Origin of the sequence: Brevibacterium sp. 239c (assembly GCF_900169365.1) — a bacterium.
Classification (GTDB): domain Bacteria; phylum Actinomycetota; class Actinomycetes; order Actinomycetales; family Brevibacteriaceae; genus Brevibacterium.
The window spans coordinates 57,672-115,342 of record NZ_FXZH01000005.1 but is presented as its reverse complement, the minus strand read 5'-3'; the positions used below and the strand labels follow the sequence as shown (position 1 = coordinate 115,342).

Below are 57,671 nucleotides of genomic sequence, written 5' to 3'. Positions count from 1 at the left end.
TGCCCTCTTCGAGGAGTTCCGCTCCCGCCGCAAAAAGCCGGACGCCACACAGTGGGGACTGTTCATCGCCATGCACCCGAGCAGCTATACACCCGAGTGACCATGAGCGATAGCTATCATGACGCGCGCTGCGAGCCGGGGAAGGCTGGACTGAGGACACGACGTATTCCACCGCCTCGGCCGTGAGTTCGTCTTCATTGCACGTAGGGTCTGACGTGGATATTCGCCAGTTTCCACCCCTCTTATGGCGCGCCGAACCCTGCGGATTTACTGGGCAGGAGCGCATAATCGCCCTAAGATAAGAAGCATGGCGACCAGAACGACTTCCCCCGCTTCTGGTAAAGGAAAAGGCACAGCGCGCAAAGCTGCTGGTCGGACCGGGCAAGCGGGGACAAAGGAAGACCCCGGGACAAACGTTGTCACCGGTGCGTGGAGGGGAGTGGCCCACATGGCCGGAAACCGTGCGCGAAAGATCCTCAGCGACGAACCGAGTGACCAGTCACCAACGAAGAGAGACGGCACAGCCTTCTTCCTCATCGGTCTCTCAATCATCATCGCGGCCTTCGAATGGTGGAACATCCCCGGCGCGATCAGCGACGTCGTCCGCAATATCGTCGAGGGCACCTTCGGCAGAGTGGCACTGGCGCTGCCAGTGATCTTCACCTGCTACGCGATTCGACTGTTCCTGCGCGGAGACGATAACCGGGGCAATAACAGGATCCTCATCGGAATCATCCTCCTGCTCCTCTCTTCCTCGGGTCTGGCCCATATTGCCGCAGGCAATCCGACGTTGACCAACTCCCCAGAAGCCATGGCCAACGGGGGAGGGGCGCTCGGCTTCGTCATCTCCTCACCACTGGTCACCGCCACCACCAGTTATGTGGCGGTCCCTCTGCTCATCCTGCTCGGGCTCTTCTCCCTGCTGGTCATCACCGCGACACCGGTGCGTTCGATTCCCAAACGCCTGATGGATCTCTACCTGCGTCTGACTGGGGGAGCACGACCCAATTCCGAAAAGCAGGACGGGCAGGAATCGACCGACCTCGTCGCCGACAACGCGCGCACCTCCACCCTCAAACCCGTCATGGGCAGCAAACGTCGGACCAAGAAAAAGAAGACCGACCTGCCCGAGGGCGGACATCCCGACGATGACACGACGACCAAGGCCTACGACAAGGCCTATATCCACGAAAACGATGTCAGCGAAGAAGAAGCTGACACCACGGTCATCGAACGGCCGCAGTTCAAACCCGGTGAACGTCGACCGACGAAGGCCGAGCGCGAAACTGCCGCACTGAAGAAGACCATCGGCATGGACGACGATGCCGCCTCGGTGACGAAGAAGGCTACCCCAGGTGACACCTCGGCGCCGGTGCCGGTGACCAACAACCCTGCACCGCCAGCCACGGAACAGCTGCCCGAACGAGTCGAGCAGCTGACTCTGGCCGGGGACGTCACCTACACCCTGCCTGCCTCCGACAATCTTCTGCCCGGCCCACCGGCAAAGGAGCGCTCCGAGGCCAACGACCGCGTCGTCGAAGCCCTGCGCGACGTACTCGAACAGTTCAAGATCGACGCACAGGTCACCGGCTTCTCACGTGGCCCCACGGTCACCCGGTACGAGGTGGAGCTGGGATCAGGCACCAAGGTCGAGAAGGTCACAGCGCTGTCCAAGAACATCGCCTACGCGGTGGCCAGCGCCGATGTCCGCATCCTCTCGCCGATCCCCGGCAAGAAGGCGATCGGCATCGAGATCCCCAACTCCGACCGTGAGAACGTGTCCCTCGGCGATGTGCTGCGATCGAAGGCCGCCCGCAAGACCGAGAACTCACTGGTCATGGGCGTGGGCAAGGATGTCGAAGGCGGATTCGTCGTTGCCGACCTCTCGAAGATGCCCCACCTGCTCGTCGCCGGTGCCACCGGTGCAGGTAAGTCGAGCTTCGTGAACTCCATGATCACCTCGATCATGATGCGTGCGACCCCCGACGAGGTGCGCATGATCCTCGTCGACCCGAAGCGCGTAGAGCTCACGATCTATGAGGGTATTCCACACCTCATCACACCGATCATCACGAACCCCAAGAAGGCCGCCGAGGCGCTCGAATGGGTTGTACGCGAAATGGACGCCCGCTACGACGACCTCGCGAACTTCGGGTTCAAACACATCAACGAATTCAACAAGGCCGTCCGGGAGGGCCGCGTCCAGGTTCCGGCCGGAAGCGAAAGGGTCCTGCAGCCCTACCCCTACCTGCTGGTCGTCGTCGACGAGCTCGCCGACCTGATGATGGTCGCGCCGCGCGACGTGGAGGCCTCGATCCAGCGCATCACCCAGCTGGCACGTGCGGCAGGCATCCACCTGGTGCTCGCCACCCAGCGACCCAGCGTCGATGTTGTCACCGGTCTGATCAAGGCCAACGTACCTTCACGGCTGGCCTTCGCCACCTCATCGCTGGCTGACTCCCGAGTCGTGCTCGATCAGCCCGGTGCGGAGAAGCTCATCGGACAGGGTGACGCACTGTTCCTGCCCATGGGTGCTGCCAAGCCGATGCGCGTCCAGGGCGCTTGGGTCAACGAGTCCGAGATCGAAAAGGTCGTCGAACACGTCAAGGGCGAACTCAAGCCGAACTACCGTGAAGATGTCGCGGTGGAGAAGCCGACGAAACAGATCGATGAGGAGATCGGCGACGATCTCGAACTGCTGCTCCAGGCGGCCGAACAGGTTGTGACCACACAGTTCGGTTCGACCTCGATGCTGCAGCGCAAACTGCGCGTCGGCTTCGCCAAGGCCGGGCGACTCATGGACCTCATGGAATCACGTGGCATCGTCGGACCCTCCGAAGGTTCGAAGGCACGTGACGTGTTGGTCCGTCCCGAGGATCTGCCAGGCACACTGGCGATCATCAAGGGCGAGACCCCACCCGACGAGGACCCGAACCCGGCATCAGGCGGTGGCGGCGGCTCGGACGACGACGGCTCGGGCTACGGCGCGGGTCACAGCACGCAGGGTGCGAGCGGAGCGTCGGCCGCCGCAGACTACGACGAGGAGTTCGACGACTTCGGAGATTCAGGAACGAACACTTCGGGGAGGTCAGCAGGTTCTGGTGCCAACGACCGTTACTCGGCGGGAGTCGGGCATGCCGACGATCTGCATATCGGCGACGTCGACCCCGAGACCGGCTTGGAAGTCGTTGAGACCAGCGGAGAGGACGCCTGGTCACTGACCGGTCGCTGACTCCCACCGCAAAGCAGAACTGAGAACGGCGTGGAGCCGACCGCTGAAACGAGCGGTCGGCTCCACGCCATTCACATGTCATTCCGATAGGGTTGCTCTGTGAATGATCGACCAGAGAACAGCGCCCCGGGACCCGCACCGGCAGAGCCCAGCCCGTGGAATGTTCCCAATGCCCTGACCGTGCTGCGGATCCTGCTCGTCCCCGTCTTCCTCGTCCTTCTCTTGGTCGATGGCGGCCAGGACATGACCATGCGGTGGTGGGCGCTGGCCGTCTTCCTGCTGGCGATGGCCACGGATAAGCTCGACGGAGATCTGGCCCGCAAATACAACCTGATCACGAACTTCGGCAAGATCGCCGACCCGATCGCTGACAAGTCCCTTATGGCGGCGGCACTCATCGGCCTCGCTGTGATCACGGAGATCCCTTGGTGGGTTCCCGTCATCATCCTCATCCGTGAACTGGGCATCACCGTGCTGCGCTTCTTCATGATCCGCATCGCCGTCATGCCCGCGTCCAGAGGCGGCAAGATCAAGACGGTGCTGCAGACCGTCGCCATCGGGCTGTTCCTGCTGCTGCGCCCTGTGGCGCAGATCGTTCCCGAAGGCGTGACCTTCGCACTGTTGATCCTGGCCTGGCTGACCCTGGTCGCGGCCATCATCGTCACTGTTGTGACAGGAATCGACTACTGTGTCCAGGCGGCAAAACTGGCCAAGGACTCACGTGGAGGAGGCGAGACTGCTGCCGGCGGTCCCTCGGCTGACCGTCCGTCCGGGGATGGTCCTTCCTCGGCCAATCCAACCGGTCCGGACCCGAAGTGAGCCTGTGAACGAGACAGAACTCTTCGCCCGAAGCCAGCATCTCATCACCACCTGCAAACAGGTGGGACTTTCGATCGCCGGAGCAGAATCGCTGACCGGTGGTCGCTTCGTGGCCACACTCGTCGACATTCCTGGTGCCTCTGCAGTCGTCCGCGGCGGACTCATCACCTATGCCACCGACCTGAAATCGCGCCTGGCCGGAGTCGATGCCAAGCAGCTTGAGGAGACCGGCCCCGTCGACGAAGTCGTCGCAGCTCAGATGGCGGCCGGCGCAGCCAGGGAATGCGTCGCCGACATCGGGGTGGCCTGCACGGGAGTCGCCGGACCCGAACCACAGGACGACAAGCCGGTCGGTCTTGTCTACACCGCCATCGCCTTCGCCGGAAAGGCGCAGGTCAGCGAGCACCATTTCTTTGGGGACCGGGACGCGATCCGCAGTCAGACGGTGGCGGCCATGGTGGCAGACCTCGACGACTTCGCCACACAGATGGCGTTCGGACCCGAAGCCGATGACGCGAACCAATCATGATTCCGGCGCCGTGGAATAAGTACAGCCTCGGCGCAGTTAACGAAGCAATGGCAATTGGACGAACACGCACCGGTACCTTCGAATGGACTGGCAAAACCATCAGGTCACACACCCAGGTTGGCGCTCGGCAACGACCGGGTTGTAAAGTTGAGTACACCATCAAGACTGTTCGCGGAGACAAGAGGAGGGACGCGCAATGCTACTGAGAGTTGAAATCGGTGACGCACTGCGCTCCGTCCGTCGGCGCCAGGGGCGGACCCTGCGCGATGTCTCTACGGGGGCCAGCGTTTCGCTGGGCTACCTCAGCGAAATCGAACGCGGACAGAAGGAAGCCTCCTCTGAGCTCCTCTCCGCGATCTGTGAAGCCCTCGACCTGCCGTTGTCGGCTCTGCTGTCATCGGTCTCCGACCGTTTCGCACTGGAGGAGGGCGTCGAAATCCCCGACACCATTCCACAGGAACTCTCCGACAAGATCCTCGGTCGCCCCGGTGGATACACCGTGCCACGACTGGCAGCCAAGCCGTAATGCGGCACACCCTCTACTGGGTTCTGATGAATGAGGAATTCGGCGAAGCTCGAGCCGCATCACTGCATACAGACCTCGCCCTGAGCAGCCTGGGCTCTCGCACCGCCGAAGAGGCATTCAGTGCAGGCGTCGAACCCCGGGACATCTGGACTGCAGTCTGTGACGCCTCGGGCGTACCTGAATCTCGTCGACTGGGCAAAGAGAAGCCACGTTCACGTCCGTTCTAGGATCTGACTGTCCAGCGCCATCCTTCCCACGGCTGCTCCTCGCTTCTGTTCATCTCAACGCTGCTTCGTGCTGACTGGCAAGGCACGCAGTCTCACCGGTACGGCAGTCAAACCGACGGGCACGGCGAAATCACTCGATCCAACCAGCATCGATCTTCAGGTCGGGGAGCGGCGGACGGTGCAAAAAAGCGCGACACGCACCGACATATAGAACACTTGTTCCCATGTCGGTTATGCTGGTAATGATTCACGGGACCTGTGACCATGAGTGGCCGATTATCCACGGGGGAATTCGTTCCTCTGTTGTTATGTCAGTGCCACCTTCTAGCCTTGGTCTCAACGGATAACGAAACTTTTAGGAGAGACCATGGCTCGTACACCGAAGAACCTGCAGATCCCTACCGGCGGCGATAAGTCGAAGGCGCTCGACGCCGCGCTGGGACAGATCGACCGCAACTACGGCAAGGGCGCGATCATGCGTCTGGGCGAAGGGGTTCGTGAACCCATCGCCTGCATCCCCACCGGTTCCATCGCACTCGACATCGCTCTGGGCATCGGCGGTCTGCCCCGCGGCCGCGTCGTCGAGATCTACGGCCCGGAATCCTCGGGTAAGACAACAGTGGCCCTGCACGCTGTCGCCAATGCTCAGAAGACGGGCGGAATCGCAGCATTCATCGATGCTGAGCACGCCCTAGATCCGGAATACGCGAAGAAGCTCGGCGTCGACACCGACCAGCTCCTCGTGTCCCAGCCGGACACCGGTGAGCAGGCACTCGAGATCGCCGATATGCTCATCCGCTCCGGAGCGCTCGACGTCATCGTCATCGACTCCGTCGCGGCCCTCGTGCCGAAGGCCGAGATCGAAGGCGAGATGGGCGACAGCCATGTGGGCCTCCAGGCGCGACTGATGTCGCAGGCACTGCGTAAGATCGCGGGCGCCCTGTCTCAGTCGAAGACCACCGCGATCTTCATCAACCAGCTGCGTGAGAAGGTCGGCGTCTTCTTCGGTTCACCGGAGACCACCTCTGGTGGTAAGGCACTGAAGTTCTACGCCTCCGTGCGCATCGACGTGCGACGCATCGAGACTTTGAAGGAAGGCCAGGACGCGGTCGGCAACCGCACCCGCGCCAAGATCGTCAAGAACAAGATCGCACCGCCGTTCAAGCAGGCCGAGTTCGACATCATCTATGGCCAGGGCATCTCCCGTGAGGGCAGCCTCATCGATATGGGCGTCGATAACGGCATCATCCGCAAATCCGGATCATGGTTCACCTACGACGGTGACCAGCTGGGCCAGGGCAAGGAAAACGTGCGCAACTTCCTGCGCGACAACCCAGGACTGGCCGAGGAGATCGAACTCAAGATCAAACACAAGATGGGTCTGATCAAGGTCGACGAGCCTGAAGCTGAGGCAGGAGCCGACAAGGCCGAGGGCAGCGCAGCAGAGAGCTCGAAATCGGATGACGTCGAAGTTTCCTGATCCGATCGATCGCGACAGCGATCTCGCCGAGTCACGTCCCCACGGGGGCGACTCGGCGAGATCAGATGCGCCGAGCGCGAAGCTGACGCAGCTGCGCGAAGCCATCACCGAGATCGACCAACGCCACGCCGAAGGGGAGCCCGAGTACTTCGCGGACACTGTCTCGGCGTCGGAGTCTCCGATGGGTGTGGGTGCTGCACCATCTGAGGACGTTCCCTCATTCGCCGACGCGCTGTCATTCGATGACGACGATGAGCCGCTGGACTTCGACGCCTCCTATGCGAAGGCGAAGAAGACGGCCATGAACATGCTGGCCATGCGCGATCACGCCAGCGGCGAACTGCGGGACAAACTGCTCAAGCGCGATTTCCTGCCCGAAGCAGTCGACGAACTCATTGCCAAACTGCAGAAGTCACGACTCCTCAACGACGAAGAGTTCGCACACCGTTACGTCCGAGCTCACAGGGAACGTCGAAAACTGTCCCGCACCGCGCTCAAACGAGAACTGAACAAAAAGGGCCTGCCCGCAGAGATCGTTTCCGACGCCGTCGAGGATGTGGACGGGGAAGACGACCTCGCCCGCCAGGTCGCCGAGAAGAAGGCCGCATCGACACGCGGACTCGACTACGAGGTCCGTGAGCGGCGAATCCTGGGCATGCTCGCACGACGCGGATTCGCATCCTCAATCTGTATCAAGGTGACACGCGAAGTCCTCGCCGAAGACTGAGCTTCGCCGATGACAGACAACAGTTAGAATAGTTTCGCCATGACTGAACTGATTGATGCACCCACCTCCACCGAGAAATCACCGCGCAGCTACGAGGTGAAGACCTACGGCTGCCAGATGAATGTCCACGATTCCGAACGGCTGTCCGGACTTCTCGATGATGCGGGCTATGTTCCCGCAGACACCGATGACCAAGCCGACGTCATCGTCTTCAACACCTGCGCGGTCCGCGAGAACGCGGACAACCGTCTCTACGGAAACCTCGGTCAGTTGGCGCACATCAAGGAACGCAACCCTGATTTCCAGATCGCAGTCGGCGGCTGCATGGCACAGAAGGATCGGGACACGATCGTCAAGAAGGCCCCCTGGGTCGACGTCGTCTTCGGCACCCACAATATGGGATCGCTGCCGGCACTGCTCGAACGAGCACGTCACAACCAGGAAGCCCAAGTCGAGATCCTCGAGAGCCTCGACGTCTTTCCATCCACTCTGCCCAGCCGCCGCGAATCACAGCATTCCGGGTGGGTCTCGATTTCGGTCGGATGCAACAATTCCTGCACTTTCTGCATCGTTCCCAGCCTGCGCGGCAAGGAGAAGGACCGCAGACCCGGCGACATCTTGGCTGAGGTCGAAGCGCTCGTGGCCGACGGCGTCGTCGAAGTCACGCTTCTGGGCCAGAACGTGAACTCCTATGGTGCCGAATTCAGGGACAAGGGAGCATTCGCGAAACTGCTGCGCGCCGTGGGCAAGGTCGAGGGCATCGAACGTGTGCGCTTCACCAGCCCGCATCCTGCCTCATTCTCCGATGACGTCATCGAGGCCATGGCAGAGACGCCGACCGTCATGCCGCAGCTGCACATGCCGCTGCAGTCCGGCTCCGACTCGATTCTGAAATCCATGCGCCGGTCCTACCGCACCAGCAGGTTCATGCGCATCCTCGACTCCGTGCGCGAGAAGATCCCGCATGCAGCGATCACCACCGACATCATCGTCGGATTCCCAGGGGAGACCGAAGAAGACTTCCTCGGCACCATGGACATCGTCCGTCGTGCCCGCTTCTCACAGGCCTTCACCTTCCAGTACTCGATACGACCCGGCACTCCCGCCGCCACGATGGACGATCAGGTCCCCAAGCACATCGTGCAGGAACGCTTCGAGCGACTGACTGCGCTCCAGGACGAGATCTCCTGGGAGGAGAACAAGGTACAGGTCGGCCGCGAGATCGAAGTGCTCGTCACGACCAGACCACACGATGACTCACCACGACTCACCGGCCGCGCGGCAGACAACCGACTCGTCCACGTGGGGATCCCTGACGGAATCGATATGCCGCGTCCCGGCGACTTCGTCACCGCCACCGTGACCGAAGCCAAACCATTCTTCCTCTTGGCCGACTCCGGCTTCGCGGTACGTCCCTCCCGAGCAGGCGATGCCTATGACCGGGCACAGGCGGACAGCTGTGGAGCCCCAGCGCCGGGACAGACAAGTGCCGGATCCACGAATCTGGGGATGCCGACCATCCGCACCCGCGGCTGAGATGCCCGAATTTGTGATCATCCCGGCCGCACCGATCCTCTTAGACGGTGTGGACCTGGCAGAATCCGCGCAGATCGGACCTTTGCGAACTGTCATCGAATCCATTCTGCAGACCAAGACGAAGTGGGCGCTTCCGGTGCGCGAGCTGCCTCCCGTAGCCGGCCTCGGCGGGCTGGGCATCGATCGTGGCATTGATACCCGAACGAATGAGCTGCTCGAAGGCGAGGACTGGGTTGGGACCGTGTCCGCGCTCAATCCTGCCGAGCGTGCCGCCAGTGAATCCGCGCATCCGGCCATAGCAGTGGCGCTCCTCCACGCTCATTCCTGTGGTGTTCGAATCGGCACGCTGGGCAGCACAGATGACCTGATGATTCCCATCGACCTGTCCGTCGCTGCGTCCGAAAACGCTCCACTGGCACCAGTGCCCGGCGCAGCGGAGGCAGACGCCCGTGTCGTACATGCACTCACAGCCGGTGATGTCGACGCAGTAGTCGCAGCGACGTCGGCGGGTGCCGACGTGCACGCCGACCTCGACCTCCTCGACGCTGCAACCGCACACATGCTTCTTCGCGAAGGAACCGACTATTCGTTCAGCACGGTCTTCGACGAGAACGTCCACGAGGTCCGTTCGTTGTGCGGGACCGGAACGTATTGAGATGAGCCACCCTTGAGCACGGCCGAAGAGCCCATCATCACCATCGCCGGGGCCACAGCCACAGGAAAATCGGACCTGGCACTCAACCTGGCTGAACACCTCAACGGGGAGATCATCAATACGGATTCCATGCAGTTCTACCGAGGCATGGACATCGGCACCGCCAAACTGCCCGTCAATGAGCGCCGAGGAATCACCCACCACCTCATCGACATCCTCGACGTGCGTGAAGAAGCGAACGTACGGACCTTTCAAAGGCAGGCGCGTGAGGCCATCGCAGACATCCGCACCCGGGGGAGACGACCCATCCTCGTCGGCGGATCGGGACTGTACGTGCGAGCCGCGACCGACCGCATGGAATTCCCCGGCACCGACCCCGAGGTGCGGGCACGAATCGAATCCGAAGTCGACGCCGACCGGTGGGGCAGGCACCGGCACCTGCAGGAAGTCGACCCCGCCGCCGCGGAGAAAATCACACCAAACGACTCCCGACGCATCGTGCGTGCCCTCGAAGTCATCGAGCTGACCGGACGCCCCTTCAGCGCTCAGCTGCCCGACTACCAGGCCATCGAACCGACCCTCCACCTAGGGCTGAGCGTGGAGCGGGCCACCCTGCACGAACGAATCGCTGCCCGGGTGAAAATCATGTGGGAACAAGGGTGGGTCGACGAAGTCCGCAGTCTCCTCGAGCGTGGTCTGGCCGAAGGCAGAACCGCATCGCGGGCCATCGGGTATGCACAGATCCAGCAGCACCTGAGCGGCGAACTCGACCAAGACACAGCCCAAGAGCAGACGACCATCAGAACCCGGCAATTCGCACGCAGACAGGACACCTGGTTCCGCAGGGATCCGCGCACCGTCTGGATCGACGCGACCGCCGGCGACCATGAGGCCAATGCTGCCCTCGCCCTCGAGACTATCGCAGGCACAACAGACCCCGAGAGCTGAAGTCCATTCTCTAGAACTGAAAGCCGACTGTGCCAAGTGCGGATCGCTCACCGATAGGATAAGTTCATGAGTTCCTCCCAGTCACCATTCGCCGATATCGCAGGCACCGACTTCATCAAGGGCCATGGCACGCAGAACGACTTCGTCCTCTTAGCCGACGACGACAGTTCCCTTGAGATGCATCCTGAAACGATCGCGCTCCTGGCCGATCGTCGCTCGGGCCTGGGCAGCGACGGTGTCATCCGCATCGTCCGCTCGGCAAGCAGCGGGATCCCCGGCGCTCTCGAGCAGGCCGAGGCCGGAGCCGAATGGTTCATGGACTACTACAACCACGACGGCAGCCTCTCCGAAATGTGCGGCAACGGCGTCCGCGTCTTCGCCCACGTGCTGGTGACCACTGGTCGCGTCCCAGCCGATGCCAGAGAGATCCTCGTCGGCACACGAGACGGCATCAAGACCGTCCGCACGGTCCTCAACCCTGCACTGGGCAAGCAGACCGGTGACGAGACAGCGGCCGCGGCAGGACCGAGGCTTCCCGGCTCCGCGAGCGATGCCTGGTACATGATCGACATGGGCGAATGGTCTCTGGATGACAGTGACCACGTTCTCGTAACGACCTCGGGCATCGAAGTTCCCCGCCCCGGCATGCGCGTCGAGACCGGCAACCCTCACACGGTGGTCGCACTCGCCGAGCTGGCTGAACTCGACAGCGCAGAACTGCGCGACGCACCGATCCTCGACCCGGTTCCACCTCAAGGATCGAACGTCGAATACATCGTTATGGAACCAGCACGCAGCGACGTGGCCGGGGGAGAAGGTGCCCTGCGCATGAGGGTATTCGAACGCGGTGTCGGAGAGACCCGGTCCTGCGGTACGGGAGCGTGCGCCGCAGCCATTGCCGCCCACCACTGGGCAGGACCTGCCTCTCCACTGCAGTGGCGTGTGGATGTTCCCGGCGGTCAGCTGCGCATCGGCATCACTGTGAACGAAGACGGCACCCGCGGCAACGTCACCCTCTCCGGACCGGCTGTTCTGGTCGCCAGCGGCACAATCAGCTGACTTTCGCCGGCAGCTGACCTGAGCCAGATGTTGACCTCAACCAGATGTTGACCTCAGCAAGCCTGCGGCTTGTTCGGTTTGCGGTTCGATCAGTCGCGGGTGACGGTGAGGACCCGGAAACCCTTCGACGACCCGGTGCGCACGACACTGAAGCCTTGTCCCAGAGTTTCGATGAGCCACTTCTGCAGAGAATCCGCACCGAGGTTCTTCGACACGACGAGATCGGCGCGTCCGCCGGGAGCCAAGCGTGGCAGCCAAGTGGTCAGCAGCCCGTGCAGAGCCTCCTTGCCAACCCTGATCGGCGGATTCGAACGGATCGCACTGAACTGCATGTCCGACGGGATCTCATCAGCGGTGACGGGACGAATCGAACTCAGGCCATGACGCTGCGCATTCTTGCGCGTGGCATCAAGGGACCGGGAATTGACGTCGAGCGCCCACACACGAACATCTACCTCGGCGTCCTTGGCACTGAGCGCTGCGTCCAAGGAGATGGGACCCCAACCGCACCCCAGATCGAGGATCTCGCCGGGCTCCGGTGTCGGGAGATGGCGTATCAGAACCGCTGTTCCCAGATCCAAACGCGTGGGGGAGAACGTCCCCGAAACCGTCTCGACCGTGACCTCGCGGCCCGCGAGATCAAGGGTCAGCTCGCGTGTTTTGGCTTCGCTGCTGGGCGATTCGGTGAAATAGTGCTCAGACACCGTTACAGTCTAGACGGCTGTGGGAGAATTGATGGACACCTCTCTGTTCTGAGAGGAAACTCTCCGCACGGCAGCAGTGCCGCGAAGAGTGGAAACGAACAAAGGAATGAATGACGTCCACTGACAAAGAGCGTCGGGACGCGATGCTCGACCGCGTTCTCGCACGAGGTGCCCAAGCCTTGGGTGCCAACGAATCAAACGTCGATGACGCCTCGCAGTTCGATCTGGCTGAGAGGGCGGCACTCAAACGGGTCGCCGGCCTGTCCACCGAACTCGAAGACATCACCGAGGTCGAATACCGCCAGGTCCGCCTGGAGAAGGTCGTCCTCGCCGGACTGTGGAACACCACGCAGGCTGACGCCGAGAACTCGATCAGGGAGCTCGCGGCACTCGCAGAGACCGCTGGATCCGAGGTGCTCGACGCCATCATCCAACGCCGCGAGACCCCGGACCCTGGAACCTACCTCGGCAAGGGCAAAGCCGCCGAGCTGGCCGAGATCGTTGCCTCCGAAGGTGCCGACACCGTGATCATCGACTCCGAACTCGCACCCAGCCAACGCCGCGGACTCGAAGACGTCATCAAGGTCAAGGTCATCGACCGCGTTGCCCTCATCCTCGACATCTTCGCCCAGCATGCTAAGTCCCGCGAGGGCAAGGCCCAGGTCGAACTGGCTCAGCTCGAATACCTGCTCCCACGCCTACGCGGCTGGGGCGAGTCACTGTCGCGTCAGGCGGGTGGCCAGGTTGCCGGCGGTGCTGGAATCGGTTCCCGCGGTCCCGGTGAGACGAAGATCGAACTCGACCGCCGTCGAATCAGGGCCAGAATGTCGAAGCTGCGCCGACAGATCGAAGGGATGGCACCCTCACGGTTGACGAAGCGAAAGAACCGCGCACGCAACCACATCCCGTCGGTGGCGATCGTCGGCTACACCAACGCCGGCAAGTCCTCCCTGCTCAACCAGCTCACCGACGCCGAGGTGATGGTGCAGAATGCGCTCTTCGCCACCCTGGATCCGACTGTGCGACAGTCCCGGACCGCGGAGGGCATCACTTTCACCTACACGGACACTGTCGGCTTCGTCCGAAACCTTCCACACCAGTTGGTCGAAGCATTTCGGTCGACATTGGAAGAGGCCTCCGACTCGGATCTGATCCTTCACATCGTCGATGCCTCGCACCCGGATCCGCATGGACAGATCCATGCCGTCCGGGATGTACTCAAAGACGTCGAGACCGGAGATATCCCCGAACTCCTGGTCTTCAACAAGGCCGACCTTGCCGATGAAGCAGTGGTGACCGGACTCCACGCGGAGTACCCGGATGCCTGCTTCGTCTCCGCTGTGACCAAGGAGGGAATCGCCGAGCTCGTCGAAAGAATCGAGGCGATGCTGCCCTCGCCGAATATTGACGTCACAGTGCTCATCCCCTATGAGCGCGGCGACCTCGTGTCGAAGATCTATGCACTGGGCACGGTCGAACACGAAGAACACGGTGCCGAGGGAACCGCCATGCAGGCGAAGGTTCCGGCAGACCTGGCAGCGGAGCTCGCAGACTTCCGACGTCCGGACCTGGTCATCGGCAAGTGAGTAAGGTCGAAGATCTGCTCGAGTCCGCCGTAGGTGCCATCGGCGGCTCGCCCAGACACGGTCAGACGGAGATGGCCGAAGCGGTTGCCTCGTCGGTAGACAAGGGCATCCACCTTCTGGTTCAGGCCGGAACCGGCACAGGAAAGTCGTTGGCGTACCTGGTTCCTGCGGCCGAGTACTCCAGTCGAACAGGCAAGCGCGTCATCGTGTCCACGGCCACCTTGGCTCTGCAGACACAGATCATCCACCGTGACCTGCCGCGCCTGTTCAAGTCGGTGAAGAAGACTCTCGACCCGCTGCCACGCGCGGCCCTGCTCAAAGGCCGACGCAACTATGTGTGCAAGCACAAGCTCTCCGGCGGGTATCCCGATGAGGGCGAAGGGATGCTCTTCGACCTCGGTGCCGATGCGGAGGCCGGTCGCAAGGCCAACGACCGGTCGGGTCTGGGTGAGGAGATTCAGCGGATCCGTACGTGGGAGAAGACCACTGACAGCGGGGATCGCGATGATCTTCTGCCTGGTGTCAGCGACAGGGCGTGGTCAGAGGTATCAGTCAACGCTTTCGACTGCCTCGGCTCGAACTGTCCCCTGTACACGGAATGCTTCGCGGAGCTGGCCCGCAACAATGCCGCCGAGGCTGACATCGTCGTGACCAACCATGCCCTGTTGGCCATCGACGCCTTCGGTGAGAACACGGTGCTGCCCGAACATGATGTCATCATCATCGACGAGGCCCACGAATTGAAGGACCGGGTCACCAACGCACTGTCCGGTCAGATCAACACCAGCATGCTCGCGGCCGCCACTAGTTCCGTGCGCAAGCACACGATCGTGCAGGACGGTGTCGTCGCGCTGCTCGACTCGGCCGCCGCAGCACTCGAACGTGCCCAGAGCGGAGTCGCCGAGGGCCTGATCATGAATATGAGCGAGGCACTGTCCCTCGCGTTGGCCCAGATTCGTGACTCCACGCGACAGATCATCAATGACATCGGCGGCAAAACCGAAGAGTCCGACGCCGGTCGGCAGATGGCCAAGGCCCGGTGCCAGGAGATCTTCGAACTCGCCGAGCGCTTCTGTGCACCGGGCAAGAACGATGTCGTGTGGTTGTCGAGAAGCACCTTCCGGGAACGGGAGACCACGAACCTCGTCGTCGCGCCGCTCAGCGTTGCCGGGACCATGAGGTCAGGGATCTTCGAGGAATCGACGGTGGTGGCCACCTCGGCGACTCTGTCACTGGGTGGTAACTTCGACGCGGTCGCAGCGTCATTGGGACTCTTCGGCCCCGATGCACCCAAATGGGACAGCCTCGATGTCGGATCACCCTTCGACTACGGCAAGCAGAGCATCCTCTATGTCGCAGCCCACCTTCCGCGTCCGGGCCGCAGCGGCCTGAGCGAACAGGCTCTGGACGAGTTGGAGGAACTGGTCACCGCGTCCCAGGGCGGTGCACTGGGACTCTTCTCCTCACGCGCGGCCGCGAATGCCGCAGCCGAACACCTGCGGGCGAAATTGGGCTTCCCGATCCTGCTCCAAGGTGATGACGGGCTGCCGTCGCTGGTCTCTCAATTCACCGCAGATGACCAAGCCTGCCTCTTCGGCACCATGTCGCTGTGGCAGGGAGTGGACGTGCCGGGCCGGACCAATCGTCTCGTCATCATCGACCGGCTTCCGTTCCCACGCCCCGATGACCCGCTGATGCAGGCCAGGTCGAGAGATGCCGATGATCGGGGAGTCAACGGGTTCATGGCCGTCAGCGCCACTCATGCCGCACTGCGCCTGGCACAGGGCGCGGGCCGCCTCATTCGGTCGACATCGGACAGGGGAGTCGTGGCTGTCCTCGACTCACGCCTGCGCTCGGCCCGCTACGGCGGCTACTTGGTGAACTCGATGCCATCGATGTGGCCGACGACCGATTCGGCACTCGTGAAGAGCAGCCTGGGACGTCTGGCCGCCACCGAGAAATGACCGGAGACTGAAACGCACTGTGCCCCCGACCGATATCGGTCGGGGGCACAGCTAGTGGAGCCTGAGCGGTTGTCAGACCGACGAGGGCAGAGGCCTGGCCGGCTGTGTCAAAGGCGGCGAATGACCGTTACGACGAGACCCATGATCTGGGCATAGGTGCCATCGATGGGTTCGTAGTCCTTGTTCTGGGGGAGCAGCCACTGGTGGCCTGCCTTGCGCTTGAGGGTCTTCACCGTTGCTTCACCGTCGAGCAACGCAGCCACGATCTGACCGTTGTCAGCTGTGTGCTGTTTGCGCACGACCACCCAGTCGTCGTGGCAGATGGCGGCTTCGATCATCGAATCACCGACAACCTTGAGCAGGAACATGTCACCTGAACCGACGACCTGAGTCGGCAGAGAGAAGACGTCGTCGACTTCCTGCTCGGCCAGGATCGGACCACCGGCGGCAATGCGACCCACCACTGGAACCTGGACGGTATTGTTGGCCAGCTCTTCGTACTTAGCGCGCTCTGCCTCTTCCTCTTCGAAGGGATTGACCACTTCGATGGCACGCGGGCGCTTCGGGTCTCGGCGGACATAGCCGAGGCGTTCGAGCTGCGAGAGTTGGTGGGCCACGCTGGAGAGTGAGGCGAGTCCGGCGGCTTTGCCGATCTCGCGCATGCTCGGTGGATAGCCGTTGGTGACGACTGCACGTTCGATGGTCTCGAGGACCAGGCGCTGGCGTGGGGTCAGACGGAAGTCGCCCTCGCCGGTGGAGCCTTCCGGAATCGAGACGTCTTCGTCATCGTGGCGGGCGGCCGCGATTTCGCTGGCGACGTCCTCATTACGAGGACGGCCTCTTCCTCGTTTGTTCTGAACCATTGCTCGTTCCCCTTCGTTCTATTCTCGCTGGCCTCACCGCTTGATCCTCACGTCGAGAATTCTCGTGTCAGTGCCGCCTGAGATGGTTCTTTCAGATCAATCAACAACGCTGGTTCCCTCTCATTGTCGCATAAATGTTCGAGTTGGACTGGACATATGTTCGATTGGCATGTTGAATAGAACAGACGTTCTACCTATTACGGGTGGAATCGTACGAAGGAAAGAGGTTAAGCGATGTCTGCACAGAACCAGGAACTGCGTTTCACCACTCGTGGACGCCAGGCGATGCGCCTGCTTCGGACCATGGTGTGCGCTCTCGTCATCGTCGGCGGAGCATTCTTCGTCGCCACGCAGTCGTTCTCGGCCGCGGCCGGAGCAGAAGCCGAGAGCACCGACATCGGCATCGACGCCGACGCGGTCGTCGTCGGCGAAGGTGAGTCGCTGTGGGCTGTGGCTGTAGATCTCGGGCTCGACCGAGACACTCGCGATGTGGTGTCTGACATCGTCGACATCAACCATCTGGCCACGCCTGTGGTGCACCCGGGTCAGACCCTGGATGTGCCCCAACGCTAGACTGATGCGGTGGGAAATAACGAGTCTTTGCCAGTACGTTCGGACCTAGTCGGCCTCAAGCCCTACGGGGCTCCGCACCTTGATGTTCCGGTGCAGCTGAACGTCAACGAGAACGCCTATCCGATCCCGGACGTCGTCGTCGAGAGCATGCGCTCGGCGGTCGACGGGCACTTCGCTGGACTCAACCGCTACCCTGACCGAGAGTTCGAGGAACTGCGCGAACATCTGGTGACCTACCTGCACGGAGTCAATGACCGATCCGGTCACACGGTTGGCCTCAGCCCCAATATGATCTGGGCGGCCAACGGATCGAACGAGGTCCTCTCCCATATCGTGCAAGCATTCGGGGGGCCGGGTCGCACGGTCCTCGGATTCACTCCCAGCTACTCCATGCACCCGCTGATCACCACCGGCACCGGTGCCAGCTGGCAGTCGTCAGCACGCAACGATGATTTCACCCTTGATGCTGAAACCGTCGGCGCCGAAGTTGCGGCAACCGATCCCGACATCGTCTTCCTGTGCACACCGAACAACCCGACAGGAACTTCGATCGGACTCGACGTCATCGAAGCCGCCTACGACAACTGTTCGGGCATCGTCATCGTCGATGAGGCCTACGCCGAATTCTCCAGGCCTGCACGAGCTTCGGCGATGACCCTCCTGGCCGGGCGTCCCCGTTTGGTCGTGTCCCGGACGATGAGCAAGGCATTCGCCTGCGCAGGCCTGCGCCTGGGCTACGCCATCGCAGCCCCGGAGCTCATCGACGTCCTGCGCCTGGTGCGCCTGCCGTACCACCTCTCGGAGATCACCCAGGTTCTCGCCTGCACTGCGCTGGAACATGCTGATCTTCTCCTGGAGAACGTCGACCGACTCATCGACTCGCGCGATCGAATCTCGGACCACCTGAGCAACGTCGGATTCACCGTCTACCCCAGTGATTCGAACTTCGTCCTGTTCGGCAGCATCTCCTCACCGCATGAACTGTGGCAGAAGCTGCTGGATCGAGGAATACTGATCCGCGACATCGGCATCACCAACCATGCTCGCGTCAATGCAGGCACCGAGGAAGAGACCGACGCTTTCCTCACAGCGGTCGACGAGATCCTGGCCGAGCACCCCGGCATTCTGCTGACAACGGGCTGAGACGCATTCCATGGCATGCGCACACTGAGGCACACCACATCACTTAAATCAGAGGACAATGGTCCTCAGGCGGCACCCACCCTTCCTACGAAAGGCCCTTCATGAGGCAGGCACAACGATCCCGTACGACCTCGGAATCTGCGGTCACCGTATCCATCGACCTCGACGGAACCGGCCAGTCCGATATCTCGACCAGTGTTCCCTTCTTCGACCACATGCTCACGGCGCTGTCGAAGCACTCTCTCATCGACATGGAGATCAAGGCCGAGGGCGATACACATATCGACGTTCACCACACGGTCGAGGACACTTCCATCGTGCTGGGTCAAGCGATGAGTGAGGCGTTGGGCGACAAGACCGGCATCCGTCGCTACGGGCTTGCCGCTGTGCCACTCGACGAGGCGCTGGCTCGCTGCGTCGTCGACGTGGCCGGTCGCCCCTACTTCGTGCACGAAGGTGAGCCGGAAGGCCAGCAGTACCACCTCATCGGCGGTCACTTTACGGGATCGATGACCTCACACTCTCTGGAGTCGATTGCATTCCATGCCGGTCTCACCGTGCACCTCGACCTGCTGCGCGGCCGCGACCCGCACCACATTGCCGAAGCTGAATTCAAAGCCTTCGCCCGCGCCCTGCGTGAGGCTATCGAACCCGATGAACGCAATAACTCGGTACCCAGCACGAAGGGAGTCCTGTGAGCACCACCGTCATCGTGACTCCTTTCGGAGTCGCTGAGCAGCTGGCTGCTGCCTGCGTGCTGTCGAACATCAAGGGAACCATCGTCCCCATCGGCGACTTCACCGGAATCGTCTTGGCCGATACTGATGTTCAGGCAGGCAACGAGGCGGCCGCGGCGATCTCGAAACTCTCCGGCAAACATGAGGTCCTGCTGTTGGCCCGCAGCGAGGAACAGATCGACGCCGGACACTTCCGGCACGGAGCCCGCGAATCGGATGTGCCGGCCGGCCTGGCCCTGAAGAACCTTCCGGACGTTCTCGAGCAGCTCCTGCTCGAGATCGTGTCTGCCGACGAAGTTGAAGGCAGCATTCCCACCTCCTCCATGACTAAACTGCAGGCCAGCGCCGCCACAATGTCTCCAGGCCGGGCGGCCGTGGCTCGGACCGCGCTGCTGTGGATCGTCGTGGCGGTCCTCGCCGGGCTCATCACCGCTTTCGGAATCACCATCGGTCTGAGCGGAAACACCATGGCCTGGGTCGTCGCCGTCTTTGGTGCGATCGTCCTCGGATTCTCGCTGTGGCGCATCTACAGAGTCCTGACCAGGGGCGCCAAGCAATGAGCACGGTCGCTGTCTTAGACTATGGCGCAGGCAACGTGCGTTCGGCCGTGCGCGCTGTCGCCGCTGCTGGTGCAGAGGTCGTGCTGACTGCCGACCGCGCTCTCATCGATGCCGCAGACGGTCTGCTCGTCCCCGGGGTCGGTGCCTATTCGGCCGTGATGGCCGGGCTGAAGCGAGTCGGCGGGGTTGACCTGATCCGCTCCTGGCACGAAAGTCGCCGTCCTCTGCTGGGCATCTGCGTCGGTCTCCAGGTCTTCTTCGCCGGCGGAGAAGAACACGGGGAGAAGACGGAGGGTGTTGGTCTCTGGCCCGGCGCAGTGACAGCACTCGATGCCCCCATCGTGCCGCACATGGGGTGGTCACAGGTCAGCGCACCGACGAACTCAGTGATGTTCGACGGCGTTGCCGAAGAGCGTTTCTACTTCGTCCATTCCTATGCTGCGACCGAAGCGCCGGCGAACACACTGGTGACCACGGCCACTCACGGTGGCAACTTCATCGCGGCAGTCGAGGACGGAACCACCTGGGCCGCCCAGTTCCACCCCGAGAAGTCATCCGATGCGGGAGCGCGTCTGCTGCGTAACTGGGTCGGCTCCTTCCCGAAGACCGGTCGCGCACGCCACTAGCATTGCCCCTACACGTCAGCTCCAGTTCCTCCAGTCATACCCGTTCCAGTTCGTCCAACTCAGTCTCCACAGCCTCTAGAGAAAGGTCACAATGACTCAAACCCCCAACAAGCTCGTCCTCCTGCCCGCCGTAGACGTCGCCGATGGCAAAGCCGTCCGTCTCGTCCAGGGTGAAGCCGGAACCGAAACGGATTACGGCTCACCCATCGACGCGGCTCATGACTTCGAAAGTCGGGGAGCCGAGTGGATCCACCTCGTCGACCTCGACGCTGCATTCGGGCGGGGATCGAACTCGGATCTGCTCAACCAGGTCGTCAAAGCCGTCGGCATCAAGGTCGAACTCTCCGGAGGCATCCGCGACACCGAGAGCCTCGAACGAGCACTCGACACGGGTGCAGAGCGAGTGAACATCGGGACTGCGGCGTTGGAGAACCCGGAATGGACCGCCGACATGATCTCGCGCTTCGGTGATCAGGTCGCCATCGGGCTCGACGTCCGTGGCACCACCCTCGCCGCCCGCGGTTGGACCCAGGACGGGGGAGACCTCTACGAAGTTCTCTCGACCCTGGAGAAGGCCGGCTGCGCCCGCTACGTCGTCACCGACGTCCGTAAGGACGGCACTCTGCAGGGACCCAACGTGGAACTGCTGAAGTCGATGGCAGAGAAGACCGACAAGCCGATCGTGGCCTCTGGCGGGGTCTCCAGCCTCGACGACCTGCGCAACCTGCGCGAACTGGTCCCCTTCGGTGTGGACTCGGCCATCGTGGGCAAGGCCCTGTACGCTGGAAAGTTCACTCTGGAAGAAGCACTCGAAGTCGCTGGAGGCTGAAGCAGTGATTTCGGACTCGGCTGATCGCTCCGACTCTGCCGGCCAATCCTGGTCCGGCCGTGATCTGCGGCCGAACCCGTTCTCGGGCGATTCCGGAGAAGCCGATGCCGGCCTTCTGGAAGCCCTGCATCAGGTGGGCAGGGATCCGCTGGATCCGCAGCTGCACAGCAACGTACTCTCCGTGCTGTCGGAGGCACGGCTGTATGCGCCGATCGTACCCATGGCACTCGACCAAGAGGTCGGCGAAAACGGGCTGATGGTCGACAACTCTTCGGAGATGGCCATGGTCCGGCTGCAGGCCGATGACGGCCGGGAGTGCACACCCGGGTTCTGCTCAATCCCGCCATTGACGGCATGGCATTCGGACGCTCGGCCCGTCCCGATCGAAGCGGAGAGACTCGTCCTCGGCGCGATCGAGGCCGATTCGCAGCTCGTCGTCCTCGACCCTGGAGCGCCGACCTCGTTCCTGCTGCGTCGACCCGCGATGTTCGCATTCGTCCACGGACAGGGTTGGACGCCATCCTGGGCCGACGCCGAGGTGGGACGACGTCTCGCGGCCATCGCCGAGTCCTTCTCCTGGCTGACTCGTCTGTCACTGAGCCCGGGGAGCAGGCAGGTCAATGTCGGGGGACCTGAACTGGGCATCACCCTCGGCGTGGAGTCCGAGGTTTCGGAATCCGAGTTGCAGCACTTCCAGGAAACGATCGCAGCGGATGAGGAATTGGTGCAAAAGATCGACTCACTGGCCATTCGTCTGCATCTACTGAGCTAAACAGTGCTGAGCTAGACAGCGCCGAGCCAGCTAGACAGTACTGAGCTAGCTAGACAACAGCGTGCCGGGCATGTCCGAGCTCACTGCAGCATGGCGATGACGCCGTCCTGCCAGCGGGTTGTGCCGACTTGTTCCGCGAGTTCTCCTGTCTCGATGATGTTTGGCTGATACCAGATGGGTGAAAGCTGGTGGAGTTCGAACATGGAGCGTTCGACTAGGCCCGCGACTCGTGTCGTCCAGCGGGGCAGAGCAATCGGTTTGCGCGCTGTCGTGCCCAGGTAGCTGTATGTGAACTCGGTTATGTCGGCCAGGGTCGGATTCGATGCAGGTGCTAGGAGCATCCGATGGCTGCCTGCGGTGTCGGCCTCCACTGACCTGGCCGCGCTGATCATTGCGGCGCCGAGATCGGCAATCACCGTGATGCCATGCGGCACATCGGTACGGGCCGGCACGATTGCCCTGTGGCCCTGACTGATTCTGTCCGAAATGCACATTTTGACCACAGAGGAGGCTGGCTGAGCGGTTTCTCCGATCAGGTCACCGGCGATGACGCTAGCTGTGCGGGCTCCATGTGCGGATCGAGCTTCCATCAGCTGCTGTCTGATCCGGCCCTTCTCTTCCACCGGTGCAAACGGAGAGGACTCCGTCACCGGAGTGGTGAGGCCGGCGAAGGCGTAGACAGATTCGGGGAAGATAACCGGAATGCTCAGCTTCGCGCCGACATCCATGATGGTCTTTTCCAGCTGCGGTAGAACCTGCGCCCACACTCGACTGTCATAGGGAGCATGGACACAGGCGAAGATGATATCTGTACCCGCAGCGGCCTCGAGCAGCTGAGCAGGATCGGCTGCGTCTGCGCGCACACGAGCGATCTCGGCGTGAGGAGGATCGGCATGCGGAAGAGAGGCAGACTCAGGAGGTCTCAGAGCGGCAGTCGTGATTCCATCAGCTGCTGATGCCGAGGCCGGTGCGGTATCCACATTGCCTGCTGCAACCTCAGCCGTGGCAGGAGATGGGGCCGAACGGGTTGCGACCGACGTGTGAACGCCCGCTGCCGAAAGTTGGGACGCGACTTCTCTGCCGATCTGTCCGTAGCCGATGACGAGTGCTGATTTCATGATGGTGTTCCTTCGAATCGTCGAAATGTAGTGATGGTCTGAAGTCGCAAGAACCGTCGAGACTCCGATTGACGAGAGCACTGCTCTCTGAAAACAGGCTAGGCCGATGGTGATCGTAATTCAAGAGCAATGCTCACTATTGTTATCTTTGCTCTCTCGTTCTAGGCTTGTGGCATGACGAACTCGACTCCGCGCCAGCGGGCCCGGCTGGAGACTGAAGCGCAGATCACCCGGATCGGGAACCGCATGCTCGATGCCGATGGGCTCGAGGGAGTGTCGCTGCGGGCGATCGCCCGGGAGCTTGGAATCGTCTCAAGCGCCATCTATCGCTACGTGAAGAACCGCGACGAGCTGCTGACCATACTCATCCGCGATGCGTTCACTTCGATCGCGAACGAGGTGGACGACGCCCTCGAACACGACAAGTCAGTCCTCACCGTCGGCGTGACGATGCTGGCGTGGTCGCGAACACACCCCAATCGGTGGGCGCTCATCTACGGCACGCCCATCCCGGATTACCAGGCGCCGCGGGATGAGACCGTGGTGCCGGGGACGAGGATCATGGTGTCGCTGACAAATCTGCTCGCAGAGCCTTCCGTGCAGACCTCGCGTTCTCAGTTGCCTCCGGCTCACACTTTGGACGCGCTGCGTGAAGGACTGCAAGAACTGGGTCTGGAACCCGATGATCGGGTGATCATGGCCTCTGTGACCGTCTGGTCAGCGATCGTCGGTCTCATCAATGCTCTGCGCTTTGGGCAGTTCGGTCCAGGGGTCGAGTCAGTCGAAGACGAGCTGATGCAGGGGCTCGTGTCGGCGCTCGGGCACTGACACAGCGCAAGGAGTGGGGTGAAGTGAACTAGTTCACCCGTCGAGGAGTCCGCGGATGTCCTCAACCGTGATCTTCGAGGAGAAGCCCTCACCCTCATTGACCAGGGAGTCGAAGAGCTGGGCCTTCCTCTCCTGCAATGCCAGCACCTTCTCCTCAATGGTATTCTCAGCGACCATCCGATAGACCATGACGTTCTTCGTCTGTCCGATCCGGTGTGCGCGGTCAACTGCTTGGGCCTCGACCGCAGGGTTCCACCAGGGGTCGAGGAGGAAGACATAGTCGGCCTCCGTCAGTGTCAGCCCGAATCCGCCGGCCTTGAGGCTGATCAGGAAGACAGGAGAGTCTCCGGTCCTGAAGTCCTCGATGACTGCTCCGCGGTTGCGAGTGGAACCGTCGAGGTAGCAGTAGTTGATACTGCGATGTTCAAGCTGTTCGCCGACTCGAGACAGGAACGAGGTGAATTGGCTGAAGATGATGGTGCGGTGGCCCTCGGCGACGATGTCATCGAGGTGAGAGAAGAGCGCACTGAGTTTGCTCGAGCCGACCGATTCATACTTCTCATCGATGAGATATGGATCGATGGCCAGCATCCGCAGAAGAGTCAGCGACCGGAAGATCGCGAAGCGGTTGCGATCTATATCGTTGATGAGACCGAGAAGTTTCTTCCTCTCCTTCTGCAGGACCGTGTTGTAAAGGTCCCGGTGCTTGGAACTGAGCTCGATGCTGAGGATCTGTTCCTGCTTCGGCGGCAGGTCGGCAGCGACTAGTTCTTTGTTCCGCCGCTTCATGAACGGTCGGATCCGCCGTCGCAGCAGCGCCATCCCCTCCGGGGCCTCGCCCGATTCGATGGGGGCGACGATCTCGCGACGGAACTTCTCGATGCCCGGCAGTAGTCCGGGAGAGGTGATCGAGTACAGCGACCATAGGTCGGTCAGCGAGTTCTCCATCGGTGTGCCGGTGATGGCCAGACGGAACCGGGCCTGTATCGCCTTGGCCGCGGTGTGGACCTTGGCTGTCCTGTTCTTCACGAACTGTGCCTCGTCGAGGACGAATGTGTCCCACACGATCGACCTGAAGGCCTGCGCGTCGAGACGCAGAATCGCATATGAGGTGATGACGAGGTCAGCACCCTCGATCTCTTCGGTCAACGCGGTCTTGCGCTTCTTCTCTGTGGCAGAGATTGTGGCGACTCGCAGATCTGGGGCGAATTTCTCGGCCTCTGCTCGCCAGGTCGACATCACCGAGGTGGGCGCGACGACGAGGATAGGGGCGGAGTTCTCAGTCGTATTCTTGATGTGAGTGAACAGACTCAGCGCCTGCAGTGTCTTGCCCAGCCCCATGTCGTCGGCCAAGATACCGCCGAGTCCGCTGGACCACAGAGCCACCAGCCAGCTGAAGCCTTCCTGTTGATAGGGCCGCAGTGTGGCTTCGATCCCGTCGGGCACGTCGTGTGCAGGAATCTCGCCGAGGTGACTGAGCGCTTCGACTGAGCGTCTCCACGTGGCCGCGGCAGTGGATTCATCGACGAATTCGTCGAACTCGGCCCAGAGATCCATGTGATAGCGAGAGAGCCGGGGTGAGTCCGGTTCCCAGTCCGCAATGAGATCTGAGTCAGCGAGCATGCGACGAAACTTGTCGAAGAACGGGGTGTCGAGGGAAAAATAGGCGCCATTGGGCAGGACTAGCAACTCAGCCCCTTGGGCCAGTGCGACGAACAGGTCGGAAAAGCGAACCTGCTGTCCGGCGATGGTGATGTTGAAGCGGATGTCGAACCAGTCGCTGTCCTCAGCCTCGTCGGTCGACATCGCAATCAGCGGTGCATCAGCGACTTCCCGGTAGTCCGGACGGTCACCGAACTCATGCACCACGAGATGGTCGACGGCAGTCAGGGCTGGCAGCAGCTTGTCGACGAAGACCGCCGTGTGCAGGCTATCGAGGTTCACCGTATCGGCGCGCCTCACCTCGGTGGGCAGAGTCAGCGGCATCGCGGTTGCCCCCACAGTGGAGCTCAATTGAGTGAGCACTCCGTCTTCGTGCTCGAGGCTGCGATTGCGATCTGCCAGCGGCCCACGGCGGACCGGGAAGGTCTGCTCGGGGTGGTGATAGTGCCACTCCCACCTCAGGTGTGCGCCCTGGTCGGCATAGGTGATGGTGAGTGCCAGGTCGGGAGGCACGAGCACGGGCAGGGTCACCGAATCATCTGAGGAGACGACTGTGGTGGCGTAGGCGAGTTTGGGATAGAAGTCGGTGAAGAAGTCGTGCATCTGGTCATGAGAGATGGTGATCGGTTCCCAACGACGCAACATCTCAACCACCTGGTGGTCGGTGACTTTCTCTGCTGGAGCCAGGGTGAGGGACAGCCCGGCGTCGGTGGAGATTCCGTAGAAGCCATGATCATCGACCGGGCCGCTGAATCCCTGGGCGAACGACTCGTCATCAATGCTGATCAGGGACCGCACCTCGAGTCCCTTTGAGCTCGCTTGCACATCGCATCGGGTGGTGCCTTCCTCGCCTTGGCGAACCGAGAGTCTGCGACTGGTGCCGACAAGCTCGATGCCCAGTGACTTGGCCTGGTCGAAGAGATGCCACAGCAGGGGTGAGGTGAACCAGTCGAGGACCACCGAGTCGTCGTTGGTGATGAGGTGATGAGATGTGAGGGCAGACAGACCGTAGAGCTGAGCGAACCAGACCGCCTGCCCGCGTGCATATGCGCGGGTGGTGGCGTTGTTGACGATGTTGGACCAGGACACGTTGCCCTTGATCCAATTTCTGCGTGCGCCTTCCATCAGTGGTCTCAGCGTTACGACGAGGTCGGTGGAGCCGGTGAATTTCGTTCGTGTGATCGGGTGGGTTTCGAAGTTACCGAACCGTGTGCGTCGCAGTTCGGCGATCTCGAAGCCGAGGGCCAGTCGCGTCGGTGCGCCGCCGGCCAGGGTGCCCCCGGGGCCCGAGGCACTCACCGACTCATCGACTCGGTCGGAGGAGAAGCCGGACAGGATCGACTTCCAGTCCGACCCTGCGCTTGTGCGTGAGGACGTTTTGCTGCCAGCCGTCTTCCAGGCAGGGGGTTCCGGGGAGCGGCGCTGGTCAGGGTCGTGCAGCGCCGTTGACCCGAAGGGCGCCACCTGCCGAATCGATGCCGCCATCAGTGCGGCCACCACATGCTTGCAGTCTCCGCCCACAGGGCAGGTGCAGCGTGAAGAGAGCACGGTGAACGATTTGGCAGTGGGACTCTGCCGCTCCAGCCGCACGGTGCTGGTGTAATCGTGGGCGGCAGAACCCGACACATCGGCACGCAGAGTCAAGGCTTCCGGATCCCAGCTGACCTGTCCGACCATCCCTTTGTTGGCGTAGCTGCGCCCGCGCTCGTAGAACGTGGTGCCGAAGTAGTCCTGCAACTCCTTGGCACTCACAAACGGCAGTTCAGCGGGGGACATGCACCGATGATCTCATTCGGCACTGACACAGCAGAAGCGGCCCCCGACCAGTGGTCGAGAGCCGCAGCGGATGTGGAGAGCTATGGTGCGCGAGCAGGTTGCCGGCACCCATAGTGAGGCCTGTCAGCGGACGGGGCCGGTGAACTTCTCGCCGGGGCCCTGTCCGGGCTCATCCTGAATGGTCGAGGCTTCGCGGAATGCCAGCTGCAGGCTGCGCAGACCATCGCGCAGGGGGCGAGCGTGATGGTCGCCGATGACTGTGGCGGCTCCGGTGACCAGGCCGGCCAGAGCGGTGATGAGCTTGCGCGCCTCGTCGAGGTCCTGCAACTCTGCTGCCGGAACATCGGGGGAGTCCTCGGCCAGGCCGCATTTCACGGCGGCGGCGGACATCAGGTGCACAGCTGCGGATGTGACGACCTCGACGGCTGGTACTTCGGCGATGTCACGAGTGACATCGGCAACCGCCTCGGCGGGTACAGAATTTTCAGAACTCATGGGACTAGCTTGACATATGAATGACCCGACAATTGCATGTTCGACCTCGATGTGCGAAGAGTCATGAAGCGTAGTACACTGAATCGTGGTGCGAAGCGGGGTCTGACTCCCACCTTGATCGTGTGAAACGATCGGGTCCAATGTTCTGATGATCGACAGCCCGGGTGCAAGCTCGAGGCAGACGGTTTCAGATCGAGGTGTATTCACTTGATGTGTAGCGGTGATCCAATCCGTTGCTCTGATGTGTGTGTGCAGGCTCCCTTGGCATGTGGTCAATGGGAGCCTTTTCTATTGCCACGACATCATTTGAGCTAAAAAGGAGTGAACACATCAGCGAGACGCGCATCAATGACCGGATTCGGGTTCCCGAGGTCCGGTTGGTCGGACCCAACGGTGAACAGGTCGGTATCGTTGCCATTCGCAAGGCACTCGACCTCGCTCGCGAGGCAGATCTCGACTTGGTCGAGGTCGCACCGCAGGCGAAGCCTCCCGTAGCCAAACTCATGGACTATGGGAAATTCAAATACGAATCTGCTCAGAAGGCCAGAGAAGCCCGCAAGAATCAGGCGAACACTGCGCTGAAAGAGATCCGCTTCCGTCTCAAGATCGATGAACACGACTACGAGACGAAGAAGGGGCATGTGACCCGCTTCCTCGATGGTGGCGACAAGGTCAAGGTCATGATCATGTTCCGCGGTCGTGAACAGTCTCGCCCCGAAATGGGCATCAAGCTGCTCAACCGCCTGGCCGAAGATGTGTCCGAACTCGGCACCGTCGAATCCTCACCACGGGTCGACGGACGCAACATGGTGATGGTCATTGCCCCACATAAGTCCAAATCCGACGCCAAGGCCGAGGCCCGCAAGGCATCTTCAGATGCCAAGGGCAACGTCGCCGAGGTGAAATCCCGACGCGATCGCGTCGCTGCAGAGAAGCACGCAGCGCCCGACGCGTGAGAAGTAAGTACCGATTCGCTGGAGCCTGAACGGTTTCAGCGTGTGAAGTAGTTGTCGGTGGTCGCCACCAGCAACGAAATGCAAAGGAGAACGGCTCGATGCCGAAGCAGAAGACGAACAGCAGCGCCAAGAAGCGCATGCGTGTGACGGGTACTGGCAAGATCATGCGTGAAGGCGTGAACAACCAGCACAAGTTCGAGGGCAAGTCCTCGGCCCGTAAGCGTCGCGTTGCCGAGGACCAGGTCCTCACCGGCGGAGATCGCGCCAAAGCCCGCAAGCTTCTGGGCAAGCTCAAGGGCAGGTGAGACCCTCTCGGGTCTCTATCCCGGGCAGCCACGCACGTGGCTCCCACAGCTTGAACCAGACTCCGGCCCCGCCGGTTGAACCAATTTTGAAGGAGTAACACGTGGCACGTGTTAAGAGAGCGGTCAACGCTCACAAGAAGCGCCGGGTCATCCTTGACCGGGCAAGCGGCTACCGTGGACAGCGCTCGCGCCTGTACCGCAAGGCCAAGGAACAGGTCATCCACTCGCTGGTCTACAGCTACCGTGACCGTCGCGCCCGCAAGGGTGACTTCCGTCGCCTGTGGATCCAGCGCATCAACGCTGGTGCTCGCGCCAACGGCATGACCTACAACCGCTTCATCCAGGGCCTCAAGGCCGCTGGCGTCGAGGTTGACCGTCGTATGCTCGCCGAGCTCGCAGTCAACGATTCGGCCACTTTCGCGGCCCTGATCAAGGTTGCCAAGGAAGCTCTTCCGGCTGACGTCAACGCAGCGAAGACCGCTGCGGCCTGAGCTGCCGGTCCTCAGACTCTCAACGGCTCCGAACTGACTTAGTTCGGGGCCGTTGAATTTGTCTCAGCACTTACAGAACTCCTTAGCGCATCCAGAACTCCCAGATTGCGAGTCTACGAACTCCATGAATCTTCCAGACGTTATCTCCTCTACACAGTCGAAGCGGATCAAGAACGCCGTCAAGCTGCTCAAGCGCCACGGCCGCAAGAGCGCTGGCCAGTTCCTCGTCGAAGGGCCGCAGGCCGTGCGTGAGGCTCTGGATCGACACGTCGCGCAGGGTCTTGATGCGCACAATCCTGGTGTTCCGGAATGGATGGGTTCGACTATCGATCCCAAGGGTGGAGTCGTCGACCTCTTCATCACCGAGCAGGCCGCCGAGGTTCATCCCGAATTCGTCGAGACCGTCAAGGGCGCACAGATCGACTGGAACATCGTGACCCCCGAGGTGCTCGCCGAACTGGCCACGACCGTGAACTCACAAGGTGTCGTCGCCGTGTGCGAGGCAATCGATGTCGAGCTGGCCTCGGTCATCACCAAGGAATCCGAGCTCATCGTCGTCCTCTCGCAGGTACGCGATCCCGGTAACGCCGGCACAGTCATCCGCCTCGCCGATGCAGCCGGTGCCGATGCCGTGGTGCTCACCTCATCGAGTGTCGACATCTACAACGACAAGACGGTTCGCTCCACCGCTGGGTCACTGTTCCACGTCCCCGTGGTCACAGGAGTTGGCCTCGCCGAGGTGACCGAACTCGCCCGTGCCCGTGGACTTCAGGTCCTCGCCGCAGACGCCAACGAAGACGCTCATGACCTCCACCACCCCTGGGACAAAGGGCTCGACCTGACCGCTCGCACCACATGGGTCTTCGGCAACGAAGCGTGGGGGATGGGCGAGAAGGACTTGGAACTCTGCGACTCCTCTGTGGCGGTCCCCATTTACGGCAAGGCCGAGAGCCTCAACCTCGCGACCGCTGCAGGCGTCTGCATCTACGAGAGTGCTCGCAACCAGCGGATGTGAGGGGCTGGGGCAGGCGCTGGTTTTCCAAAAGCGCAAGGGTACTTCATGACCGACTCAAATCTAGTCCTCGCCGAAAAGCTCGCGTCGATGACCTCCACTGCGGGTGATCTTGAGATCCGTGGACAGATAATGACTGTCCCGATTCGTGATCTCGATGGTACCTTAGCTGTTTTGGACTATGACGTCCGTGGACTCGCAGCCAGGGTTGAGGAGCTCAAGGCTGACGCGATCGTGGCAGTGGGTAACGATCGTGGAGGACAACATGCAGCTCTCGCTCTGATCGCCAACAGCATTACGGAAGATCACCCAGGCTGGGATTCTTCTATCGATGAGGATACAGGTGTCTATGACACGATCGGCGAATTTGAACCGACGGTGATCGACATTGAAAATTTCGCAGTAAGCAACCAAGAGCGTTATCCCTAAGGCGTCCCTCTGAGGCAGCGCCGACCCTAAACATGTGACCGTGAATCGCTACGGTGAAGTCATGATGACAGAAGCTACACGGGCACCGAAAATCAAAGACTGACCAACCACGAGCCCAGCCACCTGGGCGTAAACGCTATTGGGCTGCCTCTGCGATCCGAATGGCGATCTCATCGACGTTGGCACTCGTGATCGGGGAAATAGAAATACGTAGCCACGGTAGACGATCACCATTGGTAAATTGTTTGCCGGACTGGACTGCAATACCTGATGCTTTGAGATAACCCCTTGCGAACTCTTCGTCACGTACGTTGACAACTATCTCGAGTCCGGCTGCTTCAGGAGTCGACACTCCGCGCGCACGTAGTGCCCGAGTGAGCATCGCGGATTTTTGCCGGTATTTCTCTGCCGCCTCGTGGACCAGAGCCTGTGTCGCGCTGTCGTCGAGCATCCAGGCAAGCGCTTCTTGCAGAATACGGCTCGTCCAACCGGCGCCAAATGCATAGTACGAATGCACCTTCGAGATTAGATCTTCTGGTCCTTCCATGACCGCGGTACGCAAGTCTGGACCGTGCGATTTCGAATAGCTACGAATATAGAGATGTTTGTCAGGCATGAGCTCGGACAGTGAGAATATCGGTTCGTCGAAAAGGGCATTCTGTTCATCAGTCTCAATAACAAGGATGGAAGACTCTTTGAGCAATTCAGCCAGGTCGCGCGCGCGTCTGGCACTCATGCTACTCCCCAGCGGGACGTGGATCCCAGGCTGTAGTACAAGAGCGACTGGGCGTAACGCGATCGCTTCGGCAAGCGATGCAGGGGTCACTCCTTCATTGTCCCTTTCCAGGAACTTCATACGCGCCCCAGATACCTCGACAATGTCAAGACTGCGAGGCGTCGTGACCTGGTCAACTATAACCCAATCGCCAGGGTTTACAAAGGTATGAATCGCGAGCCTGAGGCCGTCGTAGCCACCGTCAGTCGCTTGAAGCTCTTGTGGCTTGAAGGGCCAGGATCTGCGAGCCGCAGACTCGAGAGCGGGCACGATACGATCTCGTTGGTAGTCGTTGAATTTCCACTGGCCGCTATTCAGCAGTGCTGCTCGAATATCAGGTAGAAGCGTGATGTCCGGAACTGAAAAGCCGAGGTCGAACTTAAACGGCTGCCCATAGTGATCGTCTTCCTTGTATCGGATTGGAAACGGTGTGGGCGGAGGTCCAAGTACGCGAACTCCTCCGCGCCCCATGCCTTCGATCAAGCCGTATCGCTTTAGCTCGGCCCAGGCAGATGACACTGTGCTTGGGCTAACTCCCAAGAGCTTGGCCAGAGGGCGGACACCTGGCAGTAGCGCATTCTCCGGAATCTCGCCTTTGCGAATGAGTATCCCAATATCGGCGGCGATTGTGCTCGCGCTCACGCCCGAGAGGTGATGGGCCACCCATTTGGAGCTGACCTGATGATCGATGTCCATGAATGTACAGTAACAAAACATGATTGTAATCACAATGGACTGTACATAGTATCGGCAGGACAGATCAGGTTAGAGACGCACAGAGAGGTGACGATGACAACGATTCGATTGGCTCTTCGAGATTGGGACTGGTTGACACCACTCATGCTCGGTGAGGTCATGACCGAAGAGCTCGGCGATCGTAATCTCGAGTTCCACATCGATAGAGTTCCTGCTCTATTAGATGATTGGCAAAAGCGCGGATATGACGCCGCAGAAGTATCGCTGAGTAAGACTTCGAGGGCATTTGACCGTGGTAGGTCGGGCTTCGTCGCGGTGCCACTGCTCATGATGCAGGGGTTTCGGCAACGATGCATTATCGTTCGAAAAGATTCGGGATATCACAACGCGGGAGACCTGGTCGGTAAGAATATTGGATTGACGGGTTGGGCGGACTCGGGAAATACATGGACGCGGGCTGCGCTACAAGACGACGGTTTGTCGGTCGATGATGCTTACTGGTTCGTCGGACGACTCACCGACCAGCACCCGGAGGCTGATCGTCTTGACGGCTTCGGTATAGAAGGCAAGATCGTTGCGATATGCGGCAAACCGATGATTGACCGTCTATTTGATGGCGAACTGGATGCCGTCTTGACCCCCTTCATGCCGCCGGGGTTCTACGCGAGAGAATCTTCCTTTCGCCATCTATATACGGATGTTCGACAGACAGAACTCGAATGGTCACATCAACACGGTTATGTGCCTGGTCATCATGTATTGGGTTTTGACTCCGAGGTGCCTGAAGACTTGCGGGAAGTTGTGGTGCGCGCGCTCAACACCTCTCAGTCCGTGTGGCGGAGTAAACGAGAGAAATACGCTGAGACTTCAGCCTGGCTGGCTGTTGATCTGGCGAACGAGAGCTCGCTACCTAATGGATGGGACGCGCCCTATTCGCCGTCTCAAACGAAGATGTTTAAAGAATTTTTCGCGCAAATGCAGCGTCAGCATCTGACTCAGAGTGAGATTGCATATTCTTCCATTTTTAAAACTGTATGAAAGGGAAACGATATGAAGGTTCGAGCCAGTCAATTCGCGGTGTCAAAAGACCCTGACGGGAATCTCGCATTCATCACCGAGGAGGTGGATTCCGCCCGTAATGATGGAGTGCGGCTCTTAGTCTTGCCCGAAGGCATAATTTCCAGGGACCCACATGATGATGATGCGGCAGTTCTCGGGGCTCAACCAATTGACGGCCCGTTTGTGAGTAGCCTAATCAGGCTGAGCCTCAAAGGTGTGGCAATCGCAGGGACGTTTCATCTTCGGGAGGATTCTCGTGTGCTCAATGTCGCGCTCGTGATCGATGGTGGCCAGATTATTCACCGTTATGACAAGATCCATCTCTACGACGCATTCAACTCCAAAGAATCTGACAGAGTGACGCCTGGAACAGAGGTTCCTGAGCCATTCGACGTCGACGGGATCCGCTTTGGCATCATCACTTGCTACGACGTGAGATTCCCAGAGATCGCACGCGATCTTGCGCTCAAAGGTGCGCAAGCCATTCTAGTTCCAGCTGCGTGGGTACGCGGACCGCTCAAAGAGGACCATTGGCGTTCAATGCTCGTTGCCAGGGCATTGGAGAACACCGTTTACGTCGTCGGCTGCGGAGAATCAAATGAACGCAATATTGGTATGAGTATGACGATTGATCCGCTAGGTACGGTATTGAGCGGAGTCAGCGGAGTGGTCGGACGAGCCGACCTTGATCTTGAACCTGGTCGCCTAGTCAGTGTGCGGGCCTCATTGCCAGTACTCGAGAACATGAAATACCGAGCACCGGTGCTCGCAGAGTAGAACGGAACAACCATGTCAGTTTCAGGAATTTGGAATAACGCAAAATACGTCGGCGCAGCTGCAGCTCTTACCTGCTTGGTAATGTCCGGTTGTTCGGCCGAAGACCCAGACACAGCCTCCAAAGCGAAAAGCAGTCACGCTTCTTCGGGAGAGATCCCCAAAGTAGAACAAAATGATGAGCTACGTAACCGTTTACCTGAGAAGATTCTCGATGCGGATGAGGTCGTCTCAGTGAATAGCGGATCTTTTCCCCCATATATTGTTGTTGGCTCTGTTGAGGGGGATATCTCTGGCGCAACAGCTGATCTTGAAAAAGCACTGGAGCAGTTATGGGGCATTGGGATTACCGAAAATACTGTAGATGGACTTTCATCGGAATTAACTGGTATATCGGCTGGCCGCTATGACATGGCATTTGGGCCTGTGGGCGACTTCAAGGAGCGTCAGAACAAGAACGATTTCATCGATTATGTTCAGGAGTTCGTAGTCTTTGCAGTGCAAAAAGGTAACCCCAAAAAGATTGAAGATGTGGCTTCGACCTGTGGCCTGAAAATTGCGGTGCAGGCTGGCGGATCAGCAGAGAAGGTCATTAAAGATCAGTCGAAGGAATGCGAGAGTGACGGAGACAAAGCGATCGAAGTGATGTCGTTCAAAGATCAGCCCCAGTCAATCCTTTCCGTTCAGTCCGGACGATCGGATGCTTTCTTCAGTTCGAGGGCGCCTTTGACATACTTCGTTGAGGAATCTGATGGCAAGCTCGAACTCGCTGGTACGGAAAGTAAGAATGGATTCGACACCTTGTATCAGGGTGCGGTGGTCCCAAAAGACTCGGAGATGGGGCCAGTTCTCGAGGACAGTCTGAACGAGCTCTTCGAAAACGGTACCTATGAAGCGATCATGAAGAAGTGGAAGCTTGGTGCGAACGCAATCGACAAGCCCGGAAAGAACCTGGCGGTGAACTGAATTGCGCCAGATGAACACGCCCGGTTTGCTGGGGATCGACGTTAACGATGCAAAGCGCAGGACGCAGTGGGGCCAGTGGGCAGCCAGGCTTGTTGTCATTTTTATCGGCATAGTGATTGCCAATTTTTTGGTGACGAACCCGAACTTCGAATGGGACGTCGTCTGGGACTGGTTCCGGGCGCCTTCGGTAGCTCGTGGACTATGGACCACAGTTTGGCTGGCAGCAGTATCGATGGTGATCGGTGTTGTTCTTGGCGTCTTGCTTGCGGTGGCCAAAATGTCCACGAACAAGCTACTCAGCGGTGCTGCAGGGATCTATATCTGGCTGTTTCGCGGCACTCCTGTGCTTGTGCAGCTCATACTTTGGTTTAACTTAGCGGCTCTATTGCCTGTGCTCTCGTTTGGCGTTCCGTTTGGTGGTCCCAAGCTGATCGAGATGTCGACCAACTCGTTGATTACGCCACTGTCCGCTGCGATCCTTGGCCTCGCGCTCAACGAAGCTGCTTACATGGCCGAGATCGTGCGAGGCGGGTTGCTGTCAGTTGACCCCGGGCAGCGAGAGGCCGCAAATGCCTTTGGTATGACCTATGGCCAAACACTGAGTCGAGTGGTTCTTCCGCAGGCAATGCGAGCGATTATCCCTCCCACCGGCAACCAGTTGATCAGCATGGTTAAAGCGACTTCACAAGTCTCGGTTATTGCGATGTCCGATATTCTATACACGGTGCAGTCGGTATATAACAGGACGTTTGAAACTATTCCACTGCTGATTGTCGCTGTTATCTGGTACCTCATAATCACTTCGATTCTTAACGTGATCCAGGAATTTATTGAGGATTATTACGCGCGAGGCCAACGTGTCGAAAGCGGACTGCCGGGAACCGTTCGCAAAATCGTCCGTTGGGCCCGCAAAAATCGACAGACGAAGACTTCCAAACCAGTAGCGAATACGAAGGGGGCTAGTACAGATGTCTGATCCTGTAGTGCTGGGGAGAGGCGTTGAGAAGAGCTTTGGCGATAACCATGTGCTCCGCGGCATCGACCTAACAGTCGAACGGGGTGAAGTGGTGGTGATTCTCGGGCCGTCCGGATCCGGGAAGTCCACCCTCCTGAGGTGTATTAACCATCTCGAGGACATGGACGGAGGCTCGATTTCTGTCAACGGAGTGCAGGTCGGATACGAGACTCGGAACGGAAGCCTTTATCATGCATCCTCTAGGGTTACTGCGATCCAACGACGTACCATCGGCATGGTCTTCCAGCAGTTCAATCTATACCAACATATGACGGTCTTGGAGAACATCATCGAGGCGCCGATTACATTGCACGGGGTGCCGAAATCGCAAGCGATCGCAAGAGGAGAAGCGTTACTGCGTCAGGTCGGTTTGGAAGGTAGAGGTGTTCATTACCCTTCCAACCTTTCCGGTGGACAGCAACAACGGGTAGCGATCGCTCGCGCACTGGCCATCGAGCCGGAGCTGCTCCTCTTTGACGAGCCTACGAGTGCACTCGATCCCGAGCTCGTAGGAGAAGTGCTCGGCACAATGCGCAAGTTGGCTGATGCGGGCTACACCATGATCGTGGTTACTCATGAGATCTCTTTTGCGCGACAGGCTGCTGACCGGGTCATGTTTATGTCGGAAGGAAAAGTTGTGGAAGAGGGCTCTGCTGCCGAGTTGATTGATCGACCCCAACACCCACGTACTAAAGCCTTTCTCCAACGGTTTCTTTGAGCTCAATGATGAACATCATTGTCTGCTTACTTAAGCTGGGGAAGCGGCAGCCGATAGTGGGCATACTCGCTGTGGCTTTGATAGGAGAAAGGCTTTAACGTGTGTGGTGCCGGGCAGCCGTTTAGCTGCGCATCGTGTCTGTTGCCGACGCAGACTATTGCAAGTTGTCTTTGGAATGCGGTGGGCAGACAAGTCACTGTCAAGCATCCGAGAAAGGGCTCAAAGTCGCAAATATGCCATTAGTCGATGACGCGTTGATTCTGGGATCGATGTGGTTTGTCAGGAGCCACCTGTCTTCATGACTGGTGTTCCCTCTCGGGGATTCTCCGGGCACGGTACAGAAGTTGGAATAACAGAGGAGTTCGACAAGCGTTCCTCGGCCAGTCTGCCACCCGATACGGTGAACCTATGACGACTGAAGCTCCGCGCGCACCGAAGATCAAACTGGGACAACTGGCTCCGGGCTACCTCGGCGATATCGGTCCCGAAGAGTTTCTTGAGGGCATGGAATTCAATGATCTCGACCTCGCCGAGGTGGATTCCACCCAGGCCACATACCTGGACTGTTCCCTGGCCCGTGTGAATTTCGGTGCCGCCGAGTCGCCGGTGGACCTGACAGGAGCCCGTTTCTCCGGCAGCAAGATCGAGGACTGTCGAGCCGATACTTTGACGATGCCGCGGGGGAGTCTCATCCACACCGAGATCTCGGGTACACGAATCGGTGCGGGAGTTGTTCACGACAACGTCTGGGAGAAGGTCGTCGTTAGCAACTGTCGGATCTCTTATCTCAACCTGCGCGTAGCCAAACTCATCGACGTCGAATTCCGTGATTGTGTCATCGACGAGATCGATCTTGACCGGGCCAAGGCCAACCGTGTGTCCTTCCCTGGCTCGACTGTCGGGGTTCTGCAGTGCGAAGGTGCGGCCCTGGGCAATGTAGATCTGCGAGGACTGCAGCCGCACAAGATCTCCGGAGTCCACTCGCTACGCGGAGCCACGATCGATGAGATGCAGATGATGCTCTTCGCCGAACTCTTCGCCAGCGAACTCGGCATCAGGGTCGAGTGAGGAAAGCCTGTGTTCTATCCGCCGATGGCCGGCTACTTGATCGTGGCAGCAGTCAGCATGTTTCTCGTCGTTGCTCAACGCAGACAGTTGATCGGCAGGAATTCTGTGATCGGCATTCGGACACGGCACACGCTGGCATCCGATGCCGCATGGGATGCTGGGCACGAAGCGGGCGTGCCCTACCTCTACGCCATGGTCGTCATCAGTATCGGCCATGCCGTGGCACTGCTATGCGTCGAACTCTCCGCTGCCACGAGGGCAGGCAACGTACTGTCCCTGCTCGGCTGGGTGCTCATCCTCGTCTGCGCCGCCCTCGCGGTCAAAGCTGCGAATGAGGCAGCGAGATCAACTGGCCCCTGACGCCTGGCAGACCGTGCGCCTGCACGATCACGTGCGGACTCGTCTCAGGCGCGCATGGTTCTACTGGTTATCCAGCTCCGCAGCCGCGTGCTCACCCAGCTCGTCGATCAGGACGCGTTTGTTCTCCGAATAGTCCACCGGCGCGACAACTACGTGGACACCGCCGGCGCTGAGCGCGGACTCAAGCACATCGTGCATCTGGCTGACATCGTTCAGGCGGTGCCCGGTGGCCCCGTAGGATTCGGCGTACTTGACGAAGTCCGGGTTTCCGAACGTCAGACCGTAGTCTTCCATTCCGTCGACGGCCTGCTTCCAGCGGATCATGCCGTAGGCATAGTCTTCGAGGATGAGCACGACGAGGTCGAGACCCAGGCGCACCGCGGTCTCCATCTCCTGGCTGTTCATCATGAACCCGCCATCGCCGACCACGGCCATGACACGACGCTCTGGATGGGTCAATTTGGCTCCGATCGCGGAGGGGAGACCGGCGCCCATAGTTGCCAATGCGTTGTCGAGCAGCAACGTGTTTGCCCGGGTCGTGCGGTAGTTGCGGGCGAACCAGATTTTGTACATGCCGTTGTCGAGGGTGACGATGCCGTCGACGGGCATGACCTTCCTGACCTCGGCGACAATGCGCTGAGGGATGAACCGCTCGTCTGTTGAGCCTTCCTTGAGGTTCTCGAGAATGCCCTCGCGCAAGGGCAGCAGTGCGCCGGCCTTCGGGACATGACCGACCAGCTCCACCGCGAGGCGTTTAAGAGAAGGTCCGAGGTCGCCGACGACCTCGACCTGGGGGAAATAGACCTGTTCGACGACGGCAGGTCGGTAGCCGACATGCACAACGGTCGGACCGTTCTCGTCCATGGTGAACGGAGGCTTCTCTGTGGTGTCGTGTCCGATGGTGACGATGACGTCGGCCTTGTCGACCGCGTCGTGGACATAGTCGCCACTGGTCAGAGCCGCGGTCCCCATATACAGCTCAGAAGAACCCGAGACCGAGCCCTTGCCCATCTGCGTGGTGAAGTAGGGGATGCGCACCCGGTGAACGAACTGCGAGAGCAAGTCGGTGCAGTCCGCCCGTGAGGCATCTTCGCCGAGCATGAGCAGCGGCCGCTTCGCCTCCCGGATCACCTTCGCTGCGGCTTCGATGGAATGTTCGTTGGCCACGGCCCGACCATTGGTGTGAGGCTCCACCAGGTCGAAGGAGTCAACAGGCATGGCCGCGATGTCTTCGGGCAGTTCCAGGTGGACCGGGCCAGGTCGCTCGGCCTTGGCAGTTCGGAACGCCTCACTGATCATCGTCGGGATTCGCCTCGCCGAGGTGATCTGCTGACTCGATTTCGTCAGCGGAGCCATCGTGGAGACCAGGTTGACGATCTGGAATCGGGCCTGCTCTGCGGTGCGGATGCCCTTCTGTCCGGTGATCATGATCATGGGCATCCCGCCGAGGTGGGCGTAGGCGGCACCGGTGGTGAGATTGAGAGCGCCTGGGCCCAACGTCGTCAGACACACTCCGGGTTTGCCGGTCAGGCGCCCATAGGTCGCTGCCATGAAGGCGGCAGCCTGCTCGTGGCGGGTGAGGACGAATTCGATGGAGGACTGGCGCAGAGAATCGATGAAGTCGATATTCTCCTCACCGGGGATGCCGAATATACGTTCGACTCCCTCGTTCTCCAGGGCCTTCACCATGACATCGGAAGCTCGCTGAGTCGTCATTCTTCGACACTACATCTTCTGGCCGCAGGTCTCGATGAACCAGGTCACAGAGATCCCCAGTGGTGATCCCCAGTGGCGACCGGGCCATTGCCCCAGGCGCCGCTGGGACATAATCCGCCACGCGTGACCAGGCGTGGCGGCACAGACGATAGACTTGTCCGCGGTAGACGAACAGGACCTACGCAGGCACGTAAAGGACATTGATGACTGACCAGCTCGACCCTCTGGACGAGTCGGCCGTGAAGGCGGCCGTTGACGCGGCACTCAGCGCATTCGCGGACGCACGCACACTTGACGAACTCAAGGCCGCGAAGATCGACTTTACCGGCGACAAAGCCCCGCTGGCGCTGGCCAACCGGGCGATCGGGTCGCTGGACAAGGCCGACAAGGCCGCAGCTGGAAAGATCGTCGGCAAGTCCCGAGGACAGGTCAAGAAGGCCCTCGACGCCCGTCAGGCCGAGCTCGAAGCCGAGCGCGACGCAGCCGTTCTCATCGAAGAGTCCATCGACGTCACCCTGCCCACGGATCGGGCCCGCCTCGGTGCCCGTCATCCCCTGTCCCTGATTCAGGAGCAGGCTTCCGACTACTTCATCGGCCTCGGCTGGGAAGTCGCCGAAGGCCCCGAAATCGAATCCGAGTGGCTGAACTTCGATTCCCTCAACTTCGGACCCGACCATCCTGCTCGCCAGATGCAGGACACCTTCTTCGTCGACCCTCCTGAGGCCGGCCTCGTCCTGCGCACCCACACGTCCCCGGTTCAGTCCCGCTCACTCCTGCAGCGCGGTGTCCCGCTCTACATCGTGTGCCCGGGCAAGACCTTCCGCACCGACGAACTCGATGCCACTCACACCCCGGTCTTCCACCAGATCGAGGGCATCGCCATCGACAAGGGCCTGACCATGGCCAACCTGCAGGGCACCCTCGACGGATTCGCCCGCGAGATGTTCGGCCCGGAGTCGAAGACCCGCCTGCGCCCCAGCTTCTTCCCGTTCACCGAACCGAGCGCGGAAATGGACTTCTGGTTCCCCAACAAGGTCGGCGGGCCGGGCTGGATCGAATGGGGCGGCTGCGGCATGGTCCACCCCAATGTGCTCAAGGCCGCGGGCATCGACCCCGAGGTCTACCAGGGCTTCGCCTTCGGCATGGGCATCGAGCGCACCCTGATGCTGCGCGAAGGAATCAACGATATGCATGACATGGTCGAGGGCGATGTGCGCTTCTCGGCTCGTTTCGGAATGAAGGCTTGATATGCGCGTCCCACTGAACTGGCTGGCCGACTACGTCGATCTCCCGGCCGATACGGATCCCCATGTTCTCGCGGCGGAGTTCGCAGCGATCGGACTCGAGGAAGAGGACTTCTTCGGCCCCGAGATCACCGGCCCCCTCGTCGTCGGTCGCGTCCTTGAACTTGTTAAGGAAGAGCATTCGAACGGCAAGACGGTCAACTGGTGTCGGGTCGATGTCGGCCCTGAGCACAATGAAGATGCCGATGATCCGAAGGACCCGCAGCCGGGAGACGAAGGTCCTAGCCGCGGCATCATCTGCGGCGCCCACAACTTCGTCGTCGGTGACCTCATCGTCGCCTGCCTGCCCGGAGCCGTCCTGCCCGGTGATTTCCAGATCGCTGCGCGAAAGACCTACGGACACAAGTCCGATGGCATGATCTGCTCGGCCAAGGAACTCGGCCTGGGCGAGGACCACGACGGCATCATCGTGCTGAAGAACCTCGGCCTCAGTGGCGAACCCGGCGACGACGCGATCGCGCTCCTGGGACTCGACCAGGTCACCCTCGACGTCAACGTCACCCCTGACCGCGGTTACCAGCTGTCGATGCGCGGCATCGCCCGCGAGTACGCACAGATGAAGGGCCAGTCCTTCACCGACATCGGCAGCCCCACCGTCGCCGAGGTCAACGCCCCCACCGATGATGGCTTCCCTGTCGTCATCGAGGACTCCAAGCCCATCGACGGCAACGTCGGCTGCGACCAGTTCACCGCCCTGCAGGTCACCGGGCTCGACCCGGCAGCGACAACCCCGTTCTGGATGCAGCGCCGACTCATCGCCGCAGGCATGCGCCCCATCAGCCTCACCGTTGATGTCACGAACTACGTCATGCTCGAACTCGGTCAGCCCCTGCACGCCTATGACACGGCGCTGCTGGGCGAGGAGATCGTCGTGCGCCGTGCGCAGGCGGGGGAGAAGTTCACGACCCTTGATGACGTCGAACGTACCCTGGATGCCGAGGACCTCCTCATCACCGACCGCGGTGGACAGGGTTCAGACAGCACCGGCGGCAAGATCATCGGTCTCGCCGGAGTTATGGGCGGAGCCGCGGTCGAGGTCAACGACGAGACGACTGATGTGGTCATCGAGTCCGCTCACTTCGATCCGATCTCGATCGCCAGGACCGCACGGAGGCACAAGCTGTCCTCCGAGGCCTCGCGTCGCTTCGAACGTGGAGTCGACCCGAGACTCGGACCTGTGGCTGCACGTCGCTGCGCTGACCTCCTCGTCGAACTCGCCGGCGGCACACTCAGCCCGGCGACGACACAGGTCGGGCAGGCTCCCGAACCCACCGTCATCGAGCTTCCGGTCAAGCGCGTCGACTCCCTCGTCGGCGTCGACTACACCACCGCCGAGGTGACCGGGCTGCTCGAAGGCATCGGTGCAGTCATCGAGGTCATCGGCAAGGATCGTCTGGCCGTGACCGTGCCCTCCTGGCGTTCGGACATCACCGCAGACGTCGACCTCATTGAAGAAGTCGCCCGCACCGGTGGCTACGACCGGATCCCATCGATCCAACCGGCCGCTCGCGCTGGACAGGGCATGACCGAAGCACAGCGCACGCGGCGCCGGATCTCTAACCTGCTGGCCGCCGACGGCTTCACGGAGGTGCTGTCCTACCCGTTCACGTCTGATAAGCGTGATGATCAGCTGCGTCTCGAAGCCGACGATGTGCGCCGCAAGCACATCCGCCTGGCGAATCCGATGTCCGAAGACCTGCCGTTGATGCGCACCAACCTGCTCTCGACCCTGGTCGAACTGGTGGCACGCAACTTCGGTCGCGGAGCCAAGGATGTCGCCCTGTTCGAAGCCGGACTCGTCTCCACCTCGGCGGGACTGCCTGCAGGGCCCGGGCCCAGGCACCTGCCCGGCTACCACCCGAGTGATGCCGAACTGGAGGAGGTCTACGCCTCGGTTCCCGCCCAGCCCTACCACTACGCGGGCATCATCTCCGGCAATGCCGAGATGCCCGGCGTCTGGGGCAAGGGCCGTAAGGCCGAGGCGACGGATGTCATCGACACGGTCCGCCGGATCGCTGAAACGAACGGCCTCGAGGTCACCGTCGAAGCCGACCAGATCGCTCCGTGGCATCCGGGACGGGCGGCGAAGTTCGTCCTCGCCGATGGGCAGACTCTTGGCCATGCCGGTGAGCTGCACCCGAAGGCGTGCGAAAACCTCGGCCTGCCAGCTCGAACCGTGGCGTTCGAGATCGACCTCGACGCACTGTTGGCGCAGGAGGACCTGCGAGCCTGGGACGGCGCCTTGTCGACCTACCCGGTCTCCCGCCAGGACGTCGCACTCATCGTCGATGCGGACCTGCCGGCGCAGACGCTGGCGGCGACCCTGCGTGAGGGTGCGGGGGAGGAGCTCGAACTGCTAGAGACCTTCGACCTCTACACCGGTGACCAGCTGCCCGAGGGCAAGAAGTCGCTGGCGTTCCGCCTGACCTTCCGGACCCCGGATCGTACGCTCAAGGCCGATGAGGCCTCCGCGATGCGCGAGGCGGCGACGAAGTTGGCTGCCGAGCGTCACGGCGCCGAAGTCCGCAGCTGAGAACAGTGCGTCACAGAGCCCGGTCGACCGATACAGTGGTTCGACCGGGCTTTGCCGTGTCCGCTCGAAGCGTCACGGTAGAACGCACAAGAACATCCGAACACGTTGGTGTGAGGATCTGTGCTGCGCACCACGACACCTGACCACTCGTACCCGATCACCGCTGAGGAGTCCCAACCATGTCCGAGAAACTGCCCTACGGAACAAACATGCCGACCACCGACGGAACCCCTGAGGCGACTGCGGTCCCGTCCGAGACGATTGCGCTCATAACCGGCGGTGCGCGCGGAATCGGACGCCATCTGTCGGAGGCATTCGCTGGTGCCGGATATCACGTGATCGTGACGGCTACCTCGGCGAGCAATGCGGAGGCTGCGGCCGACGAGATCGCTGAAGCGACCGGGGGAGGGGTGACCGGTGTTGGGCTGCGCACCGATGACATTGCTGCGGTGAAGGCGCTGCGTGAGTCGGTGGTCGCGCTCGAGGCCGAGACGGGCAAGCGCCTGCAGGTGCTCATCAACAATGCGGGGCGCATCGAGTCGTCCGAGGGTCCGCTGTGGGACGCCGACCCGGAGAGCCTCAAAGCCGTTGTCGACGCGAACGTCACCGGGGTTGCGCTGATGATCAACGTCTTCGCACCGGTGCTCATGGCCGGCGCCGAGGCGACCGGTCGACCGAGCCGCATTATCGACCTCAACTCGGGGTCGGGAGCGAAGGGAACACCGGCGTATGCCGTGTATTCGGCGTCGAAGGCGTCACTGTTCCGTCTGGCCGATTCCGTTGTCCACTTCGGGCACGATAAGGGACTGCGCATCTTCGAGATGGCACCCGGTGTCGTCGAGACCGCGATGACGAAGTCGATGCCCGTGCATGATTTCCGACAGGGCGATGATTGGACCTCGCCCGCGCAGGTCACGGACCTCGCGTTGGCGTTGGCGTCGGGGACTTTGGACGCGTTCACTGGACGGTACGTCCGTGCGGGTGCGGACTCCGAAGAGTCACTGCTCGCCGAGGCGGCCAGCGGGTTGTCGGATTCGACCCGCCGGATCGTGCTCGGCTGAGATGGTTCCAGACGGAGCGTCGGCGACAACGAAGCCGCTTCGAACTCTGCTCATCGACAACGCCGATTCGTTCACGCTCAACCTCTTCCACCTCCTCGCCGAGGTGAATGGGTGCGCGCCGACTCTTGTGCCCAACGATTGGGCCGAGTTCGAGCTGAGCGTGCTGGACGAGTTCGACAATGTCGTCATCCCACCAGGACCGGGCACTCCGGAGCGGCCGGCCGACTTCGGCATCTGCGCCGAGGTGATCGAGCATTCCCCGATTCCGGTGCTCGGCGTGTGCCTCGGCCATCAAGGCATCGCGCATGTGCACGGGGGTGTTGTGGCGCATGCGCCAGAACCTCGGCACGGTCGGGTGTCTCCGATCAGGCATTCCGGTACCGGGCTCTTTGCGGGTCTGCCGTCGCCGTTCTCGGCGGTGCGGTATCACTCGCTCGCGGTCACGGAACTGTCCGAGTCTCTCTATGCGACGGCGTGGTCCGAAGACGGCGTCATCATGGCGTTGCAACATCGGACGAGGCCTCAGTGGGGAGTCCAATTCCACCCAGAATCGATTGCCTCCGAGGAAGCACGGACGCTGCTGCAGAACTTCGCCGAGCTGACTGAGGCGTGCAACCGGCAGGAACAGTACAAGAATGACCTACCGGCCAGCGAAGGTTGGGTTGAGAAGGACGTCGACTCCGATGACGACGTCCCCGCGGGGACGTGCGCATCTCTTGTTTCCACCCAAGCGAGTACCGGCCCTCTCGACGCTCGGCGCCACTACACTCTTGACACTGATGTACTCCCGCAGACGATCTCCGACGAACGTCTCTTTGCAGATCTCTTCGGTGATGAGCCCGAAGCCGTCTGGCTCGACGGAAACCTACCTGGAAACTACTTGTCCCGGTTCTCAATCATGGGTGCGCCGTCCGGTCCGCTTAGCAAAATAGCGACCGCCTCGGTGCCGGAAGGGACTGTCGAAGTTCGCTCAACCGGTGGCGAATCAGAGAACTTCATTCAGTCGTCCGGATTCTTCGACTGGCTCGATGCCGAGCTCGCTGGCACGACTGTCTCAGTGTCAGGTACAGGGGTTGAACCGCCCAGGGCCGGATCCGAAATCCCCGGCATGCGCGCGGGCATCCAAGGCCTTCCGTTCGAGTTTCGACTCGGGTGGGTCGGGTACCTCGGCTATGAGCTCAAAGCCGAGGTGGGCTCGCCGAACCAGCATCAGTCGGACCTGCCCGACGCCGTGATGATGTTCCTCGATCGTGCTCTCGTCATCGATCACGACGCCGACCGCATCCACCTGCTCGCACTGCGCGAACCTGAAGATCCTTCGGGCACTGCCGTGTCTCAAGAATGGTTCGATGACATCCGTGCACAGATCGAAGCAATCCCGGCTGACGACGTCGGTGAACTCGTTCAGCCGGGCGCCGCCTCGGCGCGGATTGAGGACACACCTTCCTCCGGCCTCTCACGCTCACACTTGTCGGCCCGGCATGGCCGACATGAGTACCTGACCCTCATTGATCGAGTACAGCGAGAGATCACCGACGGCGAAACGTACGAGGTGTGCCTGACGAACATGCTTGAGGCTACGGTCGACTCAGACGAGGACGCACTGGCGATGTACCTGCGTCTGCGCGACGACAATCCGACGCCGTTCGGGGCGTTCATCCGGACCCGGGATGCAACGATTCTCAGCACGTCCCCGGAACGATTTCTGCGCATTGATGCCGATGGTCGAGTGGAGTCGAAGCCAATCAAGGGCACGCGTCCCCGCGGGGACACTCTCGAGGAAGACGAGGCAATCAAGGCTGAGCTGGCCGCCTCGGTGAAGGACCGGTCGGAGAATCTCATGATTGTCGATCTCGTTCGGCACGACCTCGGGCGTACGGCCAGTTTGGGGTCGGTGCAGGTGGACACGCTGTTCGGGATCGAGTCGTATGCGACGGTGCATCAGATGGTCTCGACGGTGAGTTCACGCTTGGCTGAGGACGCCAGTCCGGTGGCGTGTGTGCGGGCGGCGTTCCCACCAGGGTCGATGACCGGGGCGCCGAAGCTGCGGACGATGACGACCATCGAAGAGCTCGAGGCCGGCCCGCGTGGGGTGTACAGCGGAGCAGTCGGGTATTTCTCGCTTGGCGGTGCCGTCGATCTCAGCGTCGTCATCCGCACGCTCGTCGTTCAGGGTGAGACTCTGAGTTACGGGGTCGGCGGAGCGATCGTTGCGCTCTCGGATTCCGAGGAGGAGTACGAGGAGACAGTGGTGAAGGCGGCTCCGGTGCTGAGGTTGCTCGGTGGAGTGGAGTTCCCCGGCGAGGTTGTCGTTCATGCGAACGACCCGTCCGAACTGAGGACACATATCCATTTGACTGAGCAGATAGGCGATGTTGACGTCCACACCATGATCCCCGCCGAGGAGGCCGGACCGACCGATACCGCTGTGGCCGAATACTCGGGTGGAGTTGAGCGATGAACGTGTGGCTGTGGAATCAACAGGATCACCGTTTCGAGGAGCCTACGACGGACATCAGCTCATCGAAGCTGATGGCCGCCGATTCGTGGCTTGTTGAAGACGGGCGGGTACGAGCGTTCGACCTCCATCGGACACGGTTCGGTGATGCTGCTGCGCAGGTCGGGATGGGTGATGTGATCACCGACGATTTTTGGGCGGCAGTGGTCGAGAAGATCCCGGCGAAGGGGGAGTGGTTCCCGCGCGTAGATGTCCTCGATGTTTCTCCTGACGCCGAACGTGAGTTGGCATTCCGGTTGCGACCAGCACCGACTCGGAAGCAGGAGTTGAAGGTTCTCATCCCGCCATATTCCGACCCGCGAATCACTCCGAATCGGAAAGGCCCGGACATCGCATTGCTTGAGCGTGTGCGGGAGGACGCCGGTGAGCAGTACAGCTGTGACGAGGTATTGCTCATCAATGGGGACGGGTACGTCATCGAGGGAGCGACGACGAGCCTGCTGTGGTGGGATGAAGAGACGCTCTGTGCACAGGATCCGGAGTTGGGCGCACTGCCGGGAGTCACCTCGGCGGTGATCCTCGAGGAGGCTCGCGCTCGATCGGTTCCGATCGAGTTGCGGCGAGTGCGGCTCGAGGAGCTTATCGAGCACGAAGCATGGCTCGTCAACGCGCTCCACGGGATTCGGCGAGTGAGCGAACTCGTTGACGGGCGTGACTTTCACGACAGCGTGCAGCGCGGCGATGAGCCGAATCAAGCTTGGACTAAGCGAAGAAGCGGGCCCCATGCGGATGCGGTCCGGCTCGGCCGTTGGCGTGAATGGTTGGAAACGAATAGGGTCGCTCCGGGCATGTGAAGGCTTCGGGCGATGTAGTTGGTCAGGTTGCGGAACCCGAGTGCGGAGCCGCGCAGGTGTTCGAGCCGTCCGTTGAGTGCCTCGGTCGGCCCGTTGCTGGTGCCGGGTCGTTCGAAGTAGGCGAGCACGTCGGCGGCTCGCTTCTTCAGGGTCCGGTCCAGGGTGGTGAGCTCGGTGAGCACCTTGGGGACGCCGGCGCTGAGGTCGGTGATCAGCTTCTCCATGAGCTCGCGGCCACGTTGCCGGTCCTCGTGGCGATAGGCGGCGATCATGCGCTGGTAGACACCCCAGGCCGCCTCGACCTCGACGTGAGCGTCATCAACGAACAGCGCGCGTAGCCTGTCTCTCTGCTTGTCGGTGAGCAGGTCCGCGCCGGTGTGCAGCGTGCGCCGCGACTTGTAGAGCGTGTCCTCCCTGAACCCACGGTGGCCGTGGATCGCGAGTTGGACCCGGCGCCGGCACCTGTCGAGGGCGTCACCGGCCAGGCGCACGACGTGGAAGGGATCCATCACCGTGACCGCGACCGGGATCTCCTCTGCAGCGGCGGTCTTGAACCCGGTGAAGCCGTCCATCGCGACCACCTCGACCGCGTCACGGAAGGCGTCCTCGCGGTCGGCGAGCCAGGTCTTGAACGCCGCCTTCGACCGGCCCTCGACCATGTCCAGCAGCCTTGCTGGGCCGGCGCCATCGCGGACCGGGGTGAGGTCGATGATCACGGTGACGTACTTGTCGCCACGCCTGGTGTGGCGCCAGACGTGCTCATCGACGCCAATGACCTTCACGCCCTCAAACCGCGTGGGGTCGTTGATCAGCAGCCGCTTGCCTTCAGCCAGGACCGCGTTGGTGGCGGTGTCCCACGCGACCCCGAGCCCCTCGGCGACACGGGCGACGGTGAGGTGTGCGACCACGCTCCCTTCCAGCGCCCACCGCAGCCCGGTGCGCGAGAGCTTCGCGCGTGGCTCCGCCGCGGCGCTGGTGTCTTGGCGCCACACGTGTCCGCAGTCGGCACAGCGGTAGCGGCGCACTACAACTTCCAGCACGGCCGGTCGCCAGCCCAGCGGCTCGTGGGCCAACCGCCGGATCACGGTGTCACGAGCAGCGCCTTCGCTGCCGCACCGTCGGCACCACTGATCTGGTTCCACCACGCGGCACGCGAGGACCGCACGATCCGGTTCAAGTCGTTGTCCGGTCACGCTCAGACCGAGGCCGTCGAGTCGAGCGAAGGCGGTCAGGTCAAGGCGGCCGAAGCCGGCCGGCGGGGTAGCGTCGGACACGTCGAGGTCTTTCGGATGGATGGCGTAGGAACCTCCGTCGTCGGGAGACCTCGACGCCTATCTGCGGACCGACGCGCCCGGCCGACCTACACCGTCATCTGAGAAGACCCCTGAAACGTCTTCGACGACGGGACCGGCGAGGAGGAGGGCGCGGTGAGCTAAAGGAATGGAGCTTGCTCGGCTTCGACGCCGCCGCAAGCTCCGGTGAAACGGTCGGTACTGGTCGGTCGTCGTCGGTCACCACCGGATGGCGGCGTCCCCCACGCTCGGCGTTTGCTCAGGTCAGCGGCTCGTTCGCCCAGTGGGCGCATCAAGCGATAGACGCAAAGCCGACGTGATTAGGTCGTCGGTTCGATTCCGACAGGCGGCTCCGGCGAACAGCCCCTGCCCTGCGGAAACGCAGGGCAGGGGCTGTTCGGTTCTGGTGGTCGCGCGATGCGCTGGCCTCACGGCTCTGCCCGACACCGACGTCGCTCTCCTCTGCGACGGACCCCTCGCCGGCTGAGCGCTCGCGGCCGGCATCCTGTCCGTGTGCCGATAGGCCTCGCACCGCTCGGCAACGCAGCATGGCGTTGCGTCGCGACCTGGCGACGGCTCGGCGGGGCGCGATCGTCTCGTGCGTTGGCGGACTACGGGAGCTTGGACGCGAGGACGTCGGCCGCCAGGATCTCGGGTGCTGCGCTGAGGAGGTGCTGGTTGGCCATCAGGGCTGCGACGATGGCGCCGTTGGCGTGGGCGTCGCGAGCGGCCTCGTCGTGGAATGCATCGAAGATCCAGAAGGTGTCGGCGTGGGTCCTGACCGCGAACCAGACAATCGTTCCTACTTCTTCGTTGGCGAGTGCGACAGCGCCGGCGAGCAGATCGGCGAGCGCGTCGTGCTGTCCATCGGCCGCGACGATCTTGGCGACGAAGGCATACGGAAGTGATGCGGGTGTTGACATGAGGGACTCTCCTTGAAGTCGTGATTCTTCGTGTGACGAGTTCAGCGTATGACGAGCGAGGGCCGGTGGGTAGTGGCGTATACGGCAGTATTGCTATTGTTTACGTCATGCGTATCGGACTGATCGCGATCGACGGCTGCTTCGGTTCGGCTATCGCGTCGATCATCGACATCGTGCGGGTGGCCGACGGAGCCCGCGGCGATGTCGACCCGCGGATCGACCCGATCGAACTCGCCATCCTCGGACCGAAACGGCGAGTGACCACGACGGCATCGATGACCCTGTCGGTGGACCACCCGCTGTCGGAGTCCGCAGAGTTCGACGTGGTCGTCGTCCCTGCGCTTGGAACCCTTACGGCCGCCGCTACCAACGACGCCCTCCAGAGCCGAGATGCTCGTTCGGTCATCGCCTCGCTCGGGCGCCTCGACGAGGCGACCACCCGGATCGCCGCGGCGTGCACCGGCGTGTTCGCTGTCGCCGAGACCGGACGGATGCATCATCGGCGGGCGACGACCAGCTGGTTCCTGGGGCCGGAGTTCCTGAAGCGCTATCCGACCGTCGCCCTCGATCTCGACACCATGGTCGTGGTCGACGGGAACCTCGTCACCGCCGGCGCCGCGTTCGCCCACATCGACCTCGCGCTCTCACTCGTGCGATCGATCAGCCCCGACCTGGCCCAACACGTCGCCAAGCTCCTCATCATCGACGAGCGCCCGTCGCAGGCGGCCTTCGTCGCCTACGAACATCTCCGGCACGAGGACCCGATCGTCGTCGAGTTCGAACGCTTCGTGCGCGCCCGACTGGACGAACCGTTCAACGTCGCCTTCGTCGCGCAGTCGCTCGGCACCAGCCGGCGCACCCTCGAACGACGAGTCCGTGCGGCGCTCAACCTCACTCCGCTCGGCTTCGTCCAACGGCTTCGCATCGAACGAGCTCGGCACCTCTCAGCAACCACGGACCTCACCTCCGCCGAGATCGCGCTACGGGTCGGCTACGCGAACGCCGAGACTCTGCGCTCCCTCCTGCGTAGGGAGCGACGCCGTTCCTGACCCATCGCCATGCCTGTAGCCGGTGTGCTAGTGCTCGACTGGAACCACCTCTCAGCACGTCGCGTCGACACTCCTGCGTCGCCCCTGGACGACCAACTCGACACGCCCGCAGCACAGGCCATGTGACGTGTCCCGGCTTCCCGAACGGTCGGGGTTGGGTGGCTGTGATGTTGCTGCGTTCTCGTCGAGAGGATCAGCAGACCCGATCAGAGTCGGTTGGGATAAGACGCGAAGGCGGTCAGGTCAGGGCGGCCGAAGCCGGCCGGCGGGGTAGCGTCGGACACGTCGAGGTCTTTCGGATGGATGGCGTAGGAACCTCCGTCGTCGGGAGACCTCGACGTCTGTCTGCGGACCGACGCGCCCGGCCGACCTACACCCTCATCTGGGAAGAGCCCGATTCTTTGGCTTGGACGTCCGTCGTGGCTGCTCGGGGCGCAGTAGACCAACAGGGGTATGTTGACGATTTGCTGGAGACGGGCGACGAATTTGCAGATATGGCATAGCCCGAATCCTTACCGGTGTGGGATGGCTATCAGCAGATCGCAAATCTCAATTATGAGGTCGCAGGGCTCAAACTGGACATCACTCTAGGTCAAGGCACTGATGGGCGATATCAGGAAGTTGCTGATTTTGGAAACGAACTTCTGGATATTTGTGATGATGAAGGCTATGAATGGGACTATGAGTTTGTATCTGATGTGTCACAGATTGAGGCATAAATAGGAATCAGTCCTGATTCGACTCCATTTGAAGGCGCACCGTTCTTGACCGGATGCGTTTTGGCTCGTGGCGATCACCGTTCCGATCGTCGCAGTCTCCGATGTTCAATGCCGAATGGTTACAGGCTCGTCCGCCATTATCCACTCGACGATTGCGGCAACATGAGCATCGACCGAGTCGAGGGCCGGTAGGGGAGCGGTCTCCGGTGGGACTAGCAGGCCGATCTCCGTGCACGACAGGGCCACAGCGTCAGCGCCACGAGCCTTGAGGTCGTTCATGATTTCGACGTAGCGGGCTCGGGAGGCATCGGTGAACTTCCCTTGGGTGAGTTCATCCCAGATGATCTGATCGACCTCGAGGCACGTTGCCTCATCCGGTACCAGAGTCTTGATGCCCTGTGCTTCGAGCCGGCCGGTATAGAAGTCTTCGAGCATCGTCCATCGGGTGCCGAGAACCGCCAGCGTCGAATACCCCTGGCGCTTCGCCAACTTCGCAATCGAATCGACCATGTGAATGAGAGGGGCATCGACCTGCGCCTCGATTGACGGGGCGCACTTGTGCATGAGGTTCGTGGCAATCGCGACAGCCTCGGCACCGCCATCGACCAAACGCTGTGCCGTCGAGACGAGCGACGCATCATTGCCCGCCCAGTCGTTGGCCTCCTGCAGCTCCCGGATATCGGCGAAGTCGCACGAGTCGAGCAGGATCTGCGCGGAATGGTGACCACCGAGCTGCTTGGCCACTGCATCATTGATCTTCGTGTAGTACTCGATGCTCGAATGCCAGCTCATTCCACCCAGCAGACCGATCCTGCGCATACTCCAACTCCTCAACTTGGCAATGACTTCAACGCGACTACTTCCAGTGTGGTGCGCATCATCCGCCTCCGGTAGACCCAGATCGCTCTGCTCTGACATAAGCTGGACTTATGGCTACGGTCTTCGAGCAGGCTCTCGACCTCGGCGAGCCCAAACGCCTCCTGATCTTCGGCGCCATCGCCGAATCCGGCAGCATCGGTGCCGCTGCCCGTGAACTCGGCTGGTCCCAACCAGCACTGTCACAACACATGAACGCCCTGGAAAAGGACCTCGGTGTCACCCTCTTCGACCGCACTCCACGCGGCATCCGACTGACCACCGCCGGCCAACTCGCGCGTATCCGCGCGAACGAAGTGGCCGCTTCGGTGAAGGGACTGCGCAGCGACCTCGCGAAAGCCTTCGGCCTCGGCGGACGCAATGTCCGGCTCGCTGGATTCCCCAGCTTCGTCATCGGCCCACTGGCCGCAGCACTCGGTCGGCTCGAGGCAAACGCGGGCACAAATACCGACTCGCCGCTTCACCATTCGTACGAGGTCTCCGAGGCCGAACCGCCCGAGGCGCTGAGCCTGCTCGACGACGGCGCTATCGACATCGCCTTCCTCTTCCATCACGAGGACGAAGCCCCGCCCGAGTTCGCGGGACACATGACCGTCGACCTCGGTGCCGACCACCTCGACCTGCTCGTGCCCGAACGCTGGAACCGTGCCGGGCAGATCCAACATCTCAACGATGTTGCCGAGCTGCCGTGGATCATGGGATGCGTGCGCTGCCGGTCCACTGCCGAACGCCTCTGCCGCACCGCCGGATTCGAGCCCCGTACCCGGCACATCACCGATAACCCCGGAGCCATCCAATCACTCGTCTCCAATGGACTCGGTGTCGCACTGCTGCCTCGCAGCGCCCGCCGCTACTCCAAAATCCCGGGCATCGACCCCATCGCCCTTCAAGAGGCGGGCGCCCGTCGTGTCACCGCGATGATCCCCGACGGGCTGGCGGACGCCTCCGAGGTTGTCGACCTGATCGATGCATTGCGAGCTGCCGACGTGACCGGCAGTGGGGCAGGCGCCGCAACCGGTGTGGAAACAATGGAAGTCGCGAACGGTGCAGGCGCCACCAGCACCTCGACCGACGGCTACAGTGACTCCTGATGAGTACGTTCACCAAAGTCCTCGATAGGTGGCTGACGGTCACCACGGCCGCGGCGATCATCGTGATGATGCTCCACATCGTCACCCACGCGCTCACGCGTTCCCTCTTCGACGCCCCGATCTACGGCACCAACGAGATCGTCGAATACTGGTACCTGCCCATCGTCGCGCTCCTCGGCATCCCCGCCGCCCAGCTGCAGAAGGAACACATCACCGTGACCATGGCCATCGAGCGGGCAAAACCCGCCACCGCTGCGGTATTTACGGTCTTCGCATGCCTCCTCGGCGCACTCGTGTCGATCGCTTTCGCCTGGTTCGGGCTGAGCCAGGCACTGGAAAACACGGCTATCGGATCGACCGCCGATGTCTCCGCCGTCATCACCTGGCCCGTGTACTACCTCGTGCCGGTCGTGTTCGTCCTCCTCGCTGTGCTTTACATCCTCGATGCCGTCGCCATCCTCCGTCGCCGCACCGAAGCAGGGGAGCAGCAGTGAACGCGAACACCGACTTCACCGGTGCACCCCTGCTGCCAGAGGACGCGAGCACCGCGAATGTCATCGGCATGACGACCCAGAAACCAGCCACCGCACTCTTCCCATCAGGCTCCCGCCGCGAACGCCCCGGCGTACTCGCGCTGACCATCGGGTTCGGACTCGTCGCCGTCTGCCTGATCGGCCTCTTCACCAGCCCAACGGCAGCCATCGGCGGCGCCTGGTGCATCGCGATGATGCTCGTTCTGTTGTTCCTCTCAGTCCCCGTCGCCATCGCCTTGTCCGTGCCCTCCATCGTCGGCGTCTACGCAGTCAGTGGCATCCCCGCGACTATGAATATCCTCTCGACGGCACCATTCAGCGCCGTCTCGGACTGGACGCTGAGCGTGCTGCCGATGTTCATATTCATGGGCATGCTCCTCACTCAATCCGGTCTCTCCGGCAAGGTCTACCGGGTCGCCGACAACTGGTTCTCCTGGCTGCCCGGCGGAATCGGCATCGGCACGACCTTCGCCGGCGCCGGACTGTCCGCAGTCACCGGCTCGACCATCGGCATGACCTACGCCCTGGGACGTGCCGGCATTCCCGAGATGCTCAAGGCCGGCTACGACAAACGCATGGCCGTCGGGACCATCATGGTCGCCGGCATGACCGGCAACCTCATCCCGCCCTCGATCCTCATGGTCATCTACGCCGGCATCGCCTCCGTGCCCGTGGGACCTGCCCTCATGGCCGGTGCCCTGCCCGGCATCCTGCTCGCCGTCTGCTTCGCCGCCTTCATCTTCGCCATCGGAGTCATCGCGCCGAGACTCGTCGGCCGCGGAGTCGACACCGACGATCGCACGACACCGACCTGGCGCCAGCGGCTGACCTCTCTCGGCGGGGTCTGGGGTTTCGCCGTCATCCTCGTCGTCCTCTTCGGCGGCATGTTCTCTGGCATCTTCACCCCCACCGAGGCCGGAGCCGCTGCTGCCCTGTGCTCGGTGTTGCTGTGCCTGTGGGAGAAACGGGGCGACCATCCCTGGCGAAAGATCGCGGACTCGGCCATGGCCACGGTGTCGGCCACCTCGGCGATCTTCTTCATTATGATCGGCGCGACGATGCTCACCAGCCTGCTCGCGATCACGGGGCTGGCCCCCATCCTCACCGGCTTCATCACCGATCTCGGCCTCTCGCGGGTGGGGTTCCTGCTCGTGCTCATCGTCCTCTACATCATCATGGGCATGTTCTTCGACACCATGTCCATGATGCTGCTGACCATTCCGATCCTGCTGCCGACGCTGGAGACGATGGGGGTCAGCCCACTCTGGTTCGGTGTATTCGTTGTCCTGCTCGGCGAGTTCGGCATGGTCACCCCGCCGGTCGGCATCATTCCCTACATCATCCACAGCATCGTCAAGGACAAGGCCGTCAACCTCGGGCACACCATCACGCTGCGCGACATCTTCATCTCCCTGCTGTGGTTCCTCCCCGTCGCCGTGATCTTCCTCGTCCTCCTGGTCGCCGTACCAGGCATGACCGAATGGCTTCCTGATCTCATCGAGCGCACCAGCGGTGGCATGGCCAGCAGCTGACTCTCGCCGAGGTGGCCCTGCCGTTCCGTCGCACACGCCCTTGCGGGGATTTCGGGCGGTGTGAGGGGAGTCATAACAGGGTGGACTCATTCAGATCTATGATCTAAGGAAACTCTCAGTCATTGTTCAAAGGGGTCCCATGAATCGCATTCGGTCGGCGGCAGTCCGCCCTCTCACCGCCATCGCGACGGTCGCGTCGCTGGCGCTCTTGGCCGGATGCGCCGGATCTGTCGGCGGGAGCGATTCAGACTCGGATGCCTCCGCAGGGGAGGGCTTCGCCTACGACGCATCGCAGGATGAGATCGATGAGGCTTTGGCCGATCTCGATCCGGTGACTTTGAAGTTCCAGCCTTCGGCGATGTCGGAGAAGTCGATCCTCGCGCCGAACGGGCTCGATGTGAAGAAGATGATCGAAGAACGCTCGGGCGGGAAGATCACCGTTGACATCGTCTGGGGTCAGGCGATCGCCAGCTACGCCGACGTCGATGACGCATTGGCCGACGGGCGAGTTGATCTTGCGTTCACGCTGCCGTCTTACACCCCGGCCGAATACCCTGCCTTCGACGCGCTCGGCACCGCCATGTCGACTCTGCCGTCCTCCCCGGTGGCCAGTGATCTGGCCGCGAATGCCGCCGGTGTCCAGGCGGCGTGGGAGACGCCCGAGGTGCTTGCCGAGTTCGAGGACAAGAACCTCGTTCCCCTCATCCCGATGCTCGCCGCCGGCGGATACTCGACGATGTGCTCGAAACCAGTGACCTCCCTCGATGACTGGAAGGGCAAGCAGCTGCGCGTTGGTTCGGCCGCCGCCGGCAAACAGGTCACCGACCTGGGCGCGACTCCGGTCTCACTGTCCTTCCCCGAGACATATGAGGCACTGCAGCGCGGGACCGTGGACTGCGACCTCGGCCAGCTCGCACCGAACGTCGAGGCCGGTACGTTCGAGGTCGCCCCGAATATCGGAGTCGCCTCCGACGCGGGAATTGCGCGTTCCGCCGGTGCCATCACGGCCGGGAAGAAGTATTCGGAGCTGCCGGTGGCCTACCAGCAGATCGTCTTCGACTCGATGTCGACGACGTTTAGCACGATGATGGAAGTCGTCATCGCTGCAAAGGCACAGGCGGTCGAGCAGGCG

Annotated in this window: 55 protein-coding genes (2 of these 55 cut by a window edge); 45 read left to right on the top strand and 10 right to left on the bottom strand. The window is 61.5% G+C overall.

Features of this window, described 5'->3' with window-relative positions; genetic code table 11:
- The 12 genes from BSP239C_RS06535 to dapF form a co-directional block, all read left to right on the top strand.
- A protein-coding gene (locus BSP239C_RS06535; RefSeq protein WP_101571115.1) for a transcriptional regulator crosses the window boundary here: on the top strand, positions 1–100 show its 3' portion. 446 nt of this gene lie to the left of the window's left edge; the window shows 100 of its 546 coding nt (coding positions 447–546); the start codon falls outside the window, past its left edge; the stop codon is at positions 98–100.
- Positions 101–307: 207 nt separating this feature from the next.
- The gene (locus tag BSP239C_RS06530) at positions 308–3,232 is read left to right on the top strand and encodes a DNA translocase FtsK (RefSeq protein WP_374701021.1); all 2,925 of its coding nucleotides are present in this window, start codon (positions 308–310) and stop codon (positions 3,230–3,232) included.
- Between the two features lie 99 nt (positions 3,233–3,331).
- A complete protein-coding gene (pgsA, locus tag BSP239C_RS06525; protein ID WP_257930110.1) occupies positions 3,332–4,051 on the top strand; it encodes a CDP-diacylglycerol--glycerol-3-phosphate 3-phosphatidyltransferase in 720 nt (239 codons plus the stop codon).
- 4 nt (positions 4,052–4,055) lie between these two features.
- Complete coding sequence (locus BSP239C_RS06520; protein ID WP_257930109.1) at positions 4,056–4,580, top strand: CinA family protein; 525 nt, start codon at positions 4,056–4,058, stop codon at positions 4,578–4,580.
- Between the two features lie 196 nt (positions 4,581–4,776).
- Positions 4,777–5,106: a helix-turn-helix domain-containing protein gene (locus BSP239C_RS06515; RefSeq protein WP_101571107.1), complete on the top strand. Its 330-nt coding sequence runs from the start codon at positions 4,777–4,779 to the stop codon at positions 5,104–5,106.
- The gene (locus BSP239C_RS06510; RefSeq protein ID WP_101571105.1) at positions 5,106–5,333 is read left to right on the top strand and encodes a DUF3046 domain-containing protein; all 228 of its coding nucleotides are present in this window, start codon (positions 5,106–5,108) and stop codon (positions 5,331–5,333) included. Before BSP239C_RS06515 ends, BSP239C_RS06510 begins: the two co-directional genes overlap by 1 nt.
- A gap of 367 nt (positions 5,334–5,700) precedes the next feature.
- Complete coding sequence (gene recA, locus BSP239C_RS06505; protein WP_101571104.1) at positions 5,701–6,813, top strand: recombinase RecA; 1,113 nt, start codon at positions 5,701–5,703, stop codon at positions 6,811–6,813.
- Entirely contained in the window at positions 6,794–7,540 is a 747-nt protein-coding gene (locus tag BSP239C_RS06500; RefSeq protein ID WP_101571102.1) for a regulatory protein RecX, read from the top strand. The genes recA and BSP239C_RS06500 overlap by 20 nt, the downstream gene beginning before the upstream one ends.
- Positions 7,541–7,579: 39 nt before the next feature.
- Positions 7,580–9,076 (top strand): tRNA (N6-isopentenyl adenosine(37)-C2)-methylthiotransferase MiaB, encoded by a 1,497-nt coding sequence (gene miaB / locus BSP239C_RS06495; protein ID WP_101571100.1) that lies wholly within the window; start codon positions 7,580–7,582, stop codon positions 9,074–9,076.
- Position 9,077: 1 nt separating this feature from the next.
- Positions 9,078–9,731: a hypothetical protein gene (locus tag BSP239C_RS06490; RefSeq protein WP_101571098.1), complete on the top strand. Its 654-nt coding sequence runs from the start codon at positions 9,078–9,080 to the stop codon at positions 9,729–9,731.
- Between the two features lie 12 nt (positions 9,732–9,743).
- Positions 9,744–10,679, top strand: a complete 936-nt coding sequence (gene miaA / locus BSP239C_RS06485; RefSeq protein ID WP_101571097.1) for a tRNA (adenosine(37)-N6)-dimethylallyltransferase MiaA — start codon at positions 9,744–9,746, stop codon at positions 10,677–10,679.
- A 66-nt stretch (positions 10,680–10,745) separates the two neighbouring features.
- A complete protein-coding gene (dapF, locus tag BSP239C_RS06480) occupies positions 10,746–11,738 on the top strand; it encodes a diaminopimelate epimerase (RefSeq protein WP_101571095.1) in 993 nt (330 codons plus the stop codon).
- Positions 11,739–11,827: 89 nt separating this feature from the next.
- On the opposite strand, the gene BSP239C_RS06475 is transcribed toward dapF, so the two are convergent.
- On the bottom strand, positions 11,828–12,442 hold the full coding sequence (locus tag BSP239C_RS06475) for a class I SAM-dependent methyltransferase (RefSeq protein ID WP_101571093.1): 615 nt from the start codon (positions 12,440–12,442) through the stop codon (positions 11,828–11,830).
- Positions 12,443–12,552: 110 nt separating this feature from the next.
- Between BSP239C_RS06475 and hflX the strand changes: the two genes are divergently transcribed.
- Together hflX and BSP239C_RS06465 are read left to right on the top strand one after the other, a co-directional pair.
- Entirely contained in the window at positions 12,553–14,028 is a 1,476-nt protein-coding gene (hflX, locus tag BSP239C_RS06470) for a GTPase HflX (RefSeq protein ID WP_101571091.1), read from the top strand.
- Entirely contained in the window at positions 14,025–15,992 is a 1,968-nt protein-coding gene (locus BSP239C_RS06465; RefSeq protein WP_101571089.1) for an ATP-dependent DNA helicase, read from the top strand. The genes hflX and BSP239C_RS06465 overlap by 4 nt, the downstream gene beginning before the upstream one ends.
- A 107-nt stretch (positions 15,993–16,099) precedes the next feature.
- Here the strand turns inward: BSP239C_RS06465 and lexA are convergent, their stop codons facing one another.
- Entirely contained in the window at positions 16,100–16,855 is a 756-nt protein-coding gene (lexA, locus tag BSP239C_RS06460; RefSeq protein ID WP_101571087.1) for a transcriptional repressor LexA, read from the bottom strand.
- 234 nt (positions 16,856–17,089) lie between these two features.
- On the opposite strand from lexA, the gene BSP239C_RS06455 reads away from it, so the two are divergent.
- The 7 genes from BSP239C_RS06455 (at position 17,090) to BSP239C_RS06425 (ending at position 22,095) form a co-directional block, all read left to right on the top strand.
- Positions 17,090–17,428, top strand: a complete 339-nt coding sequence (locus BSP239C_RS06455) for a LysM peptidoglycan-binding domain-containing protein (protein WP_101571085.1) — start codon at positions 17,090–17,092, stop codon at positions 17,426–17,428.
- A 9-nt stretch (positions 17,429–17,437) separates the two neighbouring features.
- Positions 17,438–18,571 (top strand): histidinol-phosphate transaminase, encoded by a 1,134-nt coding sequence (locus tag BSP239C_RS06450; protein ID WP_101571083.1) that lies wholly within the window; start codon positions 17,438–17,440, stop codon positions 18,569–18,571.
- 101 nt (positions 18,572–18,672) lie between these two features.
- Positions 18,673–19,269, top strand: a complete 597-nt coding sequence (gene hisB, locus BSP239C_RS06445; protein WP_101571081.1) for an imidazoleglycerol-phosphate dehydratase HisB — start codon at positions 18,673–18,675, stop codon at positions 19,267–19,269.
- Complete coding sequence (locus BSP239C_RS06440) at positions 19,266–19,868, top strand: hypothetical protein (protein ID WP_101571080.1); 603 nt, start codon at positions 19,266–19,268, stop codon at positions 19,866–19,868. The genes hisB and BSP239C_RS06440 overlap by 4 nt, the downstream gene beginning before the upstream one ends.
- Positions 19,865–20,494, top strand: a complete 630-nt coding sequence (gene hisH / locus BSP239C_RS06435) for an imidazole glycerol phosphate synthase subunit HisH (protein ID WP_101571077.1) — start codon at positions 19,865–19,867, stop codon at positions 20,492–20,494. Before BSP239C_RS06440 ends, hisH begins: the two co-directional genes overlap by 4 nt.
- Positions 20,495–20,585: 91 nt before the next feature.
- A complete protein-coding gene (gene priA / locus BSP239C_RS06430; protein ID WP_101571075.1) occupies positions 20,586–21,323 on the top strand; it encodes a bifunctional 1-(5-phosphoribosyl)-5-((5-phosphoribosylamino)methylideneamino)imidazole-4-carboxamide isomerase/phosphoribosylanthranilate isomerase PriA in 738 nt (245 codons plus the stop codon).
- A 4-nt stretch (positions 21,324–21,327) separates the two neighbouring features.
- Complete coding sequence (locus BSP239C_RS06425; RefSeq protein WP_101571073.1) at positions 21,328–22,095, top strand: SseB family protein; 768 nt, start codon at positions 21,328–21,330, stop codon at positions 22,093–22,095.
- Positions 22,096–22,175: 80 nt separating this feature from the next.
- Here BSP239C_RS06425 and BSP239C_RS06420 read toward each other — a convergent pair whose 3' ends face one another.
- The gene (locus BSP239C_RS06420; RefSeq protein WP_101571071.1) at positions 22,176–23,213 is read right to left on the bottom strand and encodes a hypothetical protein; all 1,038 of its coding nucleotides are present in this window, start codon (positions 23,211–23,213) and stop codon (positions 22,176–22,178) included.
- A 174-nt stretch (positions 23,214–23,387) separates the two neighbouring features.
- On the opposite strand from BSP239C_RS06420, the gene BSP239C_RS06415 reads away from it, so the two are divergent.
- The gene (locus BSP239C_RS06415) at positions 23,388–24,041 is read left to right on the top strand and encodes a TetR/AcrR family transcriptional regulator (protein ID WP_101571069.1); all 654 of its coding nucleotides are present in this window, start codon (positions 23,388–23,390) and stop codon (positions 24,039–24,041) included.
- 33 nt (positions 24,042–24,074) lie between these two features.
- On the opposite strand, the gene BSP239C_RS06410 is transcribed toward BSP239C_RS06415, so the two are convergent.
- Positions 24,075–27,479, bottom strand: coding sequence for a DEAD/DEAH box helicase (locus tag BSP239C_RS06410; RefSeq protein ID WP_101571067.1), 3,405 nt, complete (start codon positions 27,477–27,479; stop codon positions 24,075–24,077).
- 123 nt (positions 27,480–27,602) lie between these two features.
- Positions 27,603–27,974 (bottom strand): DUF1844 domain-containing protein, encoded by a 372-nt coding sequence (locus BSP239C_RS06405; RefSeq protein WP_101571065.1) that lies wholly within the window; start codon positions 27,972–27,974, stop codon positions 27,603–27,605.
- A 275-nt stretch (positions 27,975–28,249) separates the two neighbouring features.
- Between BSP239C_RS06405 and infC the strand changes: the two genes are divergently transcribed.
- The 5 genes from infC to BSP239C_RS06380 all read left to right on the top strand — a co-directional run bounded on the left by infC (position 28,250) and on the right by BSP239C_RS06380 (position 31,167).
- Positions 28,250–28,930: a translation initiation factor IF-3 gene (infC, locus tag BSP239C_RS06400; protein ID WP_101571063.1), complete on the top strand. Its 681-nt coding sequence runs from the start codon at positions 28,250–28,252 to the stop codon at positions 28,928–28,930.
- A 98-nt stretch (positions 28,931–29,028) separates the two neighbouring features.
- Positions 29,029–29,235, top strand: coding sequence for a 50S ribosomal protein L35 (rpmI, locus tag BSP239C_RS06395; protein WP_009885053.1), 207 nt, complete (start codon positions 29,029–29,031; stop codon positions 29,233–29,235).
- A 101-nt stretch (positions 29,236–29,336) separates the two neighbouring features.
- Positions 29,337–29,726 (top strand): 50S ribosomal protein L20, encoded by a 390-nt coding sequence (rplT, locus tag BSP239C_RS06390; protein WP_069600390.1) that lies wholly within the window; start codon positions 29,337–29,339, stop codon positions 29,724–29,726.
- A 124-nt stretch (positions 29,727–29,850) separates the two neighbouring features.
- Complete coding sequence (locus BSP239C_RS06385) at positions 29,851–30,741, top strand: RNA methyltransferase (protein ID WP_101571061.1); 891 nt, start codon at positions 29,851–29,853, stop codon at positions 30,739–30,741.
- Between the two features lie 45 nt (positions 30,742–30,786).
- Positions 30,787–31,167 (top strand): hypothetical protein, encoded by a 381-nt coding sequence (locus BSP239C_RS06380; protein ID WP_101571059.1) that lies wholly within the window; start codon positions 30,787–30,789, stop codon positions 31,165–31,167.
- A gap of 136 nt (positions 31,168–31,303) precedes the next feature.
- Here the strand turns inward: BSP239C_RS06380 and BSP239C_RS06375 are convergent, their stop codons facing one another.
- Positions 31,304–32,638: a PLP-dependent aminotransferase family protein gene (locus BSP239C_RS06375; RefSeq protein WP_135447884.1), complete on the bottom strand. Its 1,335-nt coding sequence runs from the start codon at positions 32,636–32,638 to the stop codon at positions 31,304–31,306.
- 93 nt (positions 32,639–32,731) lie between these two features.
- On the opposite strand from BSP239C_RS06375, the gene BSP239C_RS06370 reads away from it, so the two are divergent.
- From BSP239C_RS06370 to BSP239C_RS06340, 7 genes are all read left to right on the top strand, one after another.
- Entirely contained in the window at positions 32,732–33,676 is a 945-nt protein-coding gene (locus BSP239C_RS06370; protein WP_145997416.1) for a nitrate ABC transporter substrate-binding protein, read from the top strand.
- Positions 33,677–33,688: 12 nt separating this feature from the next.
- Positions 33,689–34,474 carry a nitrilase-related carbon-nitrogen hydrolase gene (locus tag BSP239C_RS06365; protein ID WP_101571051.1) on the top strand — a complete coding sequence of 262 codons (786 nt, stop codon included), beginning with the start codon at positions 33,689–33,691 and terminating at the stop codon, positions 34,472–34,474.
- Positions 34,475–34,486: 12 nt separating this feature from the next.
- Entirely contained in the window at positions 34,487–35,437 is a 951-nt protein-coding gene (locus BSP239C_RS06360) for an ABC transporter substrate-binding protein (protein WP_180958938.1), read from the top strand.
- A 10-nt stretch (positions 35,438–35,447) separates the two neighbouring features.
- Positions 35,448–36,413 carry an amino acid ABC transporter permease gene (locus tag BSP239C_RS06355; protein ID WP_101571049.1) on the top strand — a complete coding sequence of 322 codons (966 nt, stop codon included), beginning with the start codon at positions 35,448–35,450 and terminating at the stop codon, positions 36,411–36,413.
- Complete coding sequence (locus BSP239C_RS06350) at positions 36,406–37,170, top strand: amino acid ABC transporter ATP-binding protein (protein WP_101571047.1); 765 nt, start codon at positions 36,406–36,408, stop codon at positions 37,168–37,170. Before BSP239C_RS06355 ends, BSP239C_RS06350 begins: the two co-directional genes overlap by 8 nt.
- A gap of 408 nt (positions 37,171–37,578) precedes the next feature.
- Positions 37,579–38,238: a pentapeptide repeat-containing protein gene (locus BSP239C_RS06345; protein ID WP_101571045.1), complete on the top strand. Its 660-nt coding sequence runs from the start codon at positions 37,579–37,581 to the stop codon at positions 38,236–38,238.
- 9 nt (positions 38,239–38,247) lie between these two features.
- On the top strand, positions 38,248–38,598 hold the full coding sequence (locus BSP239C_RS06340) for an SdpI family protein (protein ID WP_101571044.1): 351 nt from the start codon (positions 38,248–38,250) through the stop codon (positions 38,596–38,598).
- Between the two features lie 60 nt (positions 38,599–38,658).
- Here BSP239C_RS06340 and BSP239C_RS06335 read toward each other — a convergent pair whose 3' ends face one another.
- Entirely contained in the window at positions 38,659–40,314 is a 1,656-nt protein-coding gene (locus BSP239C_RS06335; protein ID WP_101571041.1) for an acetolactate synthase large subunit, read from the bottom strand.
- Between the two features lie 203 nt (positions 40,315–40,517).
- Here BSP239C_RS06335 and pheS point away from each other — a divergent pair, with 203 nt between their 5' ends.
- The 5 genes from pheS to BSP239C_RS06310 all read left to right on the top strand — a co-directional run bounded on the left by pheS (position 40,518) and on the right by BSP239C_RS06310 (position 48,524).
- Entirely contained in the window at positions 40,518–41,561 is a 1,044-nt protein-coding gene (gene pheS / locus BSP239C_RS06330) for a phenylalanine--tRNA ligase subunit alpha (protein ID WP_101571039.1), read from the top strand.
- A 1-nt stretch (position 41,562) separates the two neighbouring features.
- A complete protein-coding gene (gene pheT / locus BSP239C_RS06325) occupies positions 41,563–44,151 on the top strand; it encodes a phenylalanine--tRNA ligase subunit beta (protein ID WP_101571037.1) in 2,589 nt (862 codons plus the stop codon).
- 179 nt (positions 44,152–44,330) lie between these two features.
- Positions 44,331–45,212, top strand: a complete 882-nt coding sequence (locus BSP239C_RS06320; RefSeq protein ID WP_101571035.1) for an SDR family oxidoreductase — start codon at positions 44,331–44,333, stop codon at positions 45,210–45,212.
- Between the two features lies 1 nt (position 45,213).
- On the top strand, positions 45,214–47,673 hold the full coding sequence (gene pabB, locus BSP239C_RS06315) for an aminodeoxychorismate synthase component I (RefSeq protein WP_180958937.1): 2,460 nt from the start codon (positions 45,214–45,216) through the stop codon (positions 47,671–47,673).
- Positions 47,670–48,524: an aminotransferase class IV gene (locus tag BSP239C_RS06310; RefSeq protein WP_092107457.1), complete on the top strand. Its 855-nt coding sequence runs from the start codon at positions 47,670–47,672 to the stop codon at positions 48,522–48,524. Before pabB ends, BSP239C_RS06310 begins: the two co-directional genes overlap by 4 nt.
- On the opposite strand, the gene BSP239C_RS06305 is transcribed toward BSP239C_RS06310, so the two are convergent.
- Entirely contained in the window at positions 48,422–49,798 is a 1,377-nt protein-coding gene (locus BSP239C_RS06305) for an ISL3 family transposase (RefSeq protein WP_231938889.1), read from the bottom strand. The genes BSP239C_RS06310 and BSP239C_RS06305 overlap by 103 nt on opposite strands.
- Positions 49,799–50,427: 629 nt before the next feature.
- On the bottom strand, positions 50,428–50,739 hold the full coding sequence (locus tag BSP239C_RS06300) for a putative quinol monooxygenase (RefSeq protein ID WP_075846768.1): 312 nt from the start codon (positions 50,737–50,739) through the stop codon (positions 50,428–50,430).
- Between the two features lie 107 nt (positions 50,740–50,846).
- Between BSP239C_RS06300 and BSP239C_RS06295 the strand changes: the two genes are divergently transcribed.
- Positions 50,847–51,788: a GlxA family transcriptional regulator gene (locus BSP239C_RS06295; protein WP_062244175.1), complete on the top strand. Its 942-nt coding sequence runs from the start codon at positions 50,847–50,849 to the stop codon at positions 51,786–51,788.
- Between the two features lie 518 nt (positions 51,789–52,306).
- Complete coding sequence (locus tag BSP239C_RS20435) at positions 52,307–52,507, top strand: hypothetical protein (protein WP_145997415.1); 201 nt, start codon at positions 52,307–52,309, stop codon at positions 52,505–52,507.
- A gap of 105 nt (positions 52,508–52,612) precedes the next feature.
- On the opposite strand, the gene BSP239C_RS06285 is transcribed toward BSP239C_RS20435, so the two are convergent.
- Positions 52,613–53,326, bottom strand: a complete 714-nt coding sequence (locus BSP239C_RS06285; RefSeq protein ID WP_101571031.1) for an aspartate/glutamate racemase family protein — start codon at positions 53,324–53,326, stop codon at positions 52,613–52,615.
- Positions 53,327–53,436: 110 nt separating this feature from the next.
- On the opposite strand from BSP239C_RS06285, the gene BSP239C_RS06280 reads away from it, so the two are divergent.
- From BSP239C_RS06280 to dctP, 4 genes are all read left to right on the top strand, one after another.
- On the top strand, positions 53,437–54,474 hold the full coding sequence (locus BSP239C_RS06280) for a LysR family transcriptional regulator (protein ID WP_235345666.1): 1,038 nt from the start codon (positions 53,437–53,439) through the stop codon (positions 54,472–54,474).
- A complete protein-coding gene (locus BSP239C_RS06275; protein WP_101571030.1) occupies positions 54,474–54,968 on the top strand; it encodes a TRAP transporter small permease in 495 nt (164 codons plus the stop codon). Before BSP239C_RS06280 ends, BSP239C_RS06275 begins: the two co-directional genes overlap by 1 nt.
- A complete protein-coding gene (locus BSP239C_RS06270; RefSeq protein ID WP_257930108.1) occupies positions 54,965–56,539 on the top strand; it encodes a TRAP transporter large permease in 1,575 nt (524 codons plus the stop codon). The genes BSP239C_RS06275 and BSP239C_RS06270 overlap by 4 nt, the downstream gene beginning before the upstream one ends.
- Positions 56,540–56,678: 139 nt before the next feature.
- Positions 56,679–57,671 carry the 5' portion of a TRAP transporter substrate-binding protein DctP gene (gene dctP / locus BSP239C_RS06265; protein ID WP_101571028.1) on the top strand. Its footprint extends 288 nt past the window's final position, so only the first 993 of its 1,281 coding nucleotides appear in the window; it begins with the start codon at positions 56,679–56,681; its stop codon lies off the right edge, out of view.

Coding starts and splice junctions, on each gene's coding strand:
- BSP239C_RS06530 (WP_374701021.1), top strand. CDS start 308: ATGGCGACCAGAACGACTTCCCCCGCTTCTGGTAAAGGAAAAGGCACA.
- BSP239C_RS06515 (WP_101571107.1), top strand. CDS start 4,777: ATGCTACTGAGAGTTGAAATCGGTGACGCACTGCGCTCCGTCCGTCGG.
- BSP239C_RS06510 (WP_101571105.1), top strand. CDS start 5,106: ATGCGGCACACCCTCTACTGGGTTCTGATGAATGAGGAATTCGGCGAA.
- recA (WP_101571104.1), top strand. CDS start 5,701: ATGGCTCGTACACCGAAGAACCTGCAGATCCCTACCGGCGGCGATAAG.
- BSP239C_RS06500 (WP_101571102.1), top strand. CDS start 6,794: ATGACGTCGAAGTTTCCTGATCCGATCGATCGCGACAGCGATCTCGCC.
- miaB (WP_101571100.1), top strand. CDS start 7,580: ATGACTGAACTGATTGATGCACCCACCTCCACCGAGAAATCACCGCGC.
- BSP239C_RS06490 (WP_101571098.1), top strand. CDS start 9,078: ATGCCCGAATTTGTGATCATCCCGGCCGCACCGATCCTCTTAGACGGT.
- dapF (WP_101571095.1), top strand. CDS start 10,746: ATGAGTTCCTCCCAGTCACCATTCGCCGATATCGCAGGCACCGACTTC.
- hflX (WP_101571091.1), top strand. CDS start 12,553: ATGACGTCCACTGACAAAGAGCGTCGGGACGCGATGCTCGACCGCGTT.
- lexA (WP_101571087.1), bottom strand. CDS start 16,855: ATGGTTCAGAACAAACGAGGAAGAGGCCGTCCTCGTAATGAGGACGTC.
- BSP239C_RS06455 (WP_101571085.1), top strand. CDS start 17,090: ATGTCTGCACAGAACCAGGAACTGCGTTTCACCACTCGTGGACGCCAG.
- hisB (WP_101571081.1), top strand. CDS start 18,673: ATGAGGCAGGCACAACGATCCCGTACGACCTCGGAATCTGCGGTCACC.
- hisH (WP_101571077.1), top strand. CDS start 19,865: ATGAGCACGGTCGCTGTCTTAGACTATGGCGCAGGCAACGTGCGTTCG.
- priA (WP_101571075.1), top strand. CDS start 20,586: ATGACTCAAACCCCCAACAAGCTCGTCCTCCTGCCCGCCGTAGACGTC.
- BSP239C_RS06420 (WP_101571071.1), bottom strand. CDS start 23,213: ATGAAATCAGCACTCGTCATCGGCTACGGACAGATCGGCAGAGAAGTC.
- BSP239C_RS06415 (WP_101571069.1), top strand. CDS start 23,388: ATGACGAACTCGACTCCGCGCCAGCGGGCCCGGCTGGAGACTGAAGCG.
- BSP239C_RS06410 (WP_101571067.1), bottom strand. CDS start 27,479: ATGTCCCCCGCTGAACTGCCGTTTGTGAGTGCCAAGGAGTTGCAGGAC.
- BSP239C_RS06405 (WP_101571065.1), bottom strand. CDS start 27,974: ATGAGTTCTGAAAATTCTGTACCCGCCGAGGCGGTTGCCGATGTCACT.
- infC (WP_101571063.1), top strand. CDS start 28,250: ATGGGAGCCTTTTCTATTGCCACGACATCATTTGAGCTAAAAAGGAGT.
- rpmI (WP_009885053.1), top strand. CDS start 29,029: ATGCCGAAGCAGAAGACGAACAGCAGCGCCAAGAAGCGCATGCGTGTG.
- BSP239C_RS06385 (WP_101571061.1), top strand. CDS start 29,851: ATGAATCTTCCAGACGTTATCTCCTCTACACAGTCGAAGCGGATCAAG.
- BSP239C_RS06380 (WP_101571059.1), top strand. CDS start 30,787: ATGACCGACTCAAATCTAGTCCTCGCCGAAAAGCTCGCGTCGATGACC.
- BSP239C_RS06375 (WP_135447884.1), bottom strand. CDS start 32,638: ATGGACATCGATCATCAGGTCAGCTCCAAATGGGTGGCCCATCACCTC.
- BSP239C_RS06370 (WP_145997416.1), top strand. CDS start 32,732: ATGACAACGATTCGATTGGCTCTTCGAGATTGGGACTGGTTGACACCA.
- BSP239C_RS06365 (WP_101571051.1), top strand. CDS start 33,689: ATGAAGGTTCGAGCCAGTCAATTCGCGGTGTCAAAAGACCCTGACGGG.
- BSP239C_RS06360 (WP_180958938.1), top strand. CDS start 34,487: ATGTCAGTTTCAGGAATTTGGAATAACGCAAAATACGTCGGCGCAGCT.
- BSP239C_RS06355 (WP_101571049.1), top strand. CDS start 35,448: ATGAACACGCCCGGTTTGCTGGGGATCGACGTTAACGATGCAAAGCGC.
- BSP239C_RS06350 (WP_101571047.1), top strand. CDS start 36,406: ATGTCTGATCCTGTAGTGCTGGGGAGAGGCGTTGAGAAGAGCTTTGGC.
- BSP239C_RS06345 (WP_101571045.1), top strand. CDS start 37,579: ATGACGACTGAAGCTCCGCGCGCACCGAAGATCAAACTGGGACAACTG.
- BSP239C_RS06335 (WP_101571041.1), bottom strand. CDS start 40,314: ATGACGACTCAGCGAGCTTCCGATGTCATGGTGAAGGCCCTGGAGAAC.
- pheS (WP_101571039.1), top strand. CDS start 40,518: ATGACTGACCAGCTCGACCCTCTGGACGAGTCGGCCGTGAAGGCGGCC.
- pheT (WP_101571037.1), top strand. CDS start 41,563: ATGCGCGTCCCACTGAACTGGCTGGCCGACTACGTCGATCTCCCGGCC.
- BSP239C_RS06320 (WP_101571035.1), top strand. CDS start 44,331: ATGTCCGAGAAACTGCCCTACGGAACAAACATGCCGACCACCGACGGA.
- pabB (WP_180958937.1), top strand. CDS start 45,214: ATGGTTCCAGACGGAGCGTCGGCGACAACGAAGCCGCTTCGAACTCTG.
- BSP239C_RS06310 (WP_092107457.1), top strand. CDS start 47,670: ATGAACGTGTGGCTGTGGAATCAACAGGATCACCGTTTCGAGGAGCCT.
- BSP239C_RS06300 (WP_075846768.1), bottom strand. CDS start 50,739: ATGTCAACACCCGCATCACTTCCGTATGCCTTCGTCGCCAAGATCGTC.
- BSP239C_RS06295 (WP_062244175.1), top strand. CDS start 50,847: ATGCGTATCGGACTGATCGCGATCGACGGCTGCTTCGGTTCGGCTATC.
- BSP239C_RS06285 (WP_101571031.1), bottom strand. CDS start 53,326: ATGCGCAGGATCGGTCTGCTGGGTGGAATGAGCTGGCATTCGAGCATC.
- BSP239C_RS06280 (WP_235345666.1), top strand. CDS start 53,437: ATGGCTACGGTCTTCGAGCAGGCTCTCGACCTCGGCGAGCCCAAACGC.
- BSP239C_RS06275 (WP_101571030.1), top strand. CDS start 54,474: ATGAGTACGTTCACCAAAGTCCTCGATAGGTGGCTGACGGTCACCACG.